The organism is Phenylobacterium sp. LjRoot219, assembly GCF_964252995.1.
GTDB lineage: Bacteria > Pseudomonadota > Alphaproteobacteria > Caulobacterales > Caulobacteraceae > Phenylobacterium.
Genome location: NZ_CAXUQI020000001.1, coordinates 1,434,900 through 1,488,069, shown reverse-complemented (window position 1 = coordinate 1,488,069; position 53,170 = coordinate 1,434,900). Strand labels below are relative to the sequence as shown.

Genomic DNA, 53,170 nt, shown 5'->3' with positions numbered 1-53,170 from the left:
CGCAGCACGCCGGGCGCGCGCTCGGCGAACCAGGCGTGGGAATAGGGATTGAAGCCGATCACCGCGACCGGCCCGGCATGATCGGCGATGATCTCGTGCACGCGCTGCTCCAGCGGGCCGACCGCGCCGGCCGGCGTCTTCAGCTCGATCAGCACCAGGGCGCGGCGGCCGACGAGCGCCAGGGTCTCCAGGAGCGTCGGAATCGCCTCGTCGGTTCCGGCCAGCCGCAGCTCGGCGAGCTCGCCGGCCGTGCGCTCGGCCAGCCGGCCCTGCGCCCCCGTCAGCCGGGCGAGCGTGTCGTCGTGGAAGACCATCGCCTCGCCGTCCGCCGAGAGTTGGACGTCGAGCTCGATGCCATAGCCGGCCGCGCAGGCGGCCTGGAAGCCGGCCAGCGAATTCTCCGGCGCGCCGTGCGGGCTCCACAGCCCGCGGTGCGCCACCGGCGGGGCGAACAGGAGATCCCAGGCCTCGCCGAAGCGATGGCTCACGGCTTCAGCGCCACCACCGCGTCGACCTCGACCGCGAAGTTCAGCGGCAGCCGGTAGACGCCCACCGCCGAGCGGGCGTGGCGGCCCAGGTCGCCGAACGCCTCGACCATCAGGTCGGAGGCGCCGTTCACCACCTGCGGGATCTCGAAGAAGTTCGGGCCGGCCTGGACGAAGCCGCCCAGCTTGACCACCCGGGCGACGCGGCCGAGGTCGCCGTCACAGGCGGCCTTCATCTGGGCGATCAGGTTGATGCCGCACAGGCGCGCCGCGGCCTTGGCGGTCTCCGCGTCGACGTCCTCGCCGACCACGCCCTTGATCCCGCCCGAGGCGTCGGTCGAGACCTGCCCCGAGATGTGCAGCAGGTCGCCCTGGCGGACGAACGGCACATAGTTGGCGACGGGGGCGTTCGGCTGCGGCAGCGTGATCCCCAGGGCGGCGAGACGGTCTTCGATCTGCGACATGGCAGACCTCTATCCCCGCCCCGGCCATGAGAAAAGGCCCGGACCATCGGTCCGGGCCTTCCCTTGAGGACGGTGCAGCCCTTTTGGCCGCGGCATTGAGAGCTTGCGTGGCGTCAGCGCGTCGCCTGAACGCGTTCGACCAGGTCGGTCACGCGCTCGTTCAACGGCTTCATGCTGTCCTTCACCGCGCTGGAGACCGTTTCGGTCAGCTTGCCGGCTTCGGACATGTAATTTTCGAGGAAGGTCCGCGCGAACGTGGTCTGCAGCTCGACGACTTCTTGGACGCTCTTGGCGCTGGCCAGCGAGCGGGCGGCGTGAACTTGGTCGTCGAACGACTTCTTCGAGAAGGCCATGGCCTGGGCGCCCACGATCTCGGCGCCCTTGGCGGCGGCGGTCATCGAGGCGACGACGGCCTCGAGGTTCTTCTTCGACAGGCTGCCGGCTTCTGTGAACGCCGCCATCGTCTTCTCGACACCGTCCTTGAAGGCGGTGTTGGAGGCGACGGTGAATTGCTCGACGGTCGATTTCGCGGTTTCAGCGACGGACATGGGGCTCTCCTGGGTTCGGCCGGCGGCGGTCCACCGCAAGCGCACAAGACGCAGAAAACATTGACTCTGACGGGAGTTATCTCGTCGAGACGCGACCATGTCAACGGATTTTTGTGCACTGCACAATAGCTTTTGCGCTGCACTGCATCACAGCAAAGTGAAGCTCGATCACAAGCGCGACAATCGGCGCTTTTTCAAGTCCTGTTTACACGTGGGAAACCGTAAGCATGGCATGCTACGAGAGATTCTCTAGCGGCGCCCATCGCCACTTAAACCCTTGATTCGACGGACGAAAAGCATGTTGCGTAACGCCCGCCGCCTGTTTGTATCGATCGGTATGGCCGCCGCGACGCTGCTCGCGACCGCCGCACCCCCGGCTCAGGCGCAATCGCCCTATTTCCGCAGCCTGCTGGCGGCGTCCGACAGCAAGTACGCCGCGATGGTCGTCGATGCGAAGAGCGGCGAGGTGCTCTATTCGAAGAACGGCGACAGCCCGCGCTATCCCGCGTCGCTGACCAAGATGATGACGCTGTACCTCACCTTCGAGGCGCTCGCGTCGGGCAAGCTGCGGCTGGACGATCGCGTGGTGTTCTCGCCGCGCGCGGCGGCCCAGGCGCCGACCAAGCTGGGCGTCGCGGCCGGGGATACGATGAGCGTGGCCGAGGGCATCCAGGCGATGGCCATCAAGTCGGCCAACGACGCCTCGGTGGCGATGGCCGAGAAGCTGGCCGGCAGCGAGAGCCGCTTCACCGCGCTGATGACCCTGCGCGCCCAGGAGCTGGGCATGCACAACACCCGCTTCGTCAATCCGAATGGCCTACCGGACACCCGTCAGATCTCGTCGGCCCGCGACATGGCGATCCTGTCGCGCGCGCTGATGCGGGACTATCCGCAGTACTACCACTACTTCAGCAAGAGCGGCTTCTACTTCCGGGGCAACTACATCAAGGGCCACAACCGACTGCTGGGCAACGGCGTCGACGGCCTGAAGACCGGCTACACCCGCAGCTCGGGCTTCAACATCGCCATTTCCGGCGTGCGCGACGGCCGCCGCCTGGTGGTCGTGGTCATGGGCGGGCCGAGCGCGGCCTCCCGCGACCAGAACGCCGAGGACCTGCTGCTGACCGGCTTCGACGTCATGGGCCGGCGCGCCCGCGGCGAACAGGTGACGGTGGCGCAGAATCTCTCCGAGCCGCTGCCGAGCGGCCCGGTGCAACGTCCGCCGGCCGAACAGGGCGACGGCGAGCAGGACAACCTGCAGATCGTGCTGGCCGCGGCCGAGCCGCCGGCCCGCTCCACCAAGCTGCGGGTGGTCGAGCCGCGCCGCGCCGAGCGCGTCGAACGCGCCGAGCCCAAGCGGCGCGCCGCCAAGGGCGACTATGCGGTGCAGGTCGGCGCCTTCCGCTCGAAGGCCGACGCCCGCAAGCAGATCTCCTATGTCGAGGAGCGCTTCGGCAAGCATCTGGGCGACGCCGTCGGCACCACCGACCGTCAGGCCGGCCGTTACACGACGGTGTTCAACGGCCTCACCGAGCGCAACGCGCAGGCCACCTGCAAAGCGATGCGCGCCAAGCGGCTGGGCTGCCTGGTGCTCAGCAACTGAGCCGGATCGCAGGCGCGAAACAACAAGCCCCGGGCCTCGGCCCGGGGCTTTTTTCATGGCCATCAGTGCGATCGCCGCCCGGCGTCGCCAGCCCCCGGCCCGCGCGACGAGGCCCGCCAGCAGCGAAGTCGGTGAACGTAGGCCCTGCTCGAGTTGGACGCGTCGCTCACCGCCGCCGAGGTGCTGGGCGGCGGCCTCAGCCCCAAGCCGCTACTTCTTCAGCAACCGATCGCGGGCGGCGTTGAGCTGGGTGGCGAGCCCCGTGGTCCCGCCCTTGTCCGGATGCACGCTGCGCATCAGCCGGGTGTAGGCGGCCTTGATCTCCGCCGGCGTGGCCGCGGCCGAGACGCCGAGGATCGAACGCGCCTCCTCCGGGCTCATGCGGCCGGACTTGGGCGTGGCTGGCGGCGGCCCAGCGCCTGGCGGGCGCCGCGTCGACAGCGCCAACCAGCAGCCCATCATCAGCAGCACCAGGCCGGGCGCCCAGGCCTCGCGCAGCAACGCGAAGGCCGCCCCGGCGAAGGCGGCGATCGCGCCGCCCCCCGTCAGGAAGCGCCACTCCCGACGCTTCAACAGATGCCTGCCGCTCGACCGCAAGATCAGCCAGAGCGCCAGCGCGCCCAGCGCGAGGTAGAGCAGCATGGCCGCGGCGACCTATTCGGCCGCCAGCATCTCGCCATCGAGGCCGCTGATACCGAGCGCGGTCATCACCGCGCGCAACTCCTGGCGCGCGGCGACGTGCTGCAGCGACATGGCCACGGGGCGGATGCTCGGCGACAGGTCGGCGACCGTCAGGCCGAAGGGGAAGAGCTCGCGGTAAATCACCCGGTCGCGCAGGCCTGGGCCGATGCGGAAGCCGACCTTCTTGGCCAGCGCGTTGACCCGCTCGTCCAGGCGCTTACGGTTGCGCGCTTCGGTCGGCGCCAGGCGGTTCCGCAGCACCACCCAGTCGATCATCTTGCGGTCCTTGGCGGCGCGCGCCTTGCGGCTGTTCCACACCGTCTCGGAATAGAGGCTGTGGCTGGTCAGCTCGAGCGTCACCGGATCGACCGCGCCCAGCATGTCGAAGTCGACGAAGCTGTCGTTCATCGGCGTGACGATCAGGTCGGCCAGGCCGTGGGCGGCGCGGCTGATCGCGGTGTCCGCGCCGGGCGTATCGATCAGCACGAAATCGGCGCCCTGGCTGGATTCGGCGTAGGCCTCCTCGAACCGCGCCAGCGCCTCCTCGTCCGAGGCGCGCGCCAGCGCCGCGCCGTTGTTGCTGAGCGGATGCACCAGCGGCATCGGCGCCTCGGCGTTGTTGGCCTCCAGCCACTTGGCGCGGCTCCGGAAGAAGTGGCCCAGGGTCTGCTGGCGCAGGTCGAGGTCGAGCACGGCGACCTTGGCGCCCGCATGCAGGAGCGCGACCGCCGTATGGAGGGCGATCGTGGACTTGCCCGCCCCGCCCTTTTCGTTGCCGATCACGATGACGCTGGCTTGCGACATGTGTTTCTCCTCGCCCCACGGCGCGAACGCGCCGACTCACAGCCCGGCTCAGGTGAGCCTGCCCAATGCGCGCGCGTCAACGCGCCGAACGCCGCTCCCCGCGGATTTACGCCGCAGGCCCGCTCCGCCATAAGCGGGCTGCTTTTTCGGAGCCTGCGTCATGTCCCAGTCCCCGCTGCCGATCGTCCGCACCGTCGCGGAGCTGCGCGCGCAAGTCCGGGCCTGGCGGGCCGCCGGCCAGAGGGTCGGCTTCACCCCGACCATGGGCGCGCTGCACGAAGGCCACTTGTCGCTGGTCAAGCTGGCCCGCGCCCAGGCCGACCGGGTGGTGGTCAGCGTCTTCGTCAATCCGACCCAATTCGGCCCGAACGAGGACTTCGACGCCTATCCACGCAGCGAGGCGCGCGACGCCGAGCTGCTGGCCGGAGCCGGTTGCGACCTGCTGTACGCCCCGACGGTGGCTGAGATGTACCCGCCGGGCTTCGCCACCACCGTCACCGTGACCGGCGTCACCGAACCGCTCGACGGCCAGGCGCGGCCGGGCCACTTCGCCGGCGTGGCGACGGTGGTCTGCAAGCTGCTGAACCAGTGCGGCCCGGACGTCGCCGTCTTCGGCGAGAAGGACTACCAGCAGCTGCAGGTGATCCGCCGGATGGTCCGCGACCTCGACCTGCCGGTGGAGATCGTCGGCGCGCCGACCGCGCGGGCGGACGACGGCCTCGCGCTGTCCTCGCGCAACGCCTACCTGACGGCGGCCGAGCGCGAGAGCGCCCCGGCGCTGGCCCGCGCGCTGCAGGCCGCCGGGGCCCGGCTGCGCGCCGGTGATCCGGTCGCCGAGGTCGAGGCCGAGGCGGTCGCGGCGCTGGCCGCCGCCGGCTTCGGCAAGGTCGACTATGTCGAGGTGCGCGCGGCCGCGGACCTCTCGCGGCTGGGTCCGGGCCCGATCGACGCGCCGGCCCGCATCCTGGCGGCGGCCTTCCACGGCAAGACCCGGCTGATCGACAACATGGCGGTGTAGGCGGGGACCGAACGCCCCCTCCGTCTCCCGCCTGCGGCGGGATCCACCTCCCCCGCTGCGCGGTGGAGGATCTGGGAGCGAAGATGCTCCACCGCTTGCGGGGGAGCTGTCGGCGAAGCCGACTGAGGGGGCGTTCGGCGCGGCGACCGTCCCCCTGGCCCCATTTCACCAGGCGCCCAGCTCGCGCAGCTGGCGCGCCAGCTCCGGCGGGATCTCGCCGGCGAGGTCCTCGGCGAGGTCGGCCGGCGCGTCCTTCGGCTCGAGGTAGCGCCAGCCCTGGAAGGCGCGGCGCGGGGTCGGCGCCACGCGGACGATCTCCGGATCGACCGTCACCTCGCAGCGGGCGTCGATCCCCTGCCCGACCGTGGCGATGTCGAGGATCCGCTGGCGGCAGAGGATCACGCCCTTGAACACCCGATAGAGCGACCCGCCGGCGATCATCTCCGGCGCGCGCTTCGGCGTCTGGCGGGTGTGCATCACCCAGGGACGTTGGGTCCCCTCATGCCAGGCCACGAGCTCCTCGACCGTCTCGCAGCCGACGCAGAGCTTGATCATGTGAAGAGGCATGTGAAATCAACAACTTGAGCGCGGAGACGCCCCGCGCGATCAAGCCGTGTGTAGCAGCCCCGAGGTGGTTGGCAAGCGTCCGCGACGCCGCGCTGGGTCTCTAGAGCGCGGCCTGCTGCACCGCCGGCGGCGGCGCGCTCTTCCAGGCCAGCCAGCGGGTGACGGAGGCGGCGCGGCGGGTGACGAACTCCTGCCCGGCGTCGGCCAGGCGGCGGACCCTCGCCACGGCCGCCTTTGGCGTCCCCACGAGCATGGCGACGTGGCGCTCCGGGCTCGGCTTCGGCTCGACCGCTGCAGCTTCCTGGCTCGCCGCCGGGACGCTGGCCTTTTCGACGCTTGCCGCCGCTTCCGGCGGGCCGGTCGACGGCGGATGCGATGCGAGCGTCATGACGACCTTCAGCTTCCGCGCCGGCGCGACGGCGCGCGGCGACGGCTCCACAGCCGACGTGAGCTTGGGCGTCGCCGCGAGCTCAGGCACGACCAGCTCAGCCTTCACCAGCGCCGGCGTCTCCGCGGCCGGCGCCGGGGGTTGCGCGGCCGCGGCCGTCGCACGCAACGGCCAGGCGAAGTCACGGTCGCAGGCCGCCGCCAGCAGCGTCGCGGCGGGCTCGCTCGGCTTGGGCGCGAACCAGCTCCCGCCGACATCGTCGGCCTTGGCCTCGCCGCGCAGATTGCGCTCCGAATAGCTGGCGCTGCGGACGATCCGCACGCGCTTGCCGTCGCAGTCGAAGAGTGCGTGCGCTTCCCAGGACTGGAACTTGTGCGCGGCCCGCCAGTCGGCGTCCACGGCCTCGGTCCGCACCCGAGCGATCACCTCGCCGGTCGCCGCCGGCGGCCCGAGCGGCTCGATGCTGTAGACATTATCCGGACCGGCGATGGCGACCTGCGTCGCCGGCAGGTCGGTGTGCGCGGTCACCCACTGGGCGAGCTCCAGTCCGGCCGGGGCCGCCATCGCTGGCCCGCCGAACAGCGCGGCCGCCAGCATCGCCAGCGCCAACCGCATTCCTGTGCGTTTCCCAACCATCCCGCAGTGGTAGCCCAGCCATGCCTAAGGCATCGCTAAGCCGCGGGAAGTTTGTCGCGGCTCGCGCGCTTCAGGGTTGAGCCGCAGCCTGCGCCAGCAGCGCACGGGCCGCCGCGACCGCGCGGCCGAGGCGTTCGTGCGGGCCGACGCCGGCCTCGGCCAGGCTGCGTTGCGGGACTTCCAGGCCGATCACCACCCCCGGCGGCAGGGCCTTGAGGTAGTCGACCAACGGCAGCTCGCCCTCGCCCGGGACCATCCGTTCGTACTTGGCCTCGTCGGCATAGCTCATGTCGCTGCGGACCAGCGGGCAGTCGCAGAGCTGCGCGTAGCCGACCACGCCCGGCTCCAGCGCCGCGAGCTCAGCGCCGGTCGCCCCGGAACGGCCGAGGTGCATGGTGTCGGCCAGCACGCTGACCTCCGGCCGGCCAACCTGGCGCACAGTCTCGGCGGCGGCGGTGAGGTCGCCGACCCGCATGCCGGGGATGAACTCCAGCGTCGTCCGCAGGCCGCGCGCGGCTCCCATCTCGACCAGGGTGGCGAGTTGGTCGTGCAGCCGCGCCGCGTCCGGCTCCAGCGCCAGGGTGTTGATCCGCTGGGCGCCGAGCTCGGCCATCAGGTCCATCTCCGCGGCGTAGGCGCTGACGTCGCGCCCTGGCAGGACGAAGAAGCCCTCGGCCAGGGCGAAGCCGACGCCGCGATCCTTCAGCGCCGCCTTGAAGTCGCGCTGCAGCGCCGCGTCGCTCAGTGCGTAGCTCGGATAGTTGTGCGGATTGGCGTCGAGGGGGCTGAGGCCCAGGCTGATGTTGCGCACCTCGAGGTCGGCGGCGAGATGGACGAACTCCACCGGCGGCAGGCCGAATACGCTGATGAATTCGATGCCGAGCTGATCCACCGGCGGCCTCCCAGGCGCTTGTCGTTGTTGCCCGAGACTGCGGGCTAGCCCTGCGAGCCACAAGCGCCCGCCGCGTCGGCGGCGGGCCGCACTTTCGACAGCGGGACAGAACCCGCCCGCCGACGCTCAGCTCGGCGCGCCGTCCTGCGCCCAGCGCGGCGGGCGGCGTTCAAGGAAGGCCCGCACCCCCTCCTGCCCCTCGTCGCTGGCGCGGGCCGCGGCGATCCGACGGGCGGTCAGCTCCATCAGGTCGTGGTCGATCGGCCGGGCGAAGACGTCGGCGACCATCCGCTTGGCGTCGGCCACGGCGCCCGGCGCGCAGGCCAGGATGTCGCTGGCGATGCCGTCGCGGGCGACGTCCAGCGCGGCCGAGTCGACGCAGACCTCGGTGACCAGGCCGATCCGCTGCGCATAGTCGGCGTCGAACACCCCGCCAGTGGCGAACAGCGCCCGCGCCTGCCTGGGTCCGATCGCCTGCACGACGTACGGCGCGATGGCGCTGGGGATCAGCCCCAGCCGCACCTCGGAGAAGGCGAACCGCGCGTCGGCGGTCGCCAGCGCCAGGTCGCAGGCCGCCGCCAGCCCCGCCCCGCCGCCGTAGGCCGCGCCCTCGATCAGGGCGACGGTCAGCTGCGGCAGGTCCCAGAGCTGTTTCAGCATCTTGGCCAGTTCGAAGGCGTCCTCGCGGTTCTCGTCCTCGGCCCGCGCGGCCGCCTGGCGCATCCATTCGAGGTCGCCGCCGGCGCAGAAAGTCCCGCCGGCCCCGCGCAGGAAGACCACCCGCACGCCCTCGGCTCCGGCCAGGGTGCGGAACGCCTCCTCCAGCGCCGAGATCAGGTCCGCATCGAAGGCGTTGCGGCGCGCCGGCCGGTTCAGGGTCACCGTGACGGCCCCTTCGACGGTGGCGTCGAGGTCGACGAGGTCGGAGGTCGGGCTGGTGTCGACCACCTCCACCAGCGGGTCGACGATGGGATTGGTCATGTTGATCCTTTCGCGTGCTGCCACCGAAACGCTCGGGGCCTGCGAACAGTCGCGCCATTTCCGGCGCCGCGCCTTGAGTGACGCCGTGGCGGCGGCGCCGGCAGGGGGTTACCCTGGCCGTCGTGGCTCCGCTCCCTGAGATCCCGGCCGATTCGGCCCTGGCGCGCCTGTTCCGCAAACCGGCGGTGCAGAAGGACGTCACCTGGTTCTCGCTGCCGGGCGGCCGGCGCCTCTACGCGCCGGGCGATCCGGCCGATCAACTCTACCTGCTGCGCACCGGACGGCTCGGGGTGTTCCGCCGCGAGCCGGGCCGCGAGCCCGAGTTCCTCGGGGTGATCCGGCCGGGCGAGCCGGTGGGCGAGATGGCGCTGCTGGCCGGCGCGCCGCACTCGGCCGAGGTGATCGCGCTGCGCGACTCCGAGGTCTTCGCCCTGCCCGCCGACGTCTTCTTCAACGCCTGCGAGCGCGACGCCGCGGTGATGACCGAGCTGGCCCGGCTGACCATCCTGAGGACCCGCGAGGAAAGCGCGAACGGCGGCGCGCTCGGCGAACCCTCGGTCTTCGGCTTCACCCCGGTCGACCAGCCGGGGCTGCTGCGGCCGCTGATCGAGCAGGTCGCCCGCGAGATCGGCCGCCTCGGCTACCGGGTGACCGTCGTCGGCGCCGAGGCCTCCAGCGCGCCGATCGAGTGGTACTCGGAGGTCGAGCGGACCCACGACTTCGTCCTCTATGTCGCCGAGGCCGGCGACGCCGGCTGGCGGCAATGGGTCTCACGGCAGGCCGATCGGCTGTTCCGCGTCGGCCGTGGCGACCGGCCGCCGCCGCCGGCCCTGCCCGGCGTCGACCTCGAAGCGCCGCTCGAGGCCCAGCAGCTGGTCGACCTGATCCTGCTGCAGCCGCCGAACATCCGCCGGCCGAGCGGCTCGGAGGCCTGGCTCGACGCCGTCACCCCGGCGCGGCTGTTCCACCTGCGGCGCGACGACCGCGCCGACGTCGAGCGGCTGGCCCGGGTGCTGACCGGCCAGTCGGTGGGCGTGGTGCTGTCCGGCGGCGGGGCGCGGGCCTACGCCCATGTCGGCGCGATCCGCGCGCTGCGCGAACGCAAGGTGCCGCTCGACTACTTCTGCGGGGTGTCGATGGGCGGCATCGTCGGCGCCGGCGTCGCCATGGGCTGGGACGACGTCGAACTCGACCGGCGGATCCGCGCCGCCTTCGTCGACTCCAGCCCGCTGGACGACATCGCCTTTCCGATCCTGGCGATGACCCGGGGGACCAAAGTCAGCGAGCGCCTGGCCGAGCATTTTGACGGCGCCGAGATCGCCGACCTCTGGCTGCCGTTCGTCTGCGTCTCGGCCAACCTGACCACCGGGGCCTACCACCTGCACAAGCGCGGCCTAGTGTGGAAGGCGCTACGCGCCAGCGTGTCCCTGCCCGGCGTCATGCCGCCGGCGACCGACGGCGACGACGTGCTGGTCGATGGCGCGGTGCTGAAGAACTTCCCGGCCGACGTGATGCGCGCCACCGAACTCGGGCCGATCGTCGGCGTCGACGTGACCGGCGACCGCAACATCACCGCCGACGACGTCGCCCGGCCGAAGTCGGCCTGGCGCTGGATCTTCTCCGGCCAGTGGCGCAAGGGCCCGCCGATCGTGTCGCTGCTGATGCGGGCGGCCACCGTCTCGAGCGGCCGCGACCTGGCCGCCGCCCGCGCGGCGACCGACGTCCTAGTGCAGCCGCAGACCGGCCACATCGAAATCCGCGACTGGAGCGCCTACGAGCCGGCGGTGGCCGCCGGCTACCGGGCGACGCTGGCGGCGCTCGACCGGCTGGATCGGTCGGTGCAGGAGCTGCGGCGCCGGCCCAGCCTGCAGGACCGCGCCCGATTGACCGCAAACGCGGCGCCGCGCGCGGTCGTGCGGCAAAATCGTTAGACGAGGTTTGTATCGCCGGAAGCGCGCCCCATATTCGAGATCCTGTCAAACAGCTGAAAGGAGGTGACCCAGTGTCTCATAGTTTCATCCGTAGCTCGGTGACCGTGACCTGGACCTCCGCTGAGGTCCGCGCCTAAGTCATTGACTTGACGAGGGTCCGGAACCGCTCTGCGGTCCGACTATGGAAAGGCCGCCCCGGCGACGGGGCGGCCTTTCGCGTTTCAGGCGCCGCCTACGCGTTCACGCGACGCCGTGCAGCGCGAGCAGGAAGATCCCGGCCATGGCGGCGACGACGATGCGGCTGCGGCCGTCCTTGATCGCGAACACGACCGGGTCGCCGTCCACCTCGCCGCGCCGGGCCATCATCCAGATGCGGTTGATCCAGTAGAGCAGCGGCAGGCAGAGCATCCAGAGCAACTCAGGCACGGCGTAGTGCGACGCCGTCTCGGGTTCGTGGGCGAACAGCGCCAGCACTAGGATGGACATCATCCCGGCCGAGACGCCCAGGTTCATCACCACCTCGACGTCGCGGCCCATGTAGCCGCGCCCCTTCAGCAACTCGTAGGGATCGATGGCCTCGCGCATTTCGATGTAGCGCTTGAGATAGGCCAGGCTGAGGAACAGGAAGATCGAGAACAGCAGCAGCCACGACGTCAGCGGCACGCCGATCGCGACCGCGCCGATCCAGATCCGGATCGTGTAAAGCGACGCGAGCACGATGGTGTCGCCGACCATCACGGACTTCAGACGCAGGGAATAGGCGGTGGTGATCGCCACATAGCCGAGCAGCCAGCAGGTCAGCGGCCACTGCCCGATCAGCCATCCGCCGCCGAGTCCGGCCGCGGCCAGCAGCGCGGACAGACCCATGGCGGTCGGGATCGACAGGTGGCCGCTCGCCAGCGGCCGATGGCGCTTCGTACGGTGCGTGCGATCGGCGTCGATGTCGAGCATGTCGTTGAGCAGGTAGATGGCCGAGGCGATGAGCGACATCGCCGCCGCCGCACCGAACGCGCTCAGCAGCACGGGGACCTCGAGGTACCGCCCCGAGGTCAGCACCGGGATCAGCACCAGCGCATTCTTGGCCCACTGGTGTGGCCGCATCGCCTTGATCACAATCCTCAGCGCCGCCGGCCGCGCGCCCAGGCGCCGGACCATCGTCCCGCGTGGCACATGGTTCACCGACCAGCCCTGCCGCGCCGCCCGCCACAGGCAGGCGTCGGCGCGGCTGTCGCCCACATAGTCGAATTGCCCGTGCGGACCGACATGGTCGCGGATCGCCGCGAGCTTCGCCGGCCCCTTCAGATTGCGCCCGCGGCGGGTCCCGATGACCGCGTCGGTCAGGCCGAGATGCCGGGCGATCCGATGGACGTTCCGACGATGGCCGGCGCTGGCCAGGATGACCGGGCGGCCTTCGGCCCGCGCCTCGGCGATGAGCTGCAACACCTCTTCGCGATAGGGCAGCCGCGACGGGTCGACCGGCGCGCGCCGCGCCGCCATCGCCTTGGCGAACGCCGGCCCGCGAAGAACCCACCGCAGGGCGACCAGCCAGGCCCAGAGGCCCGAGCGGACAAACCGCACCAGGGCTTCGAGCGCGATGTCGGCCGAGGTGAGCGTGCCGTCGACGTCGACGAACAGCGGCGTCAGCGTCGGGGTCGGCGGTGGCTTCGGCTCGACGACGGCTACGAGACTAACCGGCATGGGCAAGCTCCGACTGCGCCCCGCGCCGCGCCCAGGCGACGACCTGGCAGGTCGCCAGGACGATCAGCAGCGGCATGACCGGGTCGCGATAGCGCGGAATGACGTAGGCCGCGGCGTGGATCACCCAGTAGCCCAGGAGCATTGCGCCGAGGATCCAAGCCGGCCCTCGGCCGACGCCTTGGCCGAAAAGCGCGATGGCGGCGAGCGCGACGATCGCCGCGTACTGCACCGTCTCGAACAGGCGGATCGTCGCCACCGGGCGGGAGACGGCGAAGTCGCTCGCATCCGGCACGGAGGGTTGCCAGAAGTAGGCGAGCTTGCGCACCGCGAGCCGTGCGGCGTCGGCGGGATGCGCGGCCGCCCAGCCGATCGCCGCCCGCTGCAGCCGATCGGCGTTGGCGACCTCGCCGAGCCGCAACCGGGTCTGCTCCCAGTCCGCGCCGAGCGGCGTGTCGGCGATGCTGATGAACCGCCCGGTCGCCGCAGGATTGTGCCCGAGATAGAGGTTGAAGGCGGCGTTGGTCGACAGCACCGGACGGCCGACCATTTGGTTGGTGGCGTAGAGCCAGGGCGACAGCGCCAGCACCGCGCCGACGGCGAAGCAGGCGCCGGCGCGCAGCGGCGCGGACACGCCGCCCGAGGCCCGCCAAAGCAAGATCATGGCCACGGCGACGCCGGCGCACAGCAGCAACGCCGAGCCGCCGGTGATCAGCGACGCGCTCCAGAGCAGGCCCGCCAGCAGCGCCGGAGCCGCGGGGCGCGGGCTGCGGGCAAGCTGCACGGCGCACAGGGCCAAGCCAAGCAGCAGCGGCGTGGAGAGGTTCTCCTTCGCCAGCAGGGTCGCATTCCAGATTCCCGGCAGCCACAAGGCGAGGGCCAGCGCCGCCCACACGGGCGTGTCGTTGCGCTGCGAGAGCGCCCGGCCGAGCGCCGCGACCAGCCACACGCCGGCGACGCTGAGCAACAGGTTCACGGCGAGCGCGACCGGCACGCTGCTGCCGAACAGCTTGAAAAAGGGCGCCAGAACCAGCGGGTAACCGGCGCTGTAGAAGGCGTGCTGGCCGAAATTGTCGGCGAGGACGCCTTGCTCGGCCAGGCCCCTGGCCATGGTGAAATAGGCGAGCGGGTCGCTGGCCAGCGTCTGATCGAGGACTAGCGCCGCGGCTATTCGCACGACGACCGTCAGCAGCGATACAGCCACTAGAGACGCGACAAGCAGACGGTCTCGCACGGCGCCCTCCACTTATGGATTATTTATCTGGAGCACTCTTGGGTTGAACAAAGTCGGCAAATACGATCAGGCCGATCGCGCGACCAGCGCGCAGCCGAGCGCGATCATGAGGGTGCCTGCAACCCGTAACTGACCGACGCTTTCCTGCAGATAGAAGGCTCCGGCGAGCATCGTCAGGATGAAGCCGATGCCGACAAACGGATAGACCAGGGAAAGCGGGGCTCGGCTCAGGACGAAAAGCCAGACGATTGCGCCAAATCCATAGAGGCCGAGCCCGATCAGGACCCATGGCGACTGGATAAGACCGCCGATCTGGCGCGCTATTCCAGCGGCCTGCTCACCGGCGGCGGCGCCGGTTCCGACCTTCAACGCGAGCTGCGCCACAGCCGACAGGCTGACGCTGACCAGAATAAGTAGGAACAGACGAAGATTCATGGCGACAATTGAAGGTCGCCGCCGAAGGAACCACAACAACAAAGGCTAACTTCGCCTGCTTGCAGCGAAGCTTGTCGCGCTGTTCAGAACCAGGCGCGGATCCCGGCGACGAAACGGGTGTCGCGCGCGTCCTCGCCGGCTGCACGGGCGAAGTCGGCAGTGTCGCCCAGGCTCTGCTCGTGGAAGACGCCGATATAGGGCGCGAACTCCGGGCGGATCTCGTAGCGCAGCCGCAACCCCGCCTCGAGCGTGCTCAGGCCGGCGCCGAGGCCCAGCTCCGGCACGTCCTGGGCGTTGACGTCCAGCTCCAGCTTGGGCGCGAGGATCAGCTTCTGGGTCAGACGCAGGTCGTAGGAGCCCTCCAGCCGGGCGCTGACGTCGCCCTTGTCCGAGACGAAGGCGGTCGCCGCGACCTCGAACCAGTACGGGGCCAGCCCGCTGACGCCGAGCGCCGCATAGGTGCGCCGCGGCCGGGGCTGGAAGTCCTGCCGCACGCCGACCTCCAGATTGAAATAGGGGTCGATAGCCCGCGCATAGAGCGCCTGGAGCTCGGCGGTGTGGACCTCGCCGGAGCCCGCCTCGCCGCGGGAGCTGAGCACGAAGCGGTTGACGTCGCCGCCGTACGACAGCTCGCCCTCCCAGGCGAAGGCGTCGCCCTTCGAAGCCGGTCGGTACTCGGCCTCGTCGAGCATCACCTTGGCATAGCGCATGCCGCCATGCTCGACGCGCAGCTGCTTGCGGGCTTCCGCCATCGCCGCCGGCCCGAACACCCGGTCAGCGGCGTGGTCCGTCGGAGCCGGCGGCGGCGGGGCGCTCCCTGGCTCGGAGGGCGGCATGTCATGACCGGCGTGCGGATCCGCCGGCGCGGGCTCGGCGTGGCCGGCATGTGGGTCGGCGGCGGCCGCCGCGGGCGGCGGCGGATGGCCGGCGTGATGATCGTGTTGCGCCAGCGCCGGTCCGGCGAAAGCCAAGGGCGCCAGGCCCAGCCAGGCGAGCCGGCGCATCAGGCTTCCCCTTCGAGCGGGCGGACGGTGACCACGTTGAACATGCCGGCGTGCATGTGCAGCAGCATGTGGCAGTGGAAGGCCCAGTCGCCGGGCGCGTCGGCGGTCAGGTCGAAGCTGACCTTGCCGCCGGGCATGACGTTGATGGTGTGCTTGCGCGGCTGCAGCGCGCCGTGGCCGTTGACCAACTCCATGAAATGGCCGTGCAGGTGGATCGGGTGGTTCATCATGGTGTCGTTCACCAGGGTGACCCGCACCCGCTCGTTCAGCCGGAACGGATAGGCCTCGCGCCCGGCGCTGAACGGCTTGCCGTCGAACGACCACATGAACCGCTCCATGTTGCCGGTCAGGTGGATCTCCATCGTGCGGCTCGGCGGCCGGCCGTCGGGGCTCGGCGCCCGAGCCATGAGGTCGCTGTAGACCAGCACCCGGTGGGCGGCGTCCTCCAGCCCGGTTCCGCGCTCGCCGACCCGGTCGACCGGCATCGGCGAGATCATCTGGACGCCGGGATTGAGCGCCACCTGCGGCGCGTTGTTCGGATCGCGCATCGCCATCGAGTGGTCCATGGGCGGTGCAGCGCCCATGTCGTGGCCGGCGTGTCCGCCGTGCGCCCCATGGCCGCCGCCGGACATGTCGCCCATGCCCATGTCCTTCATGGTCAGCAGCGGCCGCGCGCGCAGCGGCGGGACCGCGGCCGTCATGCCCGGGCGCGGCGCCAGCGTCGCCCGCGCCATGCCGGAGCGGTCCGCGGCCTCGGCCACCAATGTGTAGGCGCGATCCTCGCGCGGCGTGACGATCACGTCGTAGGTCTCGGCGTTGGCGATCTGCAGCTCGTCGACCTCCACCGGCCGCACTTCGATCCCGTCGGCGGCGACCACGGTCATCGCCAGCCCCGGGATCCGCAGGTTGAACAGCGTCATGGCTGCAGCGTTGACGAAGCGCAGCCGCACCCGCTCGCCCGGCGTGAACAGCCCCGTCCAGTTGTCCTGCGGCCCATGGCCGTTGATCAGGTAGCGGTAGGTCGAGCCGGTCACGTCGAGGACGTCGGTCGGGTCCATCCGCATCCCCGCCCATTGGGTTCGATCGCGCAACGGCTGGTCCTTGCCGGCCAGCAGCCCGCCGACGGTCTGCTTCTGGTTATTGAAATAGCCGGCCTGCTGCTTCAGCCGCTGGATCAGCAGGTGCGGGTGCATGAAGCTGTAGTCCGACAGCACCACCACGTGCTCGCGTTCGAAGGCGACCGGGTCGGGCTCGGCCGGCTCGATCACCATCGGCCCGTACTGGCCGATCAGCTCCTGCAGGCCGGAATGGGAGTGGTACCAGTAGGTGCCCGCCTGCTTGACCGGGAACTCATAGACAAAGGTCTCGCCGGGCTTGATGCCCGGGAAGCTGACGCCGGGCACGCCGTCCATCTGGAACGGCAACAGCAGGCCGTGCCAGTGGATCGAGGTGTCCTCGTCCAGCGCATTGGTGACGTGCAGCCGGACGGTCTGCCCCTCCTTCAGCCGGATCAGCGGCCCGGGCACGGTGCCGTTGATCGCCACCGCATGGCCGGTGCGCCCGTCGATGGTCAGCGGCGCATGACCGACGGTCAGGCGGATGTCGTCGCCGGAGAGCTCTCCGTCGCGCGCGGCGGCTGGTGCGGAATGCATTTGCGCATGGTCGTGAGCCGGTGCGCTACGCGCCCAGCCGGGCAGCAGGGCGCCGAACGTCGCCGCGCCGCCCAACGCTGCGGCGCCGCGCAGCATGCTTCGCCGATCAAGGCTGAAATGGCGTGAACGCATCGGACGTCCGTACTCAGTGGTTGGTGAGATAGGGTATGGACCTTCCCATTATGGGAAGGTCAATGGTCAGTTCGCCCGCCCCGCGCCTGAGCCGCTCCATCGAACTCGGGCGACCGGTCAGGGCATTGATTTATCTCCGTTATGGAGCCGACACATGGCCAACCGACCGACCTGCAACCATGCCCACGGGGGGGCGCCGGACGCACGTCACGACCATCACCATCACGATCACCCGGGTCACGTCCACGCTTCCGCCCCGGGCGACGTCAAGGATCCGGTCTGCGGCATGACCGTCGATCCTGCCACGGCCAAGCATCACGAAGCCCATGGCGGGCAGACATTCCACTTTTGCTCTGCGGGCTGCGCCGAGAAGTTTCGCAAGGATCCCGACCGCTACACGGGCGTCGCCCCGCCCCCGCCCCCGCCCGTCGAAGCTCCGACCGGGACAATCTACACCTGTCCGATGCACCCCCAGGTGCGGCAGGTCGGACCGGGCTCCTGCCCCATCTGCGGCATGGCGCTCGAACCGGAGCTGGTCACGGCCGAAGCCCAGCCCAATCCCGAGTTGAAGGATATGACCCTCCGGTTCTGGGTGGGCCTCGCCCTGGCCGCGCCAGTCTTCGTGCTGGAGATGGGCGCTCACCTAGCAGGGCACATGGTCCGGCTGGACGGACAGACGTCGGCCTGGATCCAGTTCGTCCTGGCCACGCCCGTGGTGCTGTGGTGCGGCTGGCCGTTCTTCGAACGCGGGGCGCGCTCGCTCGTCAACCGCAGCCTCAACATGTTCACCCTGATCGCCATGGGCGTGGGCGTGGCCTGGCTCTACAGCGTCGTCGCGACCGTCGCCCCGCAGGTGTTCCCGGAAGCCTTCCGCCGGCCGGACGGCTCGGTCCCGATCTACTTCGAGGCGGCGGCGGTCATCACCGTGCTGGTCCTGCTCGGGCAGGTGCTGGAGTTGAGGGCCCGCGAGCGCACGTCCGGCGCGATCCGGGCGCTGCTCGACCTCGCGCCCAAGACCGCCCGTCGGGTCCGCGAGGACGGCTCCGACGAAGAGGTCACGCTCGACCGGATCGCGGTCGGCGACCGGCTGCGCGTGCGTCCGGGCGAGAAGGTCCCGGTCGACGGCGGACTGCTGGAGGGCCGGGTCTCGATCGACGAGTCGATGGTCACGGGCGAATCCATGCCGGTGACCAAGGAACCCGGGGCCAAGGTGGTCGGCGGCTCGATCAACAAGACCGGCTCCTTCGTCATGCGCGCCGAGAAGATCGGCGCCGACACCCTGCTCGCGCAGATCGTGCAGATGGTCGCCCAGGCCCAGCGGAGCCGCGCGCCGATTCAGCGGATGGCCGACCAGGTGTCCGGCTGGTTCGTGCCGGCGGTGATCCTGGCGGCCGCCTTGGCCTTCGCCGTCTGGGCGGTCTTCGGGCCCGAGCCACGCTTCGCCTTCGCCCTGGTGACGGCGGTCTCGGTGTTGATCATCGCCTGCCCCTGCGCGCTCGGTCTGGCGACGCCGATCTCGATCATGGTCGGCGTCGGCCGCGGGGCCCAGGCCGGCGTGCTGATCAAGAACGCCGAGGCCCTGGAGCGCCTCGAGAAGGTCGACACCCTGGTGATCGACAAGACCGGAACCCTGACCGAGGGCCGGCCGGCGGTCACCGCCATTCGGCCCGCCGAGGGCTTCGACTCGGGCCAGGTGCTGCAGCTGGCCGCCAGCCTCGAGCGCGGCAGCGAGCACCCGCTGGCCGACGCCATTGTCCGCGCCGCCGCCGACCAGGGTCTCCCCCTGTCCGAGCCCAGCGATTTCGACTCGCCTGTCGGCAAGGGCGTGCTGGGCGTCGTGGACGGCCGGCGGCTGGTGCTTGGCTCCGGCAAGTTCCTCGCCGAGCAGGGCGTCGACACGCGGGCGCTCGATCAGGAGGCGGAGACCCTGCGCAGCGACGGCGCGAGCGCCATCTTCGCCGCCGTCGACGGACGGATCGCGGCCGTCTTCGCCATTGCCGACCCCATCAAGCCGACGACGCCTGACGCGGTGAGAGCGCTGAAGGCCGACGGCGTGCATCTGGTGATGATGACCGGCGACAACCGCACCACCGCGCTGGCGGTGGCGCGCCGGCTCGGCATCGACGAGGTCGAGGCCGAGGTGCTGCCCCAGGACAAGGCCGCCGTCGTCGAGCGCTTCCGCTCCGAAGGCCGCAACGTCGCCATGGCCGGCGACGGGGTGAACGACGCCCCGGCGCTGGCCGCCGCCGAGGTGGGCGTGGCGATGGGCGCGGGCGCCGACGTCGCCATCGAGAGCGCCGGGGTCACCCTGCTGAAAGGCGACCTTCAGGGGCTGGTGAAGGCCCGCCGCCTCTCGCGCGCGGTGATGGGCAACATCCGCCAGAACCTGTTCTTCGCCTTCGCCTACAACGTGGCGGGGGTGCCGATCGCGGCGGGCGTGCTCTACCCGGTGTTCGGCTGGCTGCTGTCGCCGGCCATCGCCGCGGCGGCCATGGCGCTGTCGTCGGTCAGCGTGGTCGGCAACGCCCTGCGGCTGCGCAACGTCAGACTCTGAGCCCACAGGAGCAAGGCATGAACATCGGCCAGGCGTCGAAGGCCTCCGGGGTCTCGACCAAGATGATCCGCTACTACGACGAGATCGGCCTGGTGCGGCCCGCCAGCCGCACCGGCTCGAACTACCGCGAGTACGACGACAAGCAGATCAACGAGCTGCGCTTCATCAAGCGCGCCCGCAGCCTCGGCTTCGCCGTGGCCGAGATCCAGCAACTGCTGTCGCTGTGGCGCGACCGCGCCCGGCCGAGCCGCGAGGTCAAAGCCATCGCCGAGCGCCACCTCGCCGACCTCGACGCCCGCATCGCCGAGATGCAGGCCATGGCCGACACCCTGCGCCACCTGTCCCACGGCTGCGCCGGCGACGACCGCCCCGACTGCCCGATTCTGGAGGACCTGACTGAAGGGCACGAGACTGCCTGATCTCACCCCGTTCGTCCCGCCGAAGGCCGGGATCCAGGTGAAGGCCTCGGCGCTCGCGAAGAGCGCACCCGAGACCTTCCTGTCAGGCTCAGCCCCGGATCTGGTTCCCGGCCTTCGCCGGGATGAGCGGATCTGGGTTCTGTCTCAGAACGAGACGCAGGCCGGCTGGGTGATCAGCAGGACCGAGTCCTGCTGGAAGCGGACCTTGTAGGCCCCGCGGGCGGCCTCGATGCGCTGGGAAGAGTCGCCGCGAGTCGGCAGGACGATCAGCACGACCTTGGCGGATTCGCGGATCAGCTTGTTTTCCGGCCCGCGCCACTGGCCGCCGCCGTCGATGACCGTCAGGCCGTCGGGGAATCGCGGCGTCAGCTCCTCGTCGACGAACTTGCCGAACGCGGCTTCGCTGACGCCCGGCTTGCCGGCGACGTTGCGACCGAAAAACAGCTGAGCCGTGCGCAGCCGCTGCTGCCCGTCCGGGCAGGCGGCCGGCGGCGGCGGCCGGGTGGCGCAGGCCGCAAGGCTCAGGGCCAGGCCCGCGCCGACAGCGAGTCTCAGGGTTAAACGCATCAATGCGGCTCTACCATGTGTCGGCCGGACGACGCGAGGCCGAGCGCGCCGATCAGGGCCTGCGACGCTCGCGGCGTTCCGCCGCGTGGGTCACCCGCTGCAGCAGCAGGAAAACGGCGGCGGCGATGAAGCCGACGCCGGCGACGCCCGCCAGCCAGCCGACCAGCAGCGGCGTGAAGATCCCCTGCTGCGGCCCGGGCGGGGCGTTGAACGCCCAGAAGATCCCGCCGGCGAAGAAGGCCAGGCCCAGCGCGCTCAGGCTCACCACCACCAGCAGTCCGTCGTCCGGCGTGCTGTCGAGCGACTGCACCGGCGGCGGCACGAACTCGAACGGCGCGGTGTCGTCGATCAGCACCCGCGGCGCGTCCGCCGCGTCGGGCCGCGTCTCGCGAAACAGGCTGGGCGGCGGATCCGGCTCGGGCGCGGGCTCCGCCACCGCGGGAGCTTCGGCCGTCGCCGGTTCGGGCGACGTCTCGACAGGCGCGGGCTCCTCGGCGCGCGGCTCTTCCGCCGGCGCGGGATCCGGAAGCGGCTCCGCCAGGGCGGCCGGAGCGGCGTCGGCGAACAGGGTCTGCAGACGCGCCGTCACCACCGCGGCGGCGGCCCGCACCGGGCTGTCCGGCTCGGGATCGTCCGACTTTGGCGCGGCAAAATCTTCCCGGCTGACGGCGATCGCCGCGCCGTCCAGCGAGGTCACCACCTGCGCCGGCGTCCCGCGCGGCGCAGTGTCCGGCGCGGTGTCGTCGAGTTCGGGTTTCAGCACCGCCGAGGGCGCGACCCGCCAGGCGTCGTTCGGCGGCGTCAGGAACAGCAGCTTCTCGGCCGCCCGGCGGCGCACCAGGGCGTCGACGACGATCCGCTCGCCCTGGAAGTCGGCCCTGCGCCAGAGCTCCAGCGCGAAGGCGGCCTGGGTGAAGGCCCCTTCGTTGATCCGCTTCAGCACCTCGGAGCCGCGAAACGCCGCCAGGCCGATCGAGAAGGCGAAGGCGCAGAGCGCGTCGAACTGGTTCTGGGTGAGGTCGGCGTAGACCAGCTCGCTCACCGTGTGGGCGACGCCGATCATGTCGTAGAGCAGCAGCGCCTCGGCGTCGGCCTCCGACACCTCCGCGCCCTGCCGTGCGGTCAGGGTGTGGCTATAGCCGATCGTCCAGCGGCCGTCGGGCAGCTGGGCGGCCTTTCGGCGATAGCCCTCGAACCGCTTGATCAGGGTGATCGCGGCCCGGGAGACCTGGTGGCGCGGCGGCATGCCTCAGTCCCGGTTTGACACAGACGCGCGGGGCGTCACGCCCAACAGGGCAAGATGCGGGCCGCGCAAGGCTAGTGTGCTGGATCTGAAGTTCGCCTGCTTCGGGTCACACGCTGGAGCGAACTTCAGATCCAAGATGCACACTAGAATACAAAGACTTGGCTAGTGTCCTTATTGATGCCGAAGTTCGTTCGAGCGCGCCACCGGCCCCTTCGAACTTCGGCATCGGGACACTAGCTCGCTTTACAGCAGGATGACCGCGGCGATGCCCAGCAGCGCAAGGAATCCGAAGAAATCGGTCATGAAGGTCACCACGACCGAGGAGGAGACCGCCGGATCACGGCCGAGCCGCTCCAGCACGATCGGCGCGAGCACCCCGGCCAGCGAGGCGACGAAGAAGTTCGCCAGCACCGCCGTCCCGACCACGCCCGCCAGCTTGGGGTCGTGCCACCAGAAATAGGCCGCGAGGCCGAGCAGCACCCCCATGGTCAGGCCGTTCAGCACGCCCACCGCCATCTCCCGCAGGATCGTCCGGGTGGCGTTGGCGGTGCTCAGCTCGCGCGACGCCAGCGCGCGGACCGACACCGTCAGCGCCTGGGTGCCGGCGTTGCCGCCCAGCGAGGAGACGATCGGCATCAGCACCGCCAGCGCGGTCAGCTTGGCGATCTCGTTCTGGAAGGCCCCGACGACGCTGGCCGCCAGGGTGCCGGTGACCAGGTTGACCATCAGCCACGGCAGCCGCGAGCGGACGATGCCGGCTACACCGGCGTCGCGCCCGGCGTCGGAGACGCCGGCGAGGTGGAAGATGTCCTCTTCGCTCTCTTCCTGGATCACGCCGACGATGTCGTCGACGGTGATCTGGCCGACCAGCCGCCCGCCCGGCTCCACCACCGGGGCGGAGATCAGGTGGTACTTGTTGAAGATGTAGGCGACCTCTTCCTGGTCCATGTCGACCGGGATTTCGGTGACCGGCTCCATGACCTGCGCCAGCGGCACGTCGCGGCGCGCGCGCAGCAGCAGGCTGACCGGCGCGGCCCCCACCGGCTTGTAGGCCGGGTCGACGACATAGACGTCGAAGAACAGCTCCGGCAGTTCCTCGCTCTCGCGGCGGATGTGGTCGATGGTCTGGCCGACGGTCCAGAACTGCGGCGCGGCCACCACCTCGCGCTGCATGAGCCGGCCGGCGGTCTCGTCGGCGTAGCCCAGCGAGCTTTCAATCGCCGCCCGCTCGATCTCCGGCATCGCGGCCAGCACCTGGGCGCGCTTGTCGGCCTCCAGGTCGTCGACGACGTCGGCGGCGTCGTCGGACTCCATTTCGCCCAACGCCTTGGCGAGCGTCGCCGAAGGCACGTGCTCCAGCACCTCCTCGCGAATCTCGGTGTCGAGTTCGGAAAGAATCTCCGCCAGCGCCTCGGGGTCGAGATGCGGCAGAAGCTCCTGACGGTCCTCCTTGGAGAGGAAGCCCATCAGGTCGGCGATGTCGGCCGGGTGCAGCGCGCCCAGCAACTCGCGCAGCCGTTCGGCGTCGCCGCGATCGAGCGCGTCGGCCACCATCGGCACGAATTCGGGATTTAGGGCGTAGTCCTCGCCAAGGGCGAGGTCTTCAAGGTCTTCTTCCGTCCCCGGGGACGCCATCGCCTGATCCGCCTTCGTCTGGTCCATGAGGTCGTCCGTTTCACGGCTCATGCGGACCTCCTCAGGCTGACTAATGCGATGCGTTTCCCTACCCGGCTTGATGACCTTGATTCACTGGTGCGGTCGAGAAGACTCGAACTTCCACGGGTTGCCCCACAGCGACCTCAACGCTGCGCGTCTACCAATTCCGCCACGACCGCTCGTGGTGAGGCGCGGGGTTAGCAAACGTCCGCGCCTTTGTGAAGCGTCATCGTCGCGGATTAAGCGACGCCGGCCATATAGTCGTAGACATCGGCCTCGCCGGTGACGGCGATGGCGATGCGATCCTCGTTGATCTGGATCTCTCCGCGAGCGATCGGATGGTTGTTGGCGAGGATCCAGACCTCGTCGTTGACGCCGGCGTCGAGCGGAATCACCGCGCCCCGGCCCATCTTCAGCAGCTGGGCCATGGGGAGCGTCGCGCGGCCGAGCACGATCTGGATCTCGACGTTGACCGCCTTTACCTGACTCACCCGCGCAAACCCCCGAAACCCAAGAACGAACCGATAAGAATCAGTCCCCGGCTTTGCGCCACGCGCACCGGAGCGCCATGTTGGAAGTGAGATGCTTGACCACGCGTTAAATCCCGCCGCCGCAGCGCCGTTCGGCCGCGGCGACGGCCTCGCCGCCGGCTGGGCGGTGTCGCCCGGCTATGTCGACTATCCCGCCGCGGTCGAGGCCATGGAGGCGCGCGCCGCCGCCATCGCCGAAGGCCGGGCGGGCGAGCTCGTCTGGCTGCTGGAGCACCCGCCGCTCTACACCGCCGGCGTCTCGGCCAAGCCGGACGACTTGCTCGACCCGCAGCGATTCCCGGTGTTCCGCAGCGGCCGCGGCGGCCAGTTCACCTATCACGGCCCCGGCCAGCGGGTGGCCTACGTCATGCTGGACCTGAACCGCCGGCGGCGCGACGTGCACGACTTCGTCGCCTCGCTGGAGGCCTGGATCATCGGCGCGCTCGGCCAGTTCAACGTCGACGGCGAACTGCGCAAGGGCCGCGTCGGGGTCTGGGTCGAGCGCAAGACGCCCGGATTTCCGCCGCGCGAGGACAAGATCGCCGCGATCGGCGTGAAGCTGCGCCGCTGGGTCTCGTTCCACGGCATCGCGCTGAACGTCGAGCCGGATCTCGCCCACTTCTCCGGCATCGTCCCCTGCGGCCAGACCGAGCACGGCGTCACCAGCCTGGTCGACCTCGGCCACCCCGTCAGCCTGGCGGAAGCCGACGAAGCGCTGCGCGCCAGCTTCGTCCAGGTGTTCGGCCCGGTCGAGCCGGCGGACGCGCCGGTCTAGTTCGTCAAATCCCGCTCCTTCCCGCGAAAGCGGGAACCCAGGCTTTTTTGTCGGCGCGGAGATAACAAAAAAACGCCTGGATCCCCGCTTTCGCGGGCACGAGCGGATTGGGGCGGCGGCAGCACTTTTCGACCTTCCGCCGCAGCCCTACATTCCCTCCATGACCCAATTTTCCCCCTCCGGTTTCGACCTCACCCCGCCGTCGGCCGACGAGCGTCGCAAGTTGGAAGCGACGCTGACGCCGGAAGAGGCGGAAGTTCTGCTGAACCACGGCACGGAGGCGCCGTTCTGCGGCGGCCTGCTCGATCAGAAGGACGACGGTCTCTACTGCTGTCGGCTCTGCAGCCTGCCGCTGTTCCGGCACCAGACCAAGTTCGAGAGCGGCACCGGCTGGCCGTCGTTCTGGGCCCCGTTCGACGAGGCGCACGTGAAGGCGGTGCGCGACACCTCCTATGGGATGGTGCGCATCGAGACCCGCTGCGCCCGCTGCGACAGCCACCAGGGCCACCTCTTCCCGGACGGTCCGCCGCCGACCCAGCTGCGCTACTGCATCAACTCGGTCTCGCTCGAGTTCGTGCCGATGAGCGTTCCGCTGCCCGACCGCCTGGACCGCGGCGACGTCCTGCCGGCGCCCGCCACCAGTTGACGCCGCGCTCACGGCCGACGCATCAGCCCGACGGCGGCTGAGCGCCGCGCCCGCCCGGGCGGCGCGAGATCGCGCCCCGCGGCAGCGGGTGCTCCGGCCCGGCCTGCAAATGCTCGATGACTCGGAACAGGAAGGCCGTCGACCAGCCGAGGAGCAGCATGCCGTTGACCGCCTCCAGGACGCCGACGATCCGCCACGGCGGCGGCAGCGCCGCGCCCGCCTCACCCACCGTAGAATAGGCGCTGGTCGAGACGTAAAGCGCGTGCTCGAGGGTCGGCAAAATGTCCATCAGGCGAAAGGCGAAGGCGTACATCCAGATCTCCAGCCCGTGCAGGCCGAACAGCCCGAGCGCGATGCCGAGGGGCACCGCCAGCCGGTCCAGAGTCGGCCAGCCGGTCTTCAAGAATCGGAGGTGCAGCCTTGTCGTTGAAAGAAGCAGGTCGAGGCCCACCAGGTGCACGACCACCGTCAGGCAGACCATGACGGCGGAGACGCCGAGTTCGGCCGGAAGATTGCTCATTGCCCCTCAGTCAGCATCGCGGGAACGGCGACACTAGATGCGGAGTCGTCTCCCGTTCGAAGAGGGCGCGATGAAATCCCGCCCCGCCGAAGCCGACACTTGCGCCGGCGGGGCGCGCTAACCGCCTAGTTCCGCTTCGTCTTCGGGTCGACCGGCGCATTGGTCGTCGTCGAGCGCTCGGCCGCGGCGCCGGTGCTGGTGCGGCCGGACAGGCCGCTGACGCCGTTGTTGCCCGGGTCGAGCGCCTGCTCGTGGCGACGCATCTCGGCCTCCAGCGCGCTGGAGCCGAAACCGCGTCCCGCGCCGGTGAAGCCGGCGTTGGGCGCGACGCGCAGGTTGTTCTGCACGTGGCGCACGCCGAACAGGTCCTCGATCAGCCGCTCGGCGCGATGCTTGGCCTCGCGGTTCTCGACGTGGCCGGACAGCGTCACCTCGCCGTCCTTCACCGCGACTTCGATGTTGGAGGCGTCGAGCCAGGGATCTTCCGTCAGACGGTCGTGCACCTCGTCGCTGATCCGCTCGTCGGTGCGCTGGTAGCCCTTCGGGCCAATGCCGCGGTGACCGCGATCCGGCCGGCCGGCCTCGCGGCCGAGGTTCTGGCGATAGCTTGGGGGCGCCTCGCGCTCGTCGTCGCGCCCGCGCGGATCGCCGCGGAACCAGGAACTGATCCGCTCGCCGGCGCGCTGCAGGAACTCGGTCGGCCCCTCGCCGCGGTTCGGCTCGCGGTGGTCCTCCCAGGGCGCACGGCCGCGCGCCGCCGCACGCCGCCCCTCGTCATACCCGCGCTCCTCGTCATAGCCGCCGGACGGCCACCGCCGGCTCTCGCCAAAGCGGCGCTCGGCCTCGGCCTCCCAGCCGCCGCGCCCGCGGCCTCGCTCCGGGCTGGAGCCGCCGCGCCATTCGGGCCCGCCGCCGCCCGGGCGTTGATGCCGATACCCGTAGTCGTCGTCGTCGCGCTCGCCGACGCGGCCGCGCCCCGTGTAGTCCTGGTTCTGGATCCGGGGCGGCCCGCCATGGCGGCCGCCCTGATAGGCCTGCGGACGGCCGCCGCGGCCGTAGCCGCCCGGACCCGAGGCCACGCCGGAGCGTCCGCCGTAGTCCTCTTCGTCCTCGTCATAGCTCATGCGCCGCCGGCGCGGCTCGTCGTAGGCCGGCCCGCCGCGCTCGTCCTGCGAAGCGCCCGACCAGGACCGGTCCTCACCGTGTCGCGGCTCGCCGGGGCGTCCACGATCCTCGCCCGTTCGCCCGTAGGTCTCCGAACGGCGCCAATCGCGATCGCGCCATTCCCGGTCGCGTTCATCCATCCACCTGTCGGCCATCGCCGTCCTCCGGATCACCTCAGCGCGTTGGGCGCACTGCACCCGCACGCGGCGAAACACGGGGATGTGGAGGTTGTTCCGGCGAAATCCGGCCGCCGCCGACGGGAACTTGCCGCAGTTCAATGCGGCCGGCGGCGCGGCGTGCGAAGGTCGACCATGGTCGAACCCCGCGCCATCCAAGCCGGCCTCGCCTATTGCGCCGTGGTGTTCGCCGCGGGCCTGGTGTTCGGGCTGATGCGCTCGCACTGGGTGACGCCGCTGGCCGGCGAGTTGGTGGCGGTGATGCTCGAAGCGCCGGTGTTGCTGGCGATCGCCTGGAGCGCCTGCGGCTGGATCGCCGAGCGGTTCGACGTCGCTCAGCAGTTCCTGGACCGGCTGGTGATGGGCGGCGTGGCCCTGGCGGTGCTGATCTGTGCGGAGGCGGTCACCGCGCTGCTGCTGCAGCACGCCTCGCTGCTGACCTATTTCGCCGCCCACGGACGCAGCGCCGTGCTGCTGGGGCTGCTGGTGCAACTCGCCTTTGCGGTATTCCCGATGATCCGCCAGCGGCGGCTGGATCAGGCCGGTTCCGGGAACCCGCCCTAGGACGCCAGCCCGCGGAACCAGCGCTCCAGCATCTCGGCCTCGATGCGCAGCAGCGCGACGCGTTCGGCGGCCTCCTCATCGACGCCCCACTGCTCCTCCTGCCAGGCCTCGTCGAGCCGCGACAGTTCAAGCGCCTGGACGCCGCCCAGCCAGCCGCGTTGCAGGCCGATCACCAGGATGGCGGAGCCGAACAGGGCCGCGCCGAAGGCGAGTCCGGCCAGGCCGAAGTCGTCGAGCCCCAGCGCGATGCGGCGGACCTCGTCGAGGGTCTCCTGCGGCTGCTCTTGGTGGATGATCCCGGAGGCGCGCACGAACGACAGCCGCGCCTCGGCCTCGACGCGGTCGAGCAGCGGCCCCCACAGCTCGTTCTGCCGGCTGACCAGCGCGAGCGGCTCCTCGGCGAAATAGAGCATCAGGTCGGCGCCGGCGTAGCGGGCGATCTGGTCGGCGGTCGCCTCGCGCGCCTTGCCGATCGAGTCGATGGCGGTGTTGGCCAGACGCGAGGCGTGCATCTGCGACAGCTCGATGGTCTCGCCCTGGGCGGCCCACTCCGCCGCCACTAGGTCGGCCAGGCCGCGGGTCGGCAGCAACAGCCGGGTCCCGCCCGGAGTGCGCAGCGCGCGCCCGTCGAGCAGCACGGCGAACCCGCCCTCGGCCTCGGCGACCTCGACGGCCTTGTAGAAGCGGCGCGGCTTTTCAGCCGGCTCGTGGAATCCCTTGCGCATGCCGGGGTGAATGGGGACGAAGCCGCAGCGACGCAAGCCCTAACGCCCCCTCCGTCTCGCGCCTGCGGCGCGATCCACCTCCCCCGCTGCGCAGGGGAGGAGCTGGGATCGCTGCTCCCCCGCATGCGGGGGAGCTGTCAGCGTAGCTGACTGAGGGGGCGGTCGCGGCCGCGCTACCGCCGCCGCTTGCGCTTCTCGAACGGCTCGGGGTCGGCCTCGTGTTCGTCGAAGCCGAAGCGCTCGAATCCGGCGCGCATCTCGGGGCTGAGCGGCGCCTCGAGGATCAGGGTGCCGCGCGACGGGTGCGGGATGGTCAGGCGACGGGCGTGGAGCTGCAGCTTCAGGCCTTCCGACAGCGCCGCCGAGGCGTCGGTCTTGTACTTCGGGTCGCCGAGGATCGGGTTGCCCATGGCCAGCATGTGGGCGCGCAGCTGGTGGGTGCGGCCGGTGTGCGGCCACAGCGCCATCCAGGCGACCTCGCGGCCGGCGTTCGACAGCTTTACGAACTCGGTCTCGGCGGTCTCGGCCATCGGATCCTTGGGATCGGCCGGCACCACCATCTCGCGGTCGCCAACGCCCTTCTTGGCCAGCGGCAGCTCCAGCACGCCCTCCTCCGGCTTCGGCAGGCCGGCGACCAGCGCCCAGTAGATCTTCTGGGTGCGCCGCTTGGCGAAGGCGCCGGCGAGCTTCGCCGCCGCGCCCGGGGTCTTGCCGAGCACCAGGACGCCGGAGGTGTCGCGGTCGAGCCGGTGGACCAGCCGCGGCCGCTCCAGCCCCTCGCCCCACGACGACAGCAGCCGGTCGACGTGCTTGGAGGTCTTGGTGCCGCCCTGCACCGCCAGGCCGGAGGGCTTGTTCAGCGCCAGCACCTCCTCGTCCTCGTAGATCACCAGCGAGCGGGCGAAGGCGGCCTCGCGCGGGTCGAGCCGCTTGACCTCGCCGGGTGGCGGCGGCTCGGGCAGCGGCGGCACCCGCACCTGCGAACCGGCCGCCAGCCGGGTGTCCGGCTTGGCGCGCGCGCCGTCGACCCGGATCTGGCCGGAGCGGGCCAGCTTCTGGATCTGGATATGATTGAGGTGCGGCCAGCGGCGCTTGAACCAGCGATCCAGGCGCACGCCGTCCTCGCCGCTGTCGACGTAAAGGGTGCGGACCTCCCTCATGCGAAAACCCTCCGGGCGATCAACAGGCCGGCGAACAGCGCGCCGATCGACAGTGCGACCGAGGCCGCGCCATAGGCGGCGGCGCTGAACACCTGGCGCCGCTCGATCATCAACGCCGTCTCCAGCGAGAAGGCGGAAAAGGTGGTGAAGCCGCCCAGCACGCCGACCCCCAGCAGGAGCCGCCAGCGTTCCTGATCGGCTCCGCCGCGGTGGGCCAGCGTCGCGATCAGCAGGCCCATGCACAAGCCGCCCAGCACATTGGCCAGGAAGGTGCCGTAGGGCCAGCCGGTCCCAAATGCGCGCGTCGTCTGGACGCCGAGGACATAGCGGGCGATCGCGCCCACTCCGCCGCCGACGCCGACCAGAAGGTAGTTCAGCATCGGCCCCTTATGCGACGGCGCCGCCTGGGCGCAAAGCCCGGCGCGCGCAATCAGCTCGGCGCGGGGCCGCCCAGCGAGCTGCGCACCGCGCGCGCGTCATAGACGTCGAGGCCCGGCGGCTTCGGACCGCGGCCCATGAACACCTCGAGGCTCGCCGTGGGCGAGCCGGAACCGGAGCCGTAGCCGTCGTCGCCGAAGGTGGTGCCGACGCCCATGCCGACGCCGCTGCTGCCGCCCCAACTGCCGCCGCCGACGCCGATGCTGAAGCGTGGGCCGCTGCTGCCGCTGGAGCTGTAGCTCATCGACCGATCGGACACCCGGAACCAGTCGAAGCCCTCGGCGATCGTCAGATCGGCGGCGCGCACCAGCGCGAAATCCATGACCTGGCGTTCCGAGGCGCTGGAGCCGCCGCGGAACATCACCCGGTAGCGGCCGGGCTCGATGCGATATTCGGAATAGCCGACGGAGCCGGGCGCGGTGGCGGCCTGGAAGACGGTCGGCGTCGACGCGCAGGCGGCGACCGTCAGAGCGGCCAGCGCGGAAAGGACAAGACGTTTCATCTTCGACTTCACGTTCGGGCGAAAAGCGTTGCGCCTTCCGCGACTTCGCCGGCGGAACGAACCAACCTGCGCCGCCGTTCCGGATCAGTCCAGCTTGAGCGCCGCTAGCAGCGCGGCCATGTCCGGCGGGGTCGGCGCCTCCAACCGCTTCAAGCCGCCGCCCGGGTGCGGAAAGATCAGCGCCAGCGCGTGCAGCATCAGCCGCGGGGCGGGCTGGCCCTCGACCATCAGCGCGCCGCCGTAGCGCACGTCGCCGACGATCGGCCGGCCGAGCGAGGACAAGTGCACCCGGATCTGGTGCATCCGGCCGGTCTCCGGATCGACTTCGAGCAGCGCGGCTGTGTCAGTCGCCTTCAACGTCTTGTAGCGGGTGCGCGCGCTCTCGGCGTCGGGATGGTCGGCGGCGCAGATCCGCATATAGGCTTCGCGGCCGATCTCCTCGCGGCGCAGCGCCGCCTCGACGACGCCGGCGTCCGGCTGCGGCGCGCCGGGCGCGACGATCGCCCGGTAGGTTTTGGCGAACTTGCGCGACATCATCGCCTTGCCGAGGAAGCCCGCCGCCGGCTTGGTCTTGGCGGTCAGGATCACGCCGGAGGTGTCGCGGTCCAGCCGGTGGATCAGCCGCGGCCGCGGCTTGCCGGGCTTGGCGAAAGCCCACAGCAGCTCGTCCAGGGTGTTGACCTGCCCGCGACCGCCCTGGCTCGACAGGCCCGAAGGCTTGTTCAGCGCCAGCAGCGACTCGTCCTCATAGATCACCAGGCTGCGGACGAAGGCGATCTCCTCCGGCGTCAGCTTGATCGGCGGCTTCTCAGGGGCGCGGCTCTTCCGCGGCGGACGGGGGGTCATGGCGGGGCCGTGCGCGCGAGCGCCCCCTCAGTCAGCTGCGCTGACAGCTCCCCCGCAGGCGGGGGAGCAGCGACCCGCTCCTCCCCTGCAAAGCGGGGGAGGTGGATCGCGCCGCAGGCGCGAGACGGAGGGGGCGTCACTCTCCGCCCTTCCGCTGTCCGCGCAGCGCCGCCCAGCGTTCCAGCCGTTCCTTGATGCGCGCTTCGGTCCCCTCGCCTTTCGGCTGGTAGAAGCTGCGCCGGCCCATCTCCTCGGGGAAATAGTCCTGGCCGGAGAAGCCGCCCTCGACGTCGTGGTCGTAGGCGTAGCCCTTGCCGTAGCCGAGATCCTTCATCATCCGGGTCGGCGCATTGAGGATGTGCGGCGGCGGCATCAGCGAGCCGGTCTCCCGCGCCGCCGCCATGGCCTTCTTGTAGGCGACGTAGACGGCGTTGGACTTCGGCGCGGCGGCGAGGTGCACGACCAGCTGGGCCAGCGCGATCTCGCCCTCGGGCGAACCCAGGAAGTCGTAGGTGTCCTTGGCGGCGTTGGCGAGCACCAGCGACATCGGGTCGGCCTCGCCGATGTCCTCCATCGCGGCGCGGATCAGCCGCCGGGCGATGAACAGCGGGTTCTCGCCGCCCTGCAGCATGCGCGCTAGCCAGTAGAGCGCCGCGTCCGGATCCGAGCCGCGGATCGACTTATGCAGCGCCGAGATGAGGTTGTAGTGCTCCTCGCGGTCCTTGTCGTAGGCCGGGCTGCGCTTCTGCAGCACCTGGCCGAGCTGCTTGGTGTCCAGCGGCTCGGCCGAGGCGATATTGAACAGGGTCTCGGCCAGGGTCAGCAGGTAGCGGCCGTCGCCGTCGGCCATCGCCACCAGCGCCTGGCGCGCCTCCGGCATCAGCGGCAGCGGCCGGCCTTCGAACGCCTCGGCCTTGGCGAGCAGCGCCTCCAGCGCCTCGGCGTCCAGGCGCTTCAGCACGAACACCTGGCAGCGCGAGAGCAGCGCCCCGTTCAGCTCGAAGGACGGGTTCTCGGTGGTCGCGCCCACCAGGGTCACCACGCCCTCCTCGACGAACGGCAGGAAGCCGTCTTGCTGGGCGCGGTTGAAGCGGTGGATCTCGTCGACGAACAGCAGCGTCGATTGCCCGGCCGCGCGCCTTGCCCGCGCGGTCTCGAACGCTTTCTTCAGGTCGGCGACGCCGGAGAACACCGCCGACAGCTGCTGGAAGGTGTAGCCGGCTTCCTTGGCCAGCAGCCGGGCGATGGTGGTCTTGCCGGTGCCCGGCGGGCCCCAGAGGATCATCGACGCCAGCCGCCCAGCCTCGGCCATGCGGCGGATCGGGCCGCCGACGCCCAGCAGGTGCTCCTGGCCCACAACCTCATCCAGGCGCTGCGGGCGCAGGCGGTCGGCGAGCGGCGACGGCGCCTGCGGCGTCAGGCCCGCGGCTTCGAAGAGATCGGCCATGCGGCGCGGTCTAGCACGATCCCCAGCGGCAGGTCGCCCCTCAGCGGAAGGTCGCCGTGATCTGCCGCCCGCCGCGCTCGATGGTCACCTGCCAGCTCGGCGCCGGACGACTGGCGACGGCCGCCAGGTCGCGCGCCGATTGGACCGGCCGGCCGTTCACCGCGTGGATGATGTCGCCCGGCTGCAGGCCGACCGCGGCCGCCGGCCCGCCGGCCACCTTGGTGACGACGACCCCCTGGCCGAAGGCGTCGGCGCCGAGTTCCTCGGCCAGCGCCGGCGAGAGGTTCGCCACCGTCGCTCCGGTGAAGGGGCTGCGGCCGCCAATGGTCTGCTCATCGCGCGCCGGGGTCGCCGGCGCGGCCTGGGCCTTCAGGGTGACGGTCTGCTGCTGGCCGTTGCGGCGTAGGCCGAGGCTGATGGAATCGCCCACCCGATGGGTGCCGATGACGTAGTTGACGGCGCCGGCGTCGACCGCCGGCCGCCCGTCAACGGAGACGATCACGTCGCCCTGGCGAACCCCGGCGCGGTCCGCCGGTCCGCCCGCCCAGACGTCGGCGACCAAGGCCCCGGACGGCGTCGCCAGCCCGACGCTGCGGGCCATCTCCGGCGTCACGCTCTGCAGCCGCGCGCCGAGCCAGGGCCGGACCAGGGTGCGGCCGCCGCCGACCGCCGTCTCGACCGCCTGGCGCACCACGGGGCCCGGCACCGCAAAGCCCACGCCCGACGAGGTGCCGGAGCGCGAGAGGATGAAGCTGTTGATGCCGATCAGATCGCCGTTCATGTCGACCAGCGCCCCGCCGGAATTGCCCGGATTGATCGCCGCGTCGGTCTGGATATAGGCCGAGCCGGCCTCGTCGGCGGTGCGGTTCAGCGCCGAGACGATGCCGTTGGTCACCGTCTGGCCGACGCCGAAGGGATCGCCGATCGCCAGCACCAGGTCGCCGACCTGGATGTCGGCCCCGTCGTTGATCGCCAGCGTCGGCAGCCGGTCATTACCGACGTCGACCTTCAGCACCGCCAGGTCGGTGCGCGGATCGGCCAGCAGCACGCGGGCGGGAAACTCCCGGCGATCGGCCAGCGCGACGGTGATCTCCTGGCCGCCCTCCACCACGTGGTTGTTGGTGACGATGATCCCGTCGGCGCGGACGATCACGCCCGAGCCCAGCGAGCCCTCCACGCGGTCGCGCGGCGCGCCCATGCCGAATAGCTGCCAGAACGGATCGGCCTGCTGCCGCACCATCCGCTTGGAGGAGATGTTCACGACCGCCGGGGCGGCCTTCTTCACGACGCCGGCGAACGACATGCGCATGGCGACGGCGCTGGCCGGCGCGGCGCGGGTGGCCGGCGGGGTCTGGGCCAGCGCCAGGGGCGGCGCGCAGGCCGCGAACACGACGATGGCGGGAATCAGGACGCGATGCGCGCGCATAGGCTCTCCGGTTTGCCCAACAAACGGCGGAAACACAGCCAAGGTTTCCGGCGCAAATTGGGCTGCGGTGGACGCTTCGTCCAGCCGGCGCGAACCGCGCGGTCGGCCGCTAGGCCTTCGCCCGCAGCGCGGTCCTCAGCGACGAGACCAGATCCGCCTTGAAATCCTGGGCCAGGGCGCTCGGCAGGGCGTCGAAGCCGTGGAAGGCCCCCGGGACGACGTTCAGGCGCACCGGCACGCCCGCATCGATCAGCCGCCGCGCGTATTCGACGTCCTCGTCGACGAAGAGATCGACCGAGCCCACGCCGATGAAGGCCGGCGGCAGGCCCTTCAGGTTCTCGACCCGTGCCGGGACCGACCCGGCGGGGACCTTCCGCGACCCCGCTGGCGCGCCGAGCAGCGAAGTCCAGCCGAACCGGTTGCGTTGCTCGTCCCAGATGACGAAGCCCATGTAGGGCGGCTTCTTGCGCGTGCTGCCGGTCCGGTCATCCAGCATCGGGTAGACCAGCGCCTGGTAGGCGAGCGGCACCTCCCCGCGATCCCGCGCCGCAATCGCCAGCATGGCGGCGTGCCCGCCGCCGGCGCTCTCGCCCAACAGGGCGATCCGCGCACGATCGACGCCCAGCTCCTCGGCGTGCTGGTAGAGCCACTTCAGCGCCGCATAGTTGTCTTCCAGCGCGCCGGGGAACGGCGTCTCCGGCGCCAGGCGGTAGTCGACCGAGACGACAACGCAATCCAGCGCCGCGGCGAGCTCCTGGTTCGAACTGAGCGCCTGCTTCGCGGTCCCCATCACGAAGCCGCCGCCGTGGATCTGCAGGATCGCCGGCCGCGACGGACCGCCGGGCTTGCCGGCGTTGATCACATAGATGCGCACGTCGGGCGCGCCGCGCGGCCCCGGGATCGTCCGCTCGCTCCAGCCGGGCGCGGCCCTCGGCGGCGGCGAGAGGGACAGCGACGCCTTGCGCTCAGCGGCCAGCGTCTCGTCCGTCAGCGGCCGCAGGGCGAACATCTTCTGCAGCCGCACAAACACCGGGCGCAGCTCGGGATTCACAAAGAGCGTCGGGTCGAACGCCGCCGCCGCCGCGAAGGCGCGGCCCCCGCCAAGGGCCGCGACCGCGCCGCCGGCGACCAGGGCAAAGCTGCGTCGTGAAAGTTGGCCCATCGGTTCCCCGCCCCGCTGATATCTTCGCAACAGCAGAGCTCGCCGCCCACCGGCGTTCAGTCAAGCAGTTGCTTCTATTTTCGAACGATGCCGCCCGATCTCGCCGAGATGTCGGCTCAGGCGGACTCGCGGGCGCCGTGCGGCGCGACCGCCACGGCGGCGACCAGCGCGGCCAGCATCAGCAGGCCCGCAGCGACCAGGAAGGCGACGCCCGCCGCCGCGCCGCCATGCACCTGCGCGGAGGCGGCGTAGAGGTAACCGAAGGCCGCCGGGGCGATCATGCTGGTGAGCCCCATGATCCCGCTGTTCGCCCCCTGCAGCCGTCCCTGCTCGTTGGGCCCGACGCGACGGGTGGTGATCGCCTGGAAGCCCGGCGCGAACAGTCCCAGCAGCGCGCCGATCGGGGTGCCGAGCAGGAAGATCCAGCCAGCGGGCGCCAGGCCGTAGATCGCCAGGGCCAGCGCGCCGGCGACCAGTCCCAGGATCATCGCCCGCATCTCGCCGATGCGCGGGACCAGCCGCGGCACCAGCCACGCCTGGACGATCATGCCGAAGACCCCGGTCGCCGCCAGCACCGGCCCGGTGACCTGCAGCGACCAGCCGTAGCGGTTTCCGGCGTAGAGGACGAACAAGGTCGGCAGCACAGCGTGGGCGAACTGCATCAGGAAGTTGACGACCGAGAGCCAGAGCAGCTCCGGGTGCGAGCCGAGGAAGCTCAGCGACGCCGCCGGATTGGCCTTCCGCCAGGAGAACGGCGCGCGGTGCTCGGGCTTGAGCGACTCCGGCAGCACGAAATAGCCGTAGACCGCCGCCGCCAGCGACACCCCGGCGGAGACGAAAAATGGGAGCCGCAGATCGACCGCGCCCAGCAGGCCGCCGAGCGCCGGCCCGACGATGAAGCTGAAGCTCCAGATCGCGCCGACCAGGCCGAAGCGGGCCGCCCGCTGCTCCGGCGGCGTCACATCGGCGATGTAGGCGGTGGCGACCGAGAAGCTCGAGGCGGTGAAGCCCGACAGCACCCGGCCGATGAACAGCCAGGTCAGGTTCGGCGCGAACGCCATCAAGAGGTTGTCGAGCCCGAGGCCGAAGATCGAGGCGAGCAGCACCGGCCGCCGGCCGAACCGATCGGACAGCGCGCCCATGATCGGCGAGCCGAAGAACTGCGCCACCGCCCAGACCGCAGTCAGCAGGCCGATCCAGCGGCCGGCCGAGGCCGCGTCGCCACCCTGGAACTGCTGCACCAGCGGCGGAAAGACCGGGATCAGCAGGCACAGCGACAGGGTGTCGAGGCCCAGGCTGACGAGAACGAACGGCACCGCGGCGCGCCGGCCAGCGGGGCGAACAGCGGTGGCGTTCATCTCATCTCGTCGCGTCGAAGCCGGTCAGACCTTTTCCGGATAGGTCGGCGAGATGTCGACCGGAATGTCGCCCAGCGTCGCGTTCACCGCGCGGGCATGATCGTCCAGGTGGGCGTAGCGATCGAACAGCGCCTTCATGCCGGCGTAGTCGCCGTCGCCCTGCAGCCGCACGAGGTCTGCCAGCAGATCGCGCAGGCCGCTCGCCATCGCCGCGTCGTCGACCCGGAAGCGCTTCTGGGTCGCGTCCCACTGGAACGCGCCCTTCTCCTTCAGGTAGCCGTACTGCAGCGCCGCGCCGCGGCCGTGGGCCTCGCCCTCGCCCCAGCGCGCGGCCCGCAGGATCCCGGCCATGTAGGTGGCCATCAGCTGCGGCCGCTCCGCCGCCGGCAGCTGGCCCTTATCCATCATGAAGAGGATGTTGTAGGCGCCCATCACGTCGGCCTTGGCCTCCTCCGACGTGCTGTAGATGTCCTTCAGCTCCGCCTGGACGGTGGTCGGCCGGCCGCCGACGGTGATCGTGCCAGGCCCCAGGCTGTGCGCCAGCTCGTGGAACAAGGTCTCGTAGACCATGTAGTCGCGGGTCACGAGCGGGACCTGTTCGGCCACCAGCGCGCGGGCGGCGATCGGCTTGAGGATCTGGTCGTACTTGGCGCCCAGCACGTTGGCGAGGATCACCTTCTTCGCCCCCTTGGCCTCGCGCACCCGTTCGTCGTTGGGCAGGTTGAAGGCGATGGTCTGCGGCCCATGCAGGTTGTCGCCGCCGCCGTGCACCTGGTCGGCGACGGCGATCGGCGAGGCGCCGCCGCGCTTGAAGTTCTTGTAGCGGTCGTCGACCGGGAGGTTGGCCTCCATCTCCCCGAGGTGGGCCTTGAACCGCTCGAGCTTGGCGCTGGCTTGCGGATCCTTGACCGTGACGAAGGCTTCGAAGGCGGTCTTCTGGCCGTAGAGTTCGTCGGTGTAGGTCTCGTAGGGGCCGATGGCGACCTCGATGGGCGTGCCGCTGACGTCCATCCAGGCCATCTCGGAGTCGAAGTAGTCGTTGCTGCGGAAGGCCTCGGCGCGCAGCGTCAGGAAGCGCTTGAGGCTGGCGTTGCTGGTGGTCTGAGCCGCCTGCTCCAGCAGCGCCGCCGCGCGGGTCAGCTCCGGCTTGTAAGCGACCGAATAGGGCGTGGTGACCAGCCGGGTCCCCTGCCGCTGGACGACGGTGTAGCCGTTCAGCAGCTTCTCCCGCTCCGCCGGATGGGCGGCGACATAGGCGTCGAGCTCGGCCTTGGTCAGGCCCGCCGGATAGAAGCCGTGGCCCGGCCCCGGGCCCGCCGACTGCTTGGCGTAGATCGCCGTCATCTCGTTCGCCGCCTGGATCAGCAGGTTCACCACCTGGCGCTCCTCCGCCGAGAGGAAGGCGGTGTTCGGCTTCATCACCACCTGGGCGTAGTTGCTCTCGTCGTGCGCGTCGGCCGGCGCGGCGGCGGCGAGCTGCGGGGCCGTGGCGAGCACCAGGGCGGCGGCGAGGGAAAGTAGCGAACGCATGCGTCAGGCTCCGGGAAAACGCCCGCTATCGCTTAGCCTGTTACATCAGATGTGACGAGTGGGACTCTCGCCGTGACCCGCCCTGCCCCGCAGGCGGCAAATGACGTTGGCGGCCCGGAGGCGGCGCGGGATTAATCGACCCGGGCGCCATGCCGGTGCATGCTCCCCTGGACCTGCCGCTAGGATCGGGAGCCGCCATGGCCAAGGCGCCTTCAATCGTCGAGACCCGCAGGGATCAGGCCTTCCCGACCTTGAGCACGGCGGAGATCGAACGGCTGTGCGGCTTCGGCGTCATCCGCCGCTACGCCGCCGGCGAGCACCTGGTGCGCGCCGGCGAGGCGGATCACGGCATGTCCGTCATTCTCGCCGGCGAAGTCCAGATCGTCGCGTCCGACGCCGCCGGCGCGCATCCGATCGTCGTGCACCGCGCTGGATCGTTCATGGGCGAACTGGCCCAGTTGACCGGCCGCCCCGCCCTGGTCGACGCCGTCGCGCTGAGCCCGGTCGAGGCGATCGTCCTGTCGCCCGAGCAACTGCGGGCGGTGCTGATCTCCGAGGCCGAGCTCGGCGAGCGGATCATGCGCGCCTTGATCCTGCGCCGCGTCGGGTTGCTGGAGACCGGTTCGGGCGGACCGATCCTCCTGGGCCACGAGGACGATCCCGACCTGCGCCGGCTCGAAGGCTTCCTCCGGCGCAACGGCCATCCGCTGCACCGCCTGGACGTCGCCGTCGACCCGGAAGCTCAGGCGCTCGTCGCCCGCTTCGAGCTCGCCGAGAGCGAGCTGCCGATCGTCCTTTGCCCGAACGGCTCGTTGCTGCGCAATCCGACGGAAGGCGACCTGGCGCGGTGCCTGGGCCTGGTGAGCCCGCTCGATCCGGACCGCCTCTATGACCTGGCGGTGATCGGCGCCGGGCCCGCCGGCCTCGCCGCGGCGGTCTATGCGGCGTCCGAGGGGCTCGCGGTCCTGGTGCTCGACTGTCGCGCCTTCGGCGGTCAGGCCGGGGCCTCCGCCCGCATCGAGAACTACCTCGGCTTCCCGACCGGAATCAGCGGGATGGCGCTGATGGGGCGGGCCTACAACCAGGCGCGCAAGTTCGGCGCGGAGCTCGCCATTCCGGACGAAGCCGCCAGCCTGGCGCGTCATCCGGACGGCGGCTACGCCATCGCGCTGGCCAATGCCGAGCAGGCCCGCGCCCGGGCCGTGGTGATCGCCGCCGGCGCGCGCTACCGCCGACTCGGCGTCGAGGACCTGCCGCGCTACGAGGCGGCCTCGGTGCACTACTGGGCCTCGCCGCTGGAGGCGCGGCTCTGCGCCGGCCAGCACGTCGCCCTGGTCGGCGGCGGCAACTCGGCCGGCCAGGCGGCGGTGTATCTCGCCAGCCAGGTGGCGAAGGTGACCATGCTGATCCGCGCCTCCAGCCTGGAGGCGACCATGTCGCGCTACCTGATCGACCGCATCGCCTCCCTGCCGAACGTCGAGCTTGTGCCCAACGCCGAAATCACCGGCCTGGAAGGCGAGCGCGGCGTGCTGCAGACGCTCCGCTGGCGCGACCGCCAGACGAAGAGCGAGACCGCCGCCGCCATCCGCCACCTGTTCCTGTTCATCGGCGCCCAGCCCAACACCGATTGGCTGGCAGGGTCGGGCGTCGATCTGGACGCCCATGGCTTCATCGGCGTCGGCAACGACGTCGGCGCGGCGCATATGCTGGAGACCAGCCTTCCCGGCGTCTACGCGATCGGCGACGTGCGGTCAGGCTCGGTGAAGCGCGTCGCCGCCGCCGTCGGCGAAGGCGCCCAGGCGGTCGCCGCCGTGCACGCCTTCCTCAGCCGGGACAACGCCGCGCCGCCGCGCCCCGTCGCCGGGCCCTGATCGGCCCCCTTCTCTAGCGAATGTGACCGCGTCGGCGGCGGGCGCGTGCGATCCTGGCGTCGGAGGCCAGCGCCATGTCCGAAGCCGATCGCGCCTTTGTCGGCGCCATTCCCGAGATCTACGACCGCCTGCTGGGGCCGATGCTGTTCGAGCCCTACGCCCGCGACCTCGCCGCCCGCTTCAAGGGCTTCGACGGCGAGCTGCTGGAGACCGCCGCCGGCACCGGCCGCGTGACCCGCGCGCTCGCCGAAGCGGCTCCGCTGGCGGCGATCACCGCCACCGACCTGAACGCGCCGATGCTCGCCAAGGCCGCCGACTGCGTCCGGGCGGCGAACGTGCGCTTCGAGCCGGCCGACGCCCAGGCCCTGCCCTTCCCGGACCAGCGGTTCGAGGCGGTGGTCTGCCAGTTCGGCGTGATGTTCTTTCCCGACAAGGCCAAGGCCTTCACCGAGACCCAGCGGGTCCTGCGTCCGAACGGGCGCTTCGTCTTCAATGTCTGGGACGACCTCGCGCACAACGACGTCGCGCGCGCCGTGCACGAGGCGGTGGCCGCCTACTTCCCCGACGATCCGCCGGGTTTCCTCGGGCGCACGCCGTACGGCTGGCACGACCGGCAGGTCATCACCGCGGCGCTGACCAGCGCCGGGTTCCGCGACGTGCAGATCGAGGCCGTCGCCCTGCCGACGCCCTCGCCGTCCGCGGCCGACGCCGCCCGCGGGTTGTGCCTGGGCAGTCCGCTGCGCGGCGAGATCGAGGCCCGCAGCCCCGACGGCCTCGAAGCGGCGGCGCAGGCCGCGACCGAGGCGCTGCAGGCGCGGTTCGGCGACGGCCCGATCTCCGGCGCGGGCCAGGCGCTGGTCGTCGTCGCCATCGCCTGAGCGCACAAAGCAAAAGCCCCGGACGTCGCCGTCCGGGGCTTTCGTGATCAGTTTGGAGAGTAGATCTTACTCTTCGCCAGCGAACTGGACGACCGGACCGGAGTCCTTGCCCTTTTCGGCCGGATCGCGATCGACGAACTCGATCACCGCCATCGGGGCGTTGTCGCCGTGACGGTAACCGGCCTTCAGCACGCGGATGTAGCCGCCGGCGCGGTCCTTGTAGCGCGGGCCGAGCACCGCGAAGAGCTTGCCGACCTGGGCCACGTCGCGGACTTGGCTGATCGCCTGACGGCGAGCGTGCAGGTCGCCGCGCTTCGCCAGGGTCACCAGCTTCTCGACGATCGGCCGCAGTTCCTTCGCCTTCGGCAGGGTCGTGACGATTTGCTCGTGCTTGATCAGGCTCGCCGACATGTTGGCGAACATGGCCGTGCGGTGGCTGGTCGTGCGGCCCAGTTTGCGGTGGGCTTTTCCGTGACGCATCTCAATCTCCTGGGCCACCTGGCCCATGGGACGCTCCCGATCTGCGGGACCGCGTCCTACCTAACCAAATCCCAGCCCGCTCCCGCCTGGGTCACTACGAAGCGCCGGGGCCCTCCACCGATGTTGCGGCTTCAGCGGGCCCGGACCGAAACGGTCCGGAGTTGGCGCGAGGCGCACGTTAGACGACGGGGTTACGCCGCCCGAACGTGCTCCAGTTTCTAGATCCAAAATCCGCCAGGCAGATTTTGGAGACGTCTTACATCTGGTCTTCGAACTTCTTCGCGAGCTCTTCGATGTTCTCCGGCGGCCAGTTCGGCACGTCCATGCCGAGGTGCAGACCCATGCCGGCGAGCACTTCCTTGATCTCGTTGAGCGACTTGCGCCCGAAGTTCGGGGTGCGCAGCATCTCGGCTTCAGTCTTCTGGATCAGGTCGCCGATGTAGACGATGTTGTCGTTCTTCAGGCAGTTGGCCGAGCGGACCGACAGTTCCAGCTCGTCGACCTTCTTCAGCAGCGCCGGGTTGAACGGCAGTTCCGGCTTCGCCTCGCCTTCGACCTTCTTCTTCGGTTCTTCGAAGGTGATGAAGATCTGCAGCTGGTCCTGGAGAATGCGCGCGGCGTAGGCCACCGCGTCCACCGGCGAAACCGCGCCGTTGGTTTCGACTTCCATGATCAGCTTGTCGTAGTCGAGGCTCTGGCCCTGGCGGGTCGGCTCGACGCGGTAGGCGACGCGCTTCACCGGCGAATAGAGGGCGTCGACGGCGATCAGGCCGATCGGCGCGTCTTCCGGCCGGTTCATCTCGGCCGGGACGTAGCCCTTGCCGGTCTGGACGGTGAACTCCATGCGCACGGTCGCGCCCTCGTCGAGGGTGCAGAGCACATGGTCGGTGTTGAGGATCTCGATGTCGGCCGGAGCCTCGATCTGGCCGGCGGTCACCGGGCCCGGGCCGGTCGCCCGCAGGGTCATGCGCTTCGGACCTTCCGAGTGCATGCGCACGGCGAGTTGCTTGATGTTCAGGACGATGTCGACGACGTCTTCACGCACGCCTTCCATCGACGAGAACTCGTGCACCACGCCGTCGATCTGGACGGCGGTCACCGCAGCGCCCTGCAGCGAGGAGAGCAGCACGCGGCGCAGGCTGTTGCCCAGCGTCACGCCAAAGCCGCGCTCGAGCGGCTCGGCCACCAGACGCGCCTTGCGGGTCGCGTCGGCGCCGGTCTCGATGAGCGGCTTCTCGGGACGGATGAGCTCGTTCCAGTTTCTTTCGATCACTGATGGTGTCCCTCGAAACGCAGGATCGCCGGCCGCAGTCGCGGTCCGGCGCCTTCAGAATTGCAGTACCTAACGACTTAGACGCGCCGACGCTTCGGCGGACGGCAGCCGTTGTGCGGGATGGGGGTCACGTCACGAATCGTGGTGATCGTCATGCCGACGGCCTGCAGAGCCCGGAGCGCCGATTCACGGCCCGAACCGGGGCCCGAGACGTTCACTTCCAGAGTCTTCACGCCATGCTCGGCGGCCTTGCGGCCAGCCTCCTCGGCGGCCATCTGGGCGGCGTACGGAGTCGACTTCCGCGAACCCTTGAAGCCCATCATTCCAGCGGACGACCAGGAGATGGTGTTCCCCTGCGCATCCGTGATGGTGATCATGGTGTTGTTGAACGAGGCGTTCACGTGCGCCACGCCCGAGGTGATGTTCTTACGCTCGCGGCGTTTGACGCGCGCCGGTTCCTTGGCCATCGGAGGTCCGCTCTCTTACTTCTTCTTGCCGGCGATCGGCTTGGCCGGGCCCTTGCGGGTCCGGGCGTTGGTGTGGGTGCGCTGACCGCGGACGGGCAGACCCTTGCGGTGACGCAGGCCGCGATAGCAGGCCAGGTCCATCAACCGCTTGATGTTGACGGCGGTCTCGCGGCGCAGGTCGCCCTCAACCGTGTAGTCGCGGTCGATAGCTTCGCGGATCTGCAGGACCTCCTGGTCGGTCAGCTGATTGACGCGACGAGCGTCTTCGATGCCAACCTTGCCAACGATCTCCCGCGCCTTCGCCGGGCCGATGCCATGGATGTACTGCAGCGCGATCACGACGCGCTTGTTCGTAGGAATGTTTACGCCAGCGATACGGGCCACGTGGAAATCTCTCCTGATCACGCAAGAAAAGCGCAAACGACGCCCCGGCCCCATGACCCAAAGGTCTAGCCGGCGCGTACCTCGCGCCCTTTCGCGGAAGGGCCTCGTTATATGGATCGGCATGCCGCCGTCAATGCGTAAACGCGGAAATATGGCCTCTGCCTGCGCGCGGCCGTGCCGCGGCCTGCGCATCGCCATCGTCGAACTCACGCACCGAGCTTTGTCGCCCGCGGGAGTTAAGGAAAGCATGACGCGCGCATCGGGCGCAATCATGGCGCGGGCCGCTGCGGCGATTCTCCCCGCCCCGCCGATTCTCTGCACAACGGCGCCGGAAAACCGTCGGCATCGCCGGCCGCGCGCGCTTGACGCTTCGGCCCGGGCGGCGACACTCCGCCCATGGTCTCCCTCAGCAATTTCGTCCGCGGCCTCCCCAAGGCCGAACTGCACCTGCACATCGAGGGCAGCCTCGAGCCCGAGCAGATGTTCGCCTTCGCCCGGCGCAACGGCGTCGCCCTGCCCTTCGCCTCCGTCGAGGCGCTGAAGGCGGCCTACGACTTCGGCAACCTGCAGGACTTCCTCGACCTCTACTACCAGGGGGCTGACGTGCTGCGGACCGAGGCCGACTTCCGCGACCTGGCGCTGGCCTACTTCCGCCGGGTCGCCGCCGACGGCGCTCGTCACGTCGAGCTGTTCTTCGATCCCCAGACCCACACCGATCGCGGGATTCCCTTCGCCGTCGTCGCCGACGGGCTGTTGGCCGGGATGGCCGAGGCCGAGCGAGAGTTGGGGGTCAGTTCGGCCCTCATTCTCTGCTTCCTGCGCCACCTCGACGAGGACGCCGCCTTCGCCACCCTGCGGCAAGCCGAGCCCTATCTCGACCGCATCATCGGCGTCGGCTTGGATTCCTCTGAGCTCGGCCATCCGCCGGCGAAGTTCGCGCGCGTGTTCGCCGCCGCCCGCGAGCGCGGCCTGAAGCTGGTCGCCCACGCCGGCGAGGAAGGCCCGCCGGAATATGTCCACGAGGCGCTGGACCTGCTGCAGGTCGACCGCATCGACCACGGCAACCGCTCGCTCGAGGACCCCGCCCTGGTCGCGCGGCTGGCCCGCAAGGGAATGACGCTGACCGTCTGCCCGCTGTCGAACCTGAAGCTCTGCGTCGTCGGCGATCTCGCCGATCATCCGCTGAAGCGCATGCTGCAGCTCGGCCTGAAAGCCACGATCAACTCCGACGACCCGGCCTATTTCGGCGGCTATCTGGCGGAGAACTGGATCCGGACGGCGAGCGCGGTCGGGCTGACGCGGGAGGATCTGGTCACCCTGGCGAAGAACAGCTTCACCGGCTCCTTCCTGCCGCCGGCGGAGATCGCCCAGCACCTGGCGGCGATCGACGCCTATGTCGCCGCCCAGCCGGCGATCGGCTGAGCCGGGCCCCGGCGGATACGAAAACGGCGGGAGGGGCCTGAGCCCATCCCGCCGCTTCGGCGTCTCTTGAAACGTGCGGCGGTCGCCGCGCGCCGGTCAGGCCTTCACGCCGTCCAGCGCGCCGTCGATCGAGGCCGCGACCTGATCGATCGTGCCCATCCCGTCGAGCTCCACCAGCTTGCCCTGGCCCTGGTAATAGGGGAGCAGCGGCGCGGTCTGGCCGTTGTAGGCGCCCAGGCGGACCTTGAAGCTGTCCGGGTTGTCGTCCGGGCGGCCGCTCTCGGCGAACCGGCCGGCGATGCGCTGCAGCAGCGCGTCGTCGTCGACCTTCAGCCGGACCACCATGTCGATCTTCTTGCCGCGGCGCTTCAGCATCTCGTCGAGCGCCTGCGCCTGCGCGAGCGTGCGCGGGAAGCCGTCGAAGATCGCTCCGCCGGCAGCCTCGGTTTCCGGCAGCCGCTCTTCGATCAGGGCGATGACGATGTCGTCAGAGACCAGCTCGCCACGCTCCATGATCCCCGACACGCGCTTGCCGAGCTCGGAGCCCGAAGCGATGGCGGCGCGCAGCATGTCGCCGGTCGAAAGCTGCACCATGCGGCGCTGCTCAACCAGGCGCTTGGCTTGCGTGCCTTTGCCCGCAGCCGGCGGTCCGAACAGGATCAGGTTCATTCTTTACTCGCCCTCCCGCCGCGCCCAAGCCGGGGCGGCGCTGCGGCCCGCTGAATCAGCGGCCGCGCGTTCCTCTCAGCTTGGATTTTTTGATCAGCCCTTCGTACTGGTGTTGCAGCAGATGGGACTGGATCTGGGTGACGGTGTCCATGGTGACGCTGACCACGATCAGCACCGAGGTGCCGCCCATGTAGAACGGCGCGTTGTAGAAGCCGATCAGCGCCTCGGGCAGCAAGCACACGAGGGTGATGTAGGCCGCGCCGATCACCGTCAGTCGCGTCAGGACGAAGTCGAGGTACTCCGCGGTCCGCTTGCCCGGACGGATGCCAGGCATGAAGCCGCCGTACTTCCGCAGGTTCTCCGCCGTGTCCTCCGGATTGAACACGATGGAGGTGTAGAAGAAGCAGAAGAAGACGATCAGCGCGCCGTACATCAGCATGAACAGCGGTTGGCCGTGCTGCAGCTGGCCGGTCAGGCCGGGCAGCCATTGCAGCCACGCCGGCAGGTTGGAGCCGGCGCCGCCCACGGCGAAGCCCATCACCGTGGTCGGCAGCAGCAGCAGGCTCGAGGCGAAGATCGGCGGGATGACGCCCGCGGTGTTGATCTTCAGCGGCAGGAACGAGGTGTCGCCGCCGAACATGCGGTTGCCCACCTGGCGCTTCGGATACTGCACCAGGATCCGCCGCTGTGAGCGCTCCATGAAGACGATGGCCACGGTCACCGCGACGATCAGCAGCGCGATCACCAGCAAGGCGCCGCCGCTCATCGCGCCGGTGCGCGCTAGCGAGAAGGCCTGGCCGATGTAGCGCGGGAAGACCGCGACGATACCGGCGAAGATGATCAGGCTGATGCCGTTGCCGACCCCGCGGCTGGTGATCTGCTCCCCGAGCCACATCAGGAACATGGTGCCGCCGGTCAGCGTCACGACGGTCGAGACGACGAAGAACAGGCCGGGGTTGTCGACCAGGCCCTCGCTAGCCTGCAGGCCCATGGCGATGCCGAACGACTGGAACAGCGCCAGGATCACGGTCAGGTAGCGGGTGTACTGGTTGAGCGTCTTGCGCCCGGCCTCGCCGCCCTCCTTCCGGAGCTTCTCCCAGGGCGGATAAACCGTGCCCAGGAGCTGAACGATGATCGACGCCGAGATGTACGGCATCACGTTCAGCGAGAAGATCGCCATCCGCTCGACCGCGCCGCCCGAGAACATGTTGAACATGCCCAGGATGCCCTTGGCCTGGCCTTGGAAGGCTTCGGCGAAGGCGGCCGGCGAGATGCCCGGGATCGGGATGTAGGTCCCCAGGCGATAGACGACCATCGCGATGAGGGTGAACCAGATACGCTTGTGAAGCTCCGTCGCCTTCTGGAAGGCGCCGAAGTTCATATTGGCGGCGAGCTGTTCAGCGGCCGAAGCCATTCAGCATGTCCCCTGAATCGAGATCTCGATCAGATAAGGCGAGCCGGCCTCGCGAGCAAACAACCACGGCGCGGTGTTTGCTCGCACCTCCCCCAGCTCGGCCATTTCCGCAGAAATGGCCGGGGCCGAGGCCGGCGTCATGGCAAGCCCGATCAGGCTTCCTGGGCCGCTTCCGGCTTGGTGGCGGTGACCGAACCGCCGGCCTTTTCGACCGCGGCGCGCGCCGCGCCGGTGGCCGCGTAGACGGTGATGTTGATCTTCGACTTCAGCTCGCCCTTGCCGAGCAGCTTCACGCCGTCCTTGGCGCGACGCAGCACGCCGGCCTTCAGCAGGGCGTCAGCGTCGATCGGCTGCTTGGCGTCAAGCTTGCCGGCGGCGATCGCCTGCTCGATCCGCCACAGGTTCACTTCCGCGAACTCCTTGGCGAACGGGTTGTTGAAGCCGCGCTTCGGCATCCGCATGTGCAGCGGCATCTGGCCGCCCTCGAAGCCGGCGATAGACACGCCGGTACGGGACTTCTGGCCCTTCACGCCGCGACCGGCGGTCTTGCCCTTGCCCGAGCCCGGGCCACGGCCGACGCGCATGCGGCCCTTCACGGAGCCAGGACGCGGGGCGAGTTCGTTCAGCTTAGTCATAGACGCCTCTCCTTGGAGATCTGTCGCCGGAGCGCAGGCTCCGACTCGGCTTGGAAATTCTCTGTAGGCCTGAAGGCCGAAGGGGGCCTTACCGCACCGGAACCGGCGGGTGAAGCCCCCTCCTCCGGCTTTCGCCGGAAACCGCCCGAGAACGGGCGGGAATGTCGCGGTGCTAGCCTTCGACGACTTCCACCATGTGGGCGACCTTGGCGATCATCCCACGGATGGAGGGGGTGTCCTCGAGGGTCGACGTGCGGCCCTGCTTGTTCAGGCCCAGGCCGACGAGCGTCGCGCGCTGGTCCTTCTTCCGGCGGATCGGGCTGCCGGTCTGACGAACGGTGATCGTGGCCATCTGAACTTATCCTTCAGCGTCGGAGGCGGTCGCCGTGGCGGACGCGCCGTCGGCGCGGCGGCCGATCACGTCGGAGACCTTCTTGCCGCGCTTGGCGGCGACCTGGCGGGGCGAAGACTGAGCCTTCAGCGCCTCGAAGGTCGCGCGCACCATGTTGTACGGGTTGGACGAGCCGACCGACTTGCCGACGACGTCCTGGATGCCGAGGGTTTCCAGCACCGCACGCATCGGACCGCCGGCGATGACGCCGGTGCCCGGAGGCGCCGCGCGGACCATCACCTTGCCTGCGCCCCAACGGCCAGCGCCGTCATGGTGCAGGGTGCGGCTTTCGCGCAGCGGCACGCGGATCATCGACTTCTTGGCTTCTTCGGTCGCCTTGCGGATGGCTTCCGGCACTTCGCGCGCCTTGCCGTGACCGAAGCCCACGCGGCCCTTTTGGTCGCCAACGACCATCAGAGCAGCGAAGGAGAACCGGCGGCCGCCCTTCACGGTGGCGGCGACGCGGTTGATGTGCACCAGCTTTTCGACGATTTCGCTGTCGCGTTCTTCTTCGCGATTGCGACCGCCGCGCTCTTCGTTCCTGCGAGCCATCGTGCTTTCCTTAGAAATTCAGGCCGGCTTCGCGCGCGGCGTCGGCCAGGGCCTTGACCCGGCCATGAAAGAGGTAGCCGCCGCGGTCGAAGACCACGTCCTTGACGCCCTTTTCCATGGCGCGTTGGGCGACCAGGGCGCCGACGCGAGCGGCGGCGTCCTTGTCGGAGCCCTTTTGCTTGGTCTCGCCGCCTTCCAGCGACGAGGCGGCCGCGAGCGTGACGCCGCGTTCGTCGTCGATGATCTGGGCGTAGATGTTCTTCGACGAGCGGAAGACCGACAGGCGCGGGCGGCCGTTCGCCAGCTTGCGCAGGCGGGTACGGGTGCGCTGGGCGCGGCGGAGACTGGAGTCGCGAGAGGAGAGCGCCATCTTACTTCTTCTTGCCTTCCTTACGACGGACCTTTTCACCGGCGTAGCGGACGCCCTTGCCCTTGTAGGGCTCAGGCGGACGGATGCGACGGATCCGAGCGGCGGTCTCGCCGACCAGCTGCTTGTCGATGCCGGAGATCTTGATCTCGGTCTGCTTCGGCGTGGCGAAGGTCACGCCGGCGGGCGCCGGGATGTCCACGTCATGGCTGAAGCCGAGCTGCATGGAGAGCGCCTGGCCCTTCATCGCCGCACGATAACCGACGCCGACCAGCTCGAGGGACTCCTCGTAGCCTTGGGTCACGCCGACGACCATGTTGTTCACCAGAGTGCGCGACAGGCCCCACATGGCTTGCGCCCGGGTGGTGTCGGCCTTCTTCGAAAGGACCAGTTCCTGGCCTTCCTGGCGAACTTCGATCTCTTCGGCCACGGTCCAGGCGAGTTGGCCCTTGGGCCCCTTCACCGTGACGCTCTGGCCGTCGATGGTCACCGTCACCCCACTGGGGACGGCGACCGCCTTCTTTCCAATCCGCGACATCTTAGTAGACCCGGCAGAGGACTTCGCCGCCCACGTTCGCGTCACGCGCGGCCGTGTCCGACATGACGCCCTTCGGCGTCGACAGGATCGAGATCCCGAGGCCGTTCTTCACGGGCTTCAGGTCCTTGATCGACGAATAAACGCGACGGCCCGGCTTGGAGACCCGGTTGATCTCGACGATCACGGGCTGGCCGTCAAAGTACTTGAGCTCGATCTCGAACTCCGGGAAGGCGCCGGGCTTTTCCACCAGGTGGTAGCCGCGGATGTAGCCTTCCTCCAGCAGCACATCGAGGACGCGCGCGCGCATCTTCGAGGCCGGAGTGTTGACCTTGCTGCGGCTGCGTTGAGCCGCGTTCTTGATACGGGCGATCAGATCGCCGACGGGGTCGTTGACCATGGGAGACCCTCCTACCAGCTCGACTTGACGAGGCCCGGGATCAGGCCCTGCGAACCCAGTTCGCGGAGCGAGACACGGCTCATCTTGAGTTTGCGGTAATACGCGCGCGGACGCCCGGTGACCTCGCAACGGTTGCGGATGCGGGTCTTGGACGAGTTGCGCGGCAGCTCCGCGAGCTTCAGCCGGGCTTCGAAACGTTCTTCGAGCGGCAGGCTCTCGTCGTTAGCGATCGCCTTCAGCTCTTCGCGCTTCGAGGCGTATTGCTTGACGAGCTTCTTGACTTGCTCGTTACGGTTGACGGCGCTTTTCTTGGCCATGTTCTCTTCCCTCCCCGTTACGCTTGCACGAACGGGAACTGGAATTCCTTGAGAAGCGCGCGCGCTTCGTCGTCGGTCTTCGCAGTCGTGGCGACGATGATGTCCATGCCCCACATCTGATCGATCTGGTCATAGTTGATCTCGGGGAACACGATGTGTTCCTTCAGACCCATGGCGTAGTTGCCACGACCGTCGAACGAAGTGGGCTTCAGGCCCCGGAAATCCTTCACGCGCGGCAGCGCGATCGTGATCAGCCGGTCCAGGAACTCGTACATCCGATCGTGGCGCAGGGTGACCTTCGCGCCGATCGTCATGCCTTCGCGCAGCTTGAAGCCGGCGATCGAGGTCCGGGCCTTGGTGGCCACCGGCTTTTGACCCGCAATCTTGGTCAGGTCGGCGATCGCCGACTGGACCTTCTTGGAGTCGCCAACCGCTTCGCCGATGCCCATGTTCAGGACAATTTTGTCCAGCTTCGGGATCTGCATCTCGTTGGTGTAGGCGAACTGATCCTTCAGCGCCTTGCGGATGCGGCTGCGGTACTCGGTCTTGAGCCGCGGCTCGTAAGCTTGATCAGCCATTGATCACCTCGCCGGTCGTCTTGGCGAAACGAACCTTCTTGTCGCCTTCCACGCGGAAGCCGACGCGGGTCGCCTTGCCTTGGGAATCGACGACAGCAACGTTCGAGACGTGCAGCGGCGCTTCCTTGTTCTTGATGCCGCCTTGCGGATCAAATTGGGTCGGACGGGTGTGGCGCTGAACCATGTTCAGGCCTTCCACCAGCACGCGCTGTTCCTTGGGGAACACCTTGAGCACGGCGCCTTGGCGCCCCTTGTCCTTGCCGGTGAGGACCACGACGCGGTCCCCCTTCTTGATCTTCGCTGACATCACAGCACCTCAGGCGCGAGCGAAATGACCTTCATGTGGTTCTTCGCGCGCAGTTCACGGGGAACCGGGCCAAAGATCCGCGTGCCGATCGGCTCACCTTGCTTGTTCACGATCACCGCGGCGTTCTTGTCGAAGCGGATGACCGAGCCATCCTTGCGCTTGATGCCTTGGCTCGTGCGCACGACGATCGCCTGGAGGACGTCGCCCTTCTTCACGCGGCCGCGGGGGATGGCTTCCTTAACGGAGACCACGATGCGATCGCCGACGCTGGCATAACGGCGCTTCGCGCCGCCCAGCACCTTGATGCACATGACCCGGCGAGCGCCGGAATTGTCGGCGACATCCAGGTTAGTCTGCATCTGGATCATTGGGTCAGATCCTTACGCTTGGTCCGTGGCGCCCTTAGGCAGCACTTCCCAGGTTTTGAGTTTCGACTTCGGAGCGCATTCGATGATGCGAGCCGTGTCACCGGTCTTGTAGGCGTTCGCCTCGTCGTGCGCGTGGTACTTCTTCGACCGGCGCACGGTCTTCTTCAGCAGCGGGTGAAGCAGCGTGCGCTCCACCTTCACCACCACGGTCTTGTCGCCCTTGTCGGAGACGACAACGCCTTCGAGAATTCGTTTCGGCATTCCTGTTGTCTCCTCAGGCCTGGGCCTGCTTCGCGCGCAGGACGGTCTTGATGCGCGCGATATCCTTGCGCACCTCGTCCACGCGGTGGGTCTTCTCGACCTGGCCGGTCGCCTTCTGGAAGCGCAGGTTGAACTGCTCTTTCTTCAGGCTGACGAGCTGCTCGGCCAGTTGGTCGGGCGTCATGCCCCGGACGTCTTCGATCTTCATCACGCGTGCTCCGCGACAGCGGTTTCGATGCGGGTGACGATGCGGGTCTTCACCGGAAGCTTGGCCGCGCCGAGGCGCAGGGCTTCACGGGCCACATCGTCCGGCACGCCGTCGATCTCGAACATGATCCGGCCCGGGTGAACGCGCGCGGCCCAGTATTCCACCGAGCCCTTGCCCTTACCCATCCGGACTTCGGCCGGCTTATCGGTGACCGGCACGTCCGGGAAGATGCGGATCCACACCCGGCCCTGACGCTTCATCTGGCGAGTAATCGCCCGACGCGCGGCTTCGATCTGGCGCGCGGTGACGCGTTCCGGTTCGACCGACTTCAGGCCGTAGGAGCCGAAGTTCAGCGTGAAGCCGCCCTTGGCCACACCGTGGATGCGGCCCTTGAACTGCTTGCGGTACTTAGTCTTCTTAGGAGACAGCATGACTTCCGTTCCTTAGGCGTTCGTCTGCTCGCGCCGATCCCGGCGCGGACCGCGCTCACGATCGCCACGCTCGCGGCCGCCGCCCTCACCCGCCGGGCCGCTTTCGCCGGCCAGACGCTTGTCGAGCGCCATCGGGTCGTGCTCGAGCACTTCGCCCTTGAAGACCCACACCTTCACGCCGATGACGCCGTAGGTGGTCTTGGCTTCAGTGAAGCCGTAGTCCACGTCGGCGCGCAGGGTGTGAAGCGGCACGCGGCCTTCGCGATACCATTCCATCCGCGCGATTTCCGCGCCGCCGAGGCGGCCGGAGACGTTGATGCGGACGCCCTTGGCGCCGAGGCGCATGGCCGACTGCATCGAACGCTTCATCGCGCGGCGGAAAGCCACCCGGCGCTCGAGCT

General features: G+C 69.7%; 61 protein-coding genes and 1 tRNA gene (2 of these 62 only partly in view). 11 read left to right on the top strand and 51 right to left on the bottom strand.

Features of this window, described 5'->3' with window-relative positions; translation table 11 throughout:
• From ACSQ14_RS07340 to ACSQ14_RS07330, 3 genes are all read right to left on the bottom strand, one after another.
• Positions 1-488, bottom strand: the 5' portion of a protein-coding gene (locus ACSQ14_RS07340; protein ID WP_436011200.1) for a glycerophosphodiester phosphodiesterase family protein. Its footprint begins 259 nt before the window's first position; 488 of the gene's 747 nt are visible here — the first part of the coding sequence; it begins with the start codon at positions 486-488; its stop codon lies beyond the left edge, outside the window.
• Positions 485-949 carry a RidA family protein gene (locus tag ACSQ14_RS07335; protein ID WP_436011198.1) on the bottom strand — a complete coding sequence of 155 codons (465 nt, stop codon included), beginning with the start codon at positions 947-949 and terminating at the stop codon, positions 485-487. Before ACSQ14_RS07335 ends, ACSQ14_RS07340 begins: the two co-directional genes overlap by 4 nt.
• 113 nt (positions 950-1,062) lie before the next feature.
• Complete coding sequence (locus tag ACSQ14_RS07330) at positions 1,063-1,497, bottom strand: phasin family protein (protein WP_436011196.1); 435 nt, start codon at positions 1,495-1,497, stop codon at positions 1,063-1,065.
• A 298-nt stretch (positions 1,498-1,795) separates the two neighbouring features.
• Between ACSQ14_RS07330 and ACSQ14_RS07325 the strand changes: the two genes are divergently transcribed.
• On the top strand, positions 1,796-3,100 hold the full coding sequence (locus ACSQ14_RS07325) for a serine hydrolase (RefSeq protein WP_436011194.1): 1,305 nt from the start codon (positions 1,796-1,798) through the stop codon (positions 3,098-3,100).
• A gap of 210 nt (positions 3,101-3,310) precedes the next feature.
• Here ACSQ14_RS07325 and ACSQ14_RS07320 read toward each other — a convergent pair whose 3' ends face one another.
• Both ACSQ14_RS07320 and ACSQ14_RS07315 read right to left on the bottom strand, forming a co-directional pair.
• Positions 3,311-3,742 (bottom strand): DnaJ domain-containing protein, encoded by a 432-nt coding sequence (locus tag ACSQ14_RS07320; protein ID WP_436011192.1) that lies wholly within the window; start codon positions 3,740-3,742, stop codon positions 3,311-3,313.
• Between the two features lie 12 nt (positions 3,743-3,754).
• Positions 3,755-4,585: a division plane positioning ATPase MipZ gene (locus ACSQ14_RS07315; protein WP_436011190.1), complete on the bottom strand. Its 831-nt coding sequence runs from the start codon at positions 4,583-4,585 to the stop codon at positions 3,755-3,757.
• A 160-nt stretch (positions 4,586-4,745) separates the two neighbouring features.
• Between ACSQ14_RS07315 and panC the strand changes: the two genes are divergently transcribed.
• A complete protein-coding gene (gene panC / locus ACSQ14_RS07310; RefSeq protein WP_436011188.1) occupies positions 4,746-5,603 on the top strand; it encodes a pantoate--beta-alanine ligase in 858 nt (285 codons plus the stop codon).
• A gap of 165 nt (positions 5,604-5,768) precedes the next feature.
• On the opposite strand, the gene ACSQ14_RS07305 is transcribed toward panC, so the two are convergent.
• The 4 genes from ACSQ14_RS07305 to ACSQ14_RS07290 form a co-directional block, all read right to left on the bottom strand.
• The gene (locus tag ACSQ14_RS07305; RefSeq protein ID WP_436011186.1) at positions 5,769-6,170 is read right to left on the bottom strand and encodes a DUF1489 family protein; all 402 of its coding nucleotides are present in this window, start codon (positions 6,168-6,170) and stop codon (positions 5,769-5,771) included.
• 100 nt (positions 6,171-6,270) lie between these two features.
• Positions 6,271-7,173: a surface-adhesin E family protein gene (locus ACSQ14_RS07300; protein WP_436011184.1), complete on the bottom strand. Its 903-nt coding sequence runs from the start codon at positions 7,171-7,173 to the stop codon at positions 6,271-6,273.
• Between the two features lie 91 nt (positions 7,174-7,264).
• Entirely contained in the window at positions 7,265-8,086 is an 822-nt protein-coding gene (locus ACSQ14_RS07295; protein ID WP_436011182.1) for a sugar phosphate isomerase/epimerase family protein, read from the bottom strand.
• Between the two features lie 126 nt (positions 8,087-8,212).
• On the bottom strand, positions 8,213-9,067 hold the full coding sequence (locus ACSQ14_RS07290; protein ID WP_436011180.1) for an enoyl-CoA hydratase-related protein: 855 nt from the start codon (positions 9,065-9,067) through the stop codon (positions 8,213-8,215).
• A gap of 122 nt (positions 9,068-9,189) precedes the next feature.
• Here ACSQ14_RS07290 and ACSQ14_RS07285 point away from each other — a divergent pair, with 122 nt between their 5' ends.
• Positions 9,190-10,998 (top strand): patatin-like phospholipase family protein, encoded by a 1,809-nt coding sequence (locus tag ACSQ14_RS07285; protein ID WP_436011178.1) that lies wholly within the window; start codon positions 9,190-9,192, stop codon positions 10,996-10,998.
• Positions 10,999-11,238: 240 nt separating this feature from the next.
• On the opposite strand, the gene ACSQ14_RS07280 is transcribed toward ACSQ14_RS07285, so the two are convergent.
• From ACSQ14_RS07280 to ACSQ14_RS07260, 5 genes are all read right to left on the bottom strand, one after another.
• The gene (locus ACSQ14_RS07280) at positions 11,239-12,696 is read right to left on the bottom strand and encodes a UbiA family prenyltransferase (RefSeq protein WP_436011177.1); all 1,458 of its coding nucleotides are present in this window, start codon (positions 12,694-12,696) and stop codon (positions 11,239-11,241) included.
• A complete protein-coding gene (locus ACSQ14_RS07275) occupies positions 12,686-13,927 on the bottom strand; it encodes a hypothetical protein (protein ID WP_436011176.1) in 1,242 nt (413 codons plus the stop codon). Before ACSQ14_RS07275 ends, ACSQ14_RS07280 begins: the two co-directional genes overlap by 11 nt.
• A 66-nt stretch (positions 13,928-13,993) precedes the next feature.
• Positions 13,994-14,362, bottom strand: coding sequence for a hypothetical protein (locus tag ACSQ14_RS07270; protein WP_436011175.1), 369 nt, complete (start codon positions 14,360-14,362; stop codon positions 13,994-13,996).
• A gap of 83 nt (positions 14,363-14,445) precedes the next feature.
• Positions 14,446-15,366, bottom strand: coding sequence for a copper resistance protein B (locus ACSQ14_RS07265; protein ID WP_436011173.1), 921 nt, complete (start codon positions 15,364-15,366; stop codon positions 14,446-14,448).
• On the bottom strand, positions 15,366-17,150 hold the full coding sequence (locus ACSQ14_RS07260) for a copper resistance system multicopper oxidase (protein WP_436011171.1): 1,785 nt from the start codon (positions 17,148-17,150) through the stop codon (positions 15,366-15,368). Before ACSQ14_RS07260 ends, ACSQ14_RS07265 begins: the two co-directional genes overlap by 1 nt.
• A gap of 154 nt (positions 17,151-17,304) precedes the next feature.
• Between ACSQ14_RS07260 and ACSQ14_RS07255 the strand changes: the two genes are divergently transcribed.
• Together ACSQ14_RS07255 and cueR are read left to right on the top strand one after the other, a co-directional pair.
• Entirely contained in the window at positions 17,305-19,704 is a 2,400-nt protein-coding gene (locus tag ACSQ14_RS07255; RefSeq protein ID WP_436011169.1) for a heavy metal translocating P-type ATPase, read from the top strand.
• A gap of 17 nt (positions 19,705-19,721) precedes the next feature.
• Complete coding sequence (cueR, locus tag ACSQ14_RS07250; protein WP_436011166.1) at positions 19,722-20,123, top strand: Cu(I)-responsive transcriptional regulator; 402 nt, start codon at positions 19,722-19,724, stop codon at positions 20,121-20,123.
• 144 nt (positions 20,124-20,267) lie between these two features.
• Here cueR and ACSQ14_RS07245 read toward each other — a convergent pair whose 3' ends face one another.
• From ACSQ14_RS07245 to ACSQ14_RS07225, 5 genes are all read right to left on the bottom strand, one after another.
• A complete protein-coding gene (locus tag ACSQ14_RS07245; protein ID WP_436011165.1) occupies positions 20,268-20,690 on the bottom strand; it encodes a DUF3574 domain-containing protein in 423 nt (140 codons plus the stop codon).
• 52 nt (positions 20,691-20,742) lie between these two features.
• A complete protein-coding gene (locus ACSQ14_RS07240) occupies positions 20,743-21,936 on the bottom strand; it encodes a lysozyme (RefSeq protein ID WP_436011163.1) in 1,194 nt (397 codons plus the stop codon).
• Between the two features lie 243 nt (positions 21,937-22,179).
• Complete coding sequence (mgtE, locus tag ACSQ14_RS07235; RefSeq protein ID WP_436011161.1) at positions 22,180-23,622, bottom strand: magnesium transporter; 1,443 nt, start codon at positions 23,620-23,622, stop codon at positions 22,180-22,182.
• Positions 23,623-23,686: 64 nt separating this feature from the next.
• Positions 23,687-23,771: transfer RNA gene (locus ACSQ14_RS07230), tRNA-Leu, on the bottom strand.
• A gap of 60 nt (positions 23,772-23,831) precedes the next feature.
• Positions 23,832-24,083 (bottom strand): FliM/FliN family flagellar motor switch protein, encoded by a 252-nt coding sequence (locus tag ACSQ14_RS07225; RefSeq protein ID WP_436011159.1) that lies wholly within the window; start codon positions 24,081-24,083, stop codon positions 23,832-23,834.
• 91 nt (positions 24,084-24,174) lie between these two features.
• Here ACSQ14_RS07225 and lipB point away from each other — a divergent pair, with 91 nt between their 5' ends.
• Both lipB and msrB read left to right on the top strand, forming a co-directional pair.
• On the top strand, positions 24,175-24,897 hold the full coding sequence (lipB, locus tag ACSQ14_RS07220) for a lipoyl(octanoyl) transferase LipB (protein ID WP_436011157.1): 723 nt from the start codon (positions 24,175-24,177) through the stop codon (positions 24,895-24,897).
• Positions 24,898-25,057: 160 nt separating this feature from the next.
• Positions 25,058-25,543: a peptide-methionine (R)-S-oxide reductase MsrB gene (msrB, locus tag ACSQ14_RS07215; RefSeq protein ID WP_436011155.1), complete on the top strand. Its 486-nt coding sequence runs from the start codon at positions 25,058-25,060 to the stop codon at positions 25,541-25,543.
• Positions 25,544-25,565: 22 nt separating this feature from the next.
• On the opposite strand, the gene ACSQ14_RS07210 is transcribed toward msrB, so the two are convergent.
• Together ACSQ14_RS07210 and ACSQ14_RS07205 are read right to left on the bottom strand one after the other, a co-directional pair.
• Entirely contained in the window at positions 25,566-26,063 is a 498-nt protein-coding gene (locus ACSQ14_RS07210) for a two pore domain potassium channel family protein (protein WP_436011153.1), read from the bottom strand.
• A 125-nt stretch (positions 26,064-26,188) separates the two neighbouring features.
• A complete protein-coding gene (locus ACSQ14_RS07205) occupies positions 26,189-27,382 on the bottom strand; it encodes a BON domain-containing protein (RefSeq protein WP_436011151.1) in 1,194 nt (397 codons plus the stop codon).
• Positions 27,383-27,538: 156 nt separating this feature from the next.
• Here ACSQ14_RS07205 and ACSQ14_RS07200 point away from each other — a divergent pair, with 156 nt between their 5' ends.
• Entirely contained in the window at positions 27,539-27,967 is a 429-nt protein-coding gene (locus ACSQ14_RS07200; protein WP_436011149.1) for a hypothetical protein, read from the top strand.
• Here ACSQ14_RS07200 and ACSQ14_RS07195 read toward each other — a convergent pair.
• The 10 genes from ACSQ14_RS07195 to ACSQ14_RS07150 form a co-directional block, all read right to left on the bottom strand.
• Positions 27,964-28,728: an ATP12 family chaperone protein gene (locus tag ACSQ14_RS07195; protein WP_436011147.1), complete on the bottom strand. Its 765-nt coding sequence runs from the start codon at positions 28,726-28,728 to the stop codon at positions 27,964-27,966. The genes ACSQ14_RS07200 and ACSQ14_RS07195 overlap by 4 nt on opposite strands.
• Positions 28,729-28,865: 137 nt before the next feature.
• Positions 28,866-29,852, bottom strand: coding sequence for an RluA family pseudouridine synthase (locus ACSQ14_RS07190; RefSeq protein ID WP_436011145.1), 987 nt, complete (start codon positions 29,850-29,852; stop codon positions 28,866-28,868).
• The gene (gene crcB, locus ACSQ14_RS07185) at positions 29,849-30,232 is read right to left on the bottom strand and encodes a fluoride efflux transporter CrcB (RefSeq protein ID WP_436011143.1); all 384 of its coding nucleotides are present in this window, start codon (positions 30,230-30,232) and stop codon (positions 29,849-29,851) included. Before crcB ends, ACSQ14_RS07190 begins: the two co-directional genes overlap by 4 nt.
• 50 nt (positions 30,233-30,282) lie before the next feature.
• Positions 30,283-30,792, bottom strand: a complete 510-nt coding sequence (locus tag ACSQ14_RS07180; RefSeq protein ID WP_436011141.1) for a CC0125/CC1285 family lipoprotein — start codon at positions 30,790-30,792, stop codon at positions 30,283-30,285.
• Between the two features lie 84 nt (positions 30,793-30,876).
• Positions 30,877-31,638, bottom strand: a complete 762-nt coding sequence (locus tag ACSQ14_RS07175) for an RluA family pseudouridine synthase (protein WP_436011139.1) — start codon at positions 31,636-31,638, stop codon at positions 30,877-30,879.
• Positions 31,639-31,774: 136 nt separating this feature from the next.
• The gene (locus tag ACSQ14_RS07170; protein ID WP_436011137.1) at positions 31,775-33,085 is read right to left on the bottom strand and encodes a replication-associated recombination protein A; all 1,311 of its coding nucleotides are present in this window, start codon (positions 33,083-33,085) and stop codon (positions 31,775-31,777) included.
• Between the two features lie 40 nt (positions 33,086-33,125).
• Entirely contained in the window at positions 33,126-34,511 is a 1,386-nt protein-coding gene (locus tag ACSQ14_RS07165; RefSeq protein ID WP_436011135.1) for a Do family serine endopeptidase, read from the bottom strand.
• A gap of 109 nt (positions 34,512-34,620) precedes the next feature.
• Positions 34,621-35,673: an alpha/beta hydrolase gene (locus ACSQ14_RS07160; protein WP_436011133.1), complete on the bottom strand. Its 1,053-nt coding sequence runs from the start codon at positions 35,671-35,673 to the stop codon at positions 34,621-34,623.
• A 116-nt stretch (positions 35,674-35,789) separates the two neighbouring features.
• On the bottom strand, positions 35,790-37,031 hold the full coding sequence (locus ACSQ14_RS07155) for a TCR/Tet family MFS transporter (protein ID WP_436011131.1): 1,242 nt from the start codon (positions 37,029-37,031) through the stop codon (positions 35,790-35,792).
• Positions 37,032-37,055: 24 nt separating this feature from the next.
• Positions 37,056-38,561, bottom strand: coding sequence for a dipeptidyl-peptidase 3 family protein (locus tag ACSQ14_RS07150; RefSeq protein ID WP_436011129.1), 1,506 nt, complete (start codon positions 38,559-38,561; stop codon positions 37,056-37,058).
• Between the two features lie 197 nt (positions 38,562-38,758).
• On the opposite strand from ACSQ14_RS07150, the gene ACSQ14_RS07145 reads away from it, so the two are divergent.
• Together ACSQ14_RS07145 and ACSQ14_RS07140 are read left to right on the top strand one after the other, a co-directional pair.
• Complete coding sequence (locus ACSQ14_RS07145) at positions 38,759-40,432, top strand: FAD-dependent oxidoreductase (protein WP_436011127.1); 1,674 nt, start codon at positions 38,759-38,761, stop codon at positions 40,430-40,432.
• A 74-nt stretch (positions 40,433-40,506) separates the two neighbouring features.
• Positions 40,507-41,310: a class I SAM-dependent methyltransferase gene (locus ACSQ14_RS07140; RefSeq protein WP_436011125.1), complete on the top strand. Its 804-nt coding sequence runs from the start codon at positions 40,507-40,509 to the stop codon at positions 41,308-41,310.
• Positions 41,311-41,376: 66 nt separating this feature from the next.
• On the opposite strand, the gene rplQ is transcribed toward ACSQ14_RS07140, so the two are convergent.
• The 4 genes from rplQ to rpsM all read right to left on the bottom strand — a co-directional run bounded on the left by rplQ (position 41,377) and on the right by rpsM (position 43,914).
• Entirely contained in the window at positions 41,377-41,790 is a 414-nt protein-coding gene (gene rplQ / locus ACSQ14_RS07135) for a 50S ribosomal protein L17 (protein ID WP_436011123.1), read from the bottom strand.
• 256 nt (positions 41,791-42,046) lie between these two features.
• Positions 42,047-43,063, bottom strand: coding sequence for a DNA-directed RNA polymerase subunit alpha (locus ACSQ14_RS07130; RefSeq protein WP_436011121.1), 1,017 nt, complete (start codon positions 43,061-43,063; stop codon positions 42,047-42,049).
• 77 nt (positions 43,064-43,140) lie between these two features.
• Positions 43,141-43,530 carry a 30S ribosomal protein S11 gene (gene rpsK, locus ACSQ14_RS07125; RefSeq protein ID WP_436011119.1) on the bottom strand — a complete coding sequence of 130 codons (390 nt, stop codon included), beginning with the start codon at positions 43,528-43,530 and terminating at the stop codon, positions 43,141-43,143.
• Between the two features lie 15 nt (positions 43,531-43,545).
• Positions 43,546-43,914 carry a 30S ribosomal protein S13 gene (rpsM, locus tag ACSQ14_RS07120; protein ID WP_111458880.1) on the bottom strand — a complete coding sequence of 123 codons (369 nt, stop codon included), beginning with the start codon at positions 43,912-43,914 and terminating at the stop codon, positions 43,546-43,548.
• A 396-nt stretch (positions 43,915-44,310) separates the two neighbouring features.
• On the opposite strand from rpsM, the gene ACSQ14_RS07115 reads away from it, so the two are divergent.
• Positions 44,311-45,336: an adenosine deaminase gene (locus ACSQ14_RS07115; RefSeq protein WP_436011117.1), complete on the top strand. Its 1,026-nt coding sequence runs from the start codon at positions 44,311-44,313 to the stop codon at positions 45,334-45,336.
• Between the two features lie 96 nt (positions 45,337-45,432).
• Here the strand turns inward: ACSQ14_RS07115 and ACSQ14_RS07110 are convergent, their stop codons facing one another.
• The 16 genes from ACSQ14_RS07110 to rpsC all read right to left on the bottom strand — a co-directional run.
• Positions 45,433-46,005 carry an adenylate kinase gene (locus ACSQ14_RS07110; RefSeq protein ID WP_436011115.1) on the bottom strand — a complete coding sequence of 191 codons (573 nt, stop codon included), beginning with the start codon at positions 46,003-46,005 and terminating at the stop codon, positions 45,433-45,435.
• Positions 46,006-46,060: 55 nt separating this feature from the next.
• Complete coding sequence (gene secY / locus ACSQ14_RS07105) at positions 46,061-47,419, bottom strand: preprotein translocase subunit SecY (RefSeq protein ID WP_436011113.1); 1,359 nt, start codon at positions 47,417-47,419, stop codon at positions 46,061-46,063.
• A gap of 152 nt (positions 47,420-47,571) precedes the next feature.
• A complete protein-coding gene (rplO, locus tag ACSQ14_RS07100) occupies positions 47,572-48,054 on the bottom strand; it encodes a 50S ribosomal protein L15 (RefSeq protein WP_436011111.1) in 483 nt (160 codons plus the stop codon).
• Between the two features lie 172 nt (positions 48,055-48,226).
• The gene (gene rpmD, locus ACSQ14_RS07095) at positions 48,227-48,406 is read right to left on the bottom strand and encodes a 50S ribosomal protein L30 (protein ID WP_436011109.1); all 180 of its coding nucleotides are present in this window, start codon (positions 48,404-48,406) and stop codon (positions 48,227-48,229) included.
• A gap of 6 nt (positions 48,407-48,412) precedes the next feature.
• Positions 48,413-48,997 (bottom strand): 30S ribosomal protein S5, encoded by a 585-nt coding sequence (gene rpsE / locus ACSQ14_RS07090; RefSeq protein ID WP_436011107.1) that lies wholly within the window; start codon positions 48,995-48,997, stop codon positions 48,413-48,415.
• Between the two features lie 10 nt (positions 48,998-49,007).
• Positions 49,008-49,367 carry a 50S ribosomal protein L18 gene (rplR, locus tag ACSQ14_RS07085; protein WP_436011105.1) on the bottom strand — a complete coding sequence of 120 codons (360 nt, stop codon included), beginning with the start codon at positions 49,365-49,367 and terminating at the stop codon, positions 49,008-49,010.
• 1 nt (position 49,368) lies between these two features.
• The gene (gene rplF / locus ACSQ14_RS07080; RefSeq protein ID WP_436011103.1) at positions 49,369-49,902 is read right to left on the bottom strand and encodes a 50S ribosomal protein L6; all 534 of its coding nucleotides are present in this window, start codon (positions 49,900-49,902) and stop codon (positions 49,369-49,371) included.
• 1 nt (position 49,903) lies between these two features.
• Complete coding sequence (gene rpsH / locus ACSQ14_RS07075) at positions 49,904-50,299, bottom strand: 30S ribosomal protein S8 (protein ID WP_436011101.1); 396 nt, start codon at positions 50,297-50,299, stop codon at positions 49,904-49,906.
• Between the two features lie 11 nt (positions 50,300-50,310).
• Positions 50,311-50,616, bottom strand: coding sequence for a 30S ribosomal protein S14 (gene rpsN, locus ACSQ14_RS07070; RefSeq protein ID WP_436011099.1), 306 nt, complete (start codon positions 50,614-50,616; stop codon positions 50,311-50,313).
• Between the two features lie 17 nt (positions 50,617-50,633).
• The gene (gene rplE / locus ACSQ14_RS07065) at positions 50,634-51,194 is read right to left on the bottom strand and encodes a 50S ribosomal protein L5 (protein WP_436011097.1); all 561 of its coding nucleotides are present in this window, start codon (positions 51,192-51,194) and stop codon (positions 50,634-50,636) included.
• Positions 51,187-51,501 carry a 50S ribosomal protein L24 gene (gene rplX, locus ACSQ14_RS07060; RefSeq protein WP_436011095.1) on the bottom strand — a complete coding sequence of 105 codons (315 nt, stop codon included), beginning with the start codon at positions 51,499-51,501 and terminating at the stop codon, positions 51,187-51,189. Before rplX ends, rplE begins: the two co-directional genes overlap by 8 nt.
• Complete coding sequence (gene rplN, locus ACSQ14_RS07055) at positions 51,501-51,869, bottom strand: 50S ribosomal protein L14 (RefSeq protein ID WP_324088874.1); 369 nt, start codon at positions 51,867-51,869, stop codon at positions 51,501-51,503. The genes rplX and rplN overlap by 1 nt, the downstream gene beginning before the upstream one ends.
• 12 nt (positions 51,870-51,881) lie before the next feature.
• Positions 51,882-52,130 (bottom strand): 30S ribosomal protein S17, encoded by a 249-nt coding sequence (gene rpsQ / locus ACSQ14_RS07050; RefSeq protein ID WP_436011093.1) that lies wholly within the window; start codon positions 52,128-52,130, stop codon positions 51,882-51,884.
• A gap of 13 nt (positions 52,131-52,143) precedes the next feature.
• Positions 52,144-52,338: a 50S ribosomal protein L29 gene (rpmC, locus tag ACSQ14_RS07045; RefSeq protein WP_436011091.1), complete on the bottom strand. Its 195-nt coding sequence runs from the start codon at positions 52,336-52,338 to the stop codon at positions 52,144-52,146.
• Positions 52,338-52,769, bottom strand: a complete 432-nt coding sequence (gene rplP / locus ACSQ14_RS07040) for a 50S ribosomal protein L16 (RefSeq protein ID WP_436011089.1) — start codon at positions 52,767-52,769, stop codon at positions 52,338-52,340. Before rplP ends, rpmC begins: the two co-directional genes overlap by 1 nt.
• 12 nt (positions 52,770-52,781) lie before the next feature.
• Positions 52,782-53,170, bottom strand: partial view of a 30S ribosomal protein S3 gene (gene rpsC / locus ACSQ14_RS07035; RefSeq protein WP_436011087.1) — the 3' portion only. Its footprint extends 367 nt past the window's final position; the window shows 389 of its 756 coding nt (coding positions 368-756); its start codon lies off the right edge, out of view — the gene reads right to left on this strand; the stop codon is at positions 52,782-52,784.

Excerpts from the sequence above, each read along its gene's own strand:
- ACSQ14_RS07335 (WP_436011198.1), bottom strand. The coding sequence starts at position 949 with ATGTCGCAGATCGAAGACCGTCTCGCCGCCCTGGGGATCACGCTGCCG.
- ACSQ14_RS07330 (WP_436011196.1), bottom strand. The coding sequence starts at position 1,497 with ATGTCCGTCGCTGAAACCGCGAAATCGACCGTCGAGCAATTCACCGTC.
- ACSQ14_RS07325 (WP_436011194.1), top strand. The coding sequence starts at position 1,796 with ATGTTGCGTAACGCCCGCCGCCTGTTTGTATCGATCGGTATGGCCGCC.
- ACSQ14_RS07320 (WP_436011192.1), bottom strand. The coding sequence starts at position 3,742 with ATGCTGCTCTACCTCGCGCTGGGCGCGCTGGCGCTCTGGCTGATCTTG.
- ACSQ14_RS07315 (WP_436011190.1), bottom strand. The coding sequence starts at position 4,585 with ATGTCGCAAGCCAGCGTCATCGTGATCGGCAACGAAAAGGGCGGGGCG.
- panC (WP_436011188.1), top strand. The coding sequence starts at position 4,746 with ATGTCCCAGTCCCCGCTGCCGATCGTCCGCACCGTCGCGGAGCTGCGC.
- ACSQ14_RS07305 (WP_436011186.1), bottom strand. The coding sequence starts at position 6,170 with ATGCCTCTTCACATGATCAAGCTCTGCGTCGGCTGCGAGACGGTCGAG.
- ACSQ14_RS07300 (WP_436011184.1), bottom strand. The coding sequence starts at position 7,173 with ATGCGGTTGGCGCTGGCGATGCTGGCGGCCGCGCTGTTCGGCGGGCCA.
- ACSQ14_RS07290 (WP_436011180.1), bottom strand. The coding sequence starts at position 9,067 with ATGACCAATCCCATCGTCGACCCGCTGGTGGAGGTGGTCGACACCAGC.
- ACSQ14_RS07280 (WP_436011177.1), bottom strand. The coding sequence starts at position 12,696 with ATGCCGGTTAGTCTCGTAGCCGTCGTCGAGCCGAAGCCACCGCCGACC.
- ACSQ14_RS07270 (WP_436011175.1), bottom strand. The coding sequence starts at position 14,362 with ATGAATCTTCGTCTGTTCCTACTTATTCTGGTCAGCGTCAGCCTGTCG.
- ACSQ14_RS07265 (WP_436011173.1), bottom strand. The coding sequence starts at position 15,366 with ATGCGCCGGCTCGCCTGGCTGGGCCTGGCGCCCTTGGCTTTCGCCGGA.
- ACSQ14_RS07260 (WP_436011171.1), bottom strand. The coding sequence starts at position 17,150 with ATGCGTTCACGCCATTTCAGCCTTGATCGGCGAAGCATGCTGCGCGGC.
- ACSQ14_RS07255 (WP_436011169.1), top strand. The coding sequence starts at position 17,305 with ATGGCCAACCGACCGACCTGCAACCATGCCCACGGGGGGGCGCCGGAC.
- cueR (WP_436011166.1), top strand. The coding sequence starts at position 19,722 with ATGAACATCGGCCAGGCGTCGAAGGCCTCCGGGGTCTCGACCAAGATG.
- ACSQ14_RS07245 (WP_436011165.1), bottom strand. The coding sequence starts at position 20,690 with ATGCGTTTAACCCTGAGACTCGCTGTCGGCGCGGGCCTGGCCCTGAGC.
- ACSQ14_RS07240 (WP_436011163.1), bottom strand. The coding sequence starts at position 21,936 with ATGCCGCCGCGCCACCAGGTCTCCCGGGCCGCGATCACCCTGATCAAG.
- mgtE (WP_436011161.1), bottom strand. The coding sequence starts at position 23,622 with ATGAGCCGTGAAACGGACGACCTCATGGACCAGACGAAGGCGGATCAG.
- lipB (WP_436011157.1), top strand. The coding sequence starts at position 24,175 with ATGCTTGACCACGCGTTAAATCCCGCCGCCGCAGCGCCGTTCGGCCGC.
- msrB (WP_436011155.1), top strand. The coding sequence starts at position 25,058 with ATGACCCAATTTTCCCCCTCCGGTTTCGACCTCACCCCGCCGTCGGCC.
- ACSQ14_RS07210 (WP_436011153.1), bottom strand. The coding sequence starts at position 26,063 with ATGAGCAATCTTCCGGCCGAACTCGGCGTCTCCGCCGTCATGGTCTGC.
- ACSQ14_RS07205 (WP_436011151.1), bottom strand. The coding sequence starts at position 27,382 with ATGGCCGACAGGTGGATGGATGAACGCGACCGGGAATGGCGCGATCGC.
- ACSQ14_RS07200 (WP_436011149.1), top strand. The coding sequence starts at position 27,539 with ATGGTCGAACCCCGCGCCATCCAAGCCGGCCTCGCCTATTGCGCCGTG.
- ACSQ14_RS07190 (WP_436011145.1), bottom strand. The coding sequence starts at position 29,852 with ATGAGGGAGGTCCGCACCCTTTACGTCGACAGCGGCGAGGACGGCGTG.
- crcB (WP_436011143.1), bottom strand. The coding sequence starts at position 30,232 with ATGCTGAACTACCTTCTGGTCGGCGTCGGCGGCGGAGTGGGCGCGATC.
- ACSQ14_RS07180 (WP_436011141.1), bottom strand. The coding sequence starts at position 30,792 with ATGAAACGTCTTGTCCTTTCCGCGCTGGCCGCTCTGACGGTCGCCGCC.
- ACSQ14_RS07175 (WP_436011139.1), bottom strand. The coding sequence starts at position 31,638 with ATGACCCCCCGTCCGCCGCGGAAGAGCCGCGCCCCTGAGAAGCCGCCG.
- ACSQ14_RS07170 (WP_436011137.1), bottom strand. The coding sequence starts at position 33,085 with ATGGCCGATCTCTTCGAAGCCGCGGGCCTGACGCCGCAGGCGCCGTCG.
- ACSQ14_RS07165 (WP_436011135.1), bottom strand. The coding sequence starts at position 34,511 with ATGCGCGCGCATCGCGTCCTGATTCCCGCCATCGTCGTGTTCGCGGCC.
- ACSQ14_RS07160 (WP_436011133.1), bottom strand. The coding sequence starts at position 35,673 with ATGGGCCAACTTTCACGACGCAGCTTTGCCCTGGTCGCCGGCGGCGCG.
- ACSQ14_RS07155 (WP_436011131.1), bottom strand. The coding sequence starts at position 37,031 with ATGAACGCCACCGCTGTTCGCCCCGCTGGCCGGCGCGCCGCGGTGCCG.
- ACSQ14_RS07150 (WP_436011129.1), bottom strand. The coding sequence starts at position 38,561 with ATGCGTTCGCTACTTTCCCTCGCCGCCGCCCTGGTGCTCGCCACGGCC.
- ACSQ14_RS07145 (WP_436011127.1), top strand. The coding sequence starts at position 38,759 with ATGGCCAAGGCGCCTTCAATCGTCGAGACCCGCAGGGATCAGGCCTTC.
- ACSQ14_RS07140 (WP_436011125.1), top strand. The coding sequence starts at position 40,507 with ATGTCCGAAGCCGATCGCGCCTTTGTCGGCGCCATTCCCGAGATCTAC.
- rplQ (WP_436011123.1), bottom strand. The coding sequence starts at position 41,790 with ATGCGTCACGGAAAAGCCCACCGCAAACTGGGCCGCACGACCAGCCAC.
- rpsK (WP_436011119.1), bottom strand. The coding sequence starts at position 43,530 with ATGGCCAAGGAACCGGCGCGCGTCAAACGCCGCGAGCGTAAGAACATC.
- ACSQ14_RS07115 (WP_436011117.1), top strand. The coding sequence starts at position 44,311 with ATGGTCTCCCTCAGCAATTTCGTCCGCGGCCTCCCCAAGGCCGAACTG.
- ACSQ14_RS07110 (WP_436011115.1), bottom strand. The coding sequence starts at position 46,005 with ATGAACCTGATCCTGTTCGGACCGCCGGCTGCGGGCAAAGGCACGCAA.
- secY (WP_436011113.1), bottom strand. The coding sequence starts at position 47,419 with ATGGCTTCGGCCGCTGAACAGCTCGCCGCCAATATGAACTTCGGCGCC.
- rplO (WP_436011111.1), bottom strand. The coding sequence starts at position 48,054 with ATGACTAAGCTGAACGAACTCGCCCCGCGTCCTGGCTCCGTGAAGGGC.
- rpmD (WP_436011109.1), bottom strand. The coding sequence starts at position 48,406 with ATGGCCACGATCACCGTTCGTCAGACCGGCAGCCCGATCCGCCGGAAG.
- rpsE (WP_436011107.1), bottom strand. The coding sequence starts at position 48,997 with ATGGCTCGCAGGAACGAAGAGCGCGGCGGTCGCAATCGCGAAGAAGAA.
- rplR (WP_436011105.1), bottom strand. The coding sequence starts at position 49,367 with ATGGCGCTCTCCTCTCGCGACTCCAGTCTCCGCCGCGCCCAGCGCACC.
- rplF (WP_436011103.1), bottom strand. The coding sequence starts at position 49,902 with ATGTCGCGGATTGGAAAGAAGGCGGTCGCCGTCCCCAGTGGGGTGACG.
- rpsH (WP_436011101.1), bottom strand. The coding sequence starts at position 50,299 with ATGGTCAACGACCCCGTCGGCGATCTGATCGCCCGTATCAAGAACGCG.
- rpsN (WP_436011099.1), bottom strand. The coding sequence starts at position 50,616 with ATGGCCAAGAAAAGCGCCGTCAACCGTAACGAGCAAGTCAAGAAGCTC.
- rplE (WP_436011097.1), bottom strand. The coding sequence starts at position 51,194 with ATGGCTGATCAAGCTTACGAGCCGCGGCTCAAGACCGAGTACCGCAGC.
- rplX (WP_436011095.1), bottom strand. The coding sequence starts at position 51,501 with ATGTCAGCGAAGATCAAGAAGGGGGACCGCGTCGTGGTCCTCACCGGC.
- rplN (WP_324088874.1), bottom strand. The coding sequence starts at position 51,869 with ATGATCCAGATGCAGACTAACCTGGATGTCGCCGACAATTCCGGCGCT.
- rpsQ (WP_436011093.1), bottom strand. The coding sequence starts at position 52,130 with ATGCCGAAACGAATTCTCGAAGGCGTTGTCGTCTCCGACAAGGGCGAC.
- rpmC (WP_436011091.1), bottom strand. The coding sequence starts at position 52,338 with ATGAAGATCGAAGACGTCCGGGGCATGACGCCCGACCAACTGGCCGAG.
- rplP (WP_436011089.1), bottom strand. The coding sequence starts at position 52,769 with ATGCTGTCTCCTAAGAAGACTAAGTACCGCAAGCAGTTCAAGGGCCGC.